Here is a 56,131-nt window from a genome sequence, read left to right on the forward strand (position 1 = left end):
CTCGGGCCGGGGTCTGCCTATAAACTGTCGTGACGATGCCCCTGGCGGGGCCGGAAAGGTGCAGGCCACAGCGCTGACCCATATCGGGGGCGCAAGTGGTCAGATCGTCGGGCGCTGCGATGCGGCCCCTTCCCCTTTCCGTTGCGACGTTTGAAGGGGGTCACGATGCCACGCGCGTTCCAACTTAGCCTGAGTGCCGCCGGTCTGGCGCTGCTGCCGCAGGTGGTCATGGCCCATCCTGGTCATCTGGCCGAGGTTGCCGGTCACGGCCATTGGCTCGGCGCTGCCGCCATCGGCGCGGCGATTGCCATTGGTCTGTTGCAGGGGCTGAAAGGTCGGCGCCGCGACGATGCGGATGAAAAGGCCGAGGCCGACGGCGAATTTGCAGACGGTGACTTTGCCGAAGCGCAGGACGCCTGAGCATGGCGAAAATCGGGGTGATGATCTGCGGCCATGGCTCACGCAGCCAGGCGGCGGTGGATGAATTCGCGGTGCTGGCGCAGCGGCTGCCCGCACTTTTACCACCGGACTGGCCAGTCGATTACGGCTATCTCGAATTCGCCAATCCGGTAATCCGCGCCGGGTTGGACCGGCTGCGCGCCAAGGGGTGCGAGCGGATTCTGGCGGTGCCGGGGATGCTGTTCGCGGCGATGCATGCCAAGAATGACATTCCGACGGTGCTGAACACCTATGCGGCGGAGCATGGCATCGCGATCAGCTATGGCCGCGAGCTGGGTGTTGATCCCAAGATGGTCGCCGCTGCCGGGGCGCGCATCCGCGCGGCGCTGGCCGAGACCGGCCCGGTGCCCCTGGCCGAAACCTGCCTGGTGGTGATCGGGCGCGGCGCCTCGGACCCGGACGCCAATGCCAATGTTGCGAAAATCGCCCGGCTGCTGCACGAGGGCCTCGGTTTTGGCTGGTGCGAGACCGGCTATTCCGGCGTCACCTTTCCGCTGGTCGAACCGGTGCTGACCCATGCGGCGAAGCTGGGCTACAAACGGATCGTGGTGTTCCCCTATTTCCTGTTCACCGGCATCCTGATCGACCGGATCTATGGCTTCACCGACCGGGTCGCCGCCGCGCATCCCGAGATCGAGTTCGTCAAGGCGGGCTATCTCAACGACCATGACAAGGTGCTGGAAACCTTTGCCGAACGGGTGGTGGAACAGATCGACGGCCCGCCGCCGCCGAATTGCGCCACCTGCCGCTATCGCAGTCAGATCCTGTCGCTGGGCGATGGTGGCCATCTCCATGTTTCGATCGAAGAACGGGCCTTGGCGGCTGGTCACCCGGCCACCGGCGCGGCGCCGCCGCCGACCTGTGTGATGTGCAAATACCGCACCGAAGTGCTCGGCTTTGAGGCCGAGGTCGGCGCGCCGCAGGAAAGCCACCATCACCATGTCGAAGGCCAGGGCGCAGCCGCGCCCGGCTCCAACGTTGCCGATTGTCTGCTCTGCGACAGCTTTTGCACCGGCGAATGCCGCTTGCAGACGGCGGCGCATGACCATCACCATCACCACCACCACGATCATGGCCACAGTCACGATCACCACCATGATCATCACCACGACCATGCCCATCCCGACTACCCGCATGCGCAGCATCCGCACGGTCCCGAAAGTGCGCGCAGCGCGAAATAGACCCGCCCGGCTTCATCTTGCCACAAATATTCCCGCCGGAGGCATCCGCCCCCACCAGCATCGCAAAGGCCCGTATCTTGCGCCCCTATGAAACCGACCCCAGCCGCATCTATGCGCAGAGCTTTGCCATTGTGCGCACCGAGGCGCGGCTGGACCGGTTCGCCCCGGGGATGCAGCGCTTGGCGATCCGCCTGATCCATGCCTGCGGCATGGTCGAGGTGGCGGACCGGCTGGCATTTTCGCCCGAGGCCCATGCCGCGGGGCAGGCGGCGCTGGCGGCGGGGGCGCCGGTGCTCTGTGACAGCGAAATGGTTGGCGCCGGGATCATTCGACGCTATCTGCCCGCCGAAAACCAGGTCATCGTCACCCTGAATGATCCCCGGGTGCCGGATCTCGCCACCCGCCTCGGCACCACCCGCTCGGCGGCGGCGGTCGAGCTCTGGGCCGACCGGCTGGAGGGGGCGGTGGTGGCGATCGGCAATGCGCCGACGGCGCTGTTTCATCTGCTTGACCTGCTGGACCAGGGGGCGCCGAAACCGGCGGTGATCCTCGGGTTTCCGGTCGGCTTCGTCGGCGCGGCCGAGAGCAAGGCCGAACTGGCGGCAAACCCGCGCGGCTGCGATTTCGTGGCCTTGCGCGGGCGGCGCGGCGGCTCGGCCATCGCCTCAGCGGCGGTGAACGCGCTGGCGGCGGGCTTGCCGGAGGAGGCGGCATGAGCGTGATCCCCTGGTTGCATATCGTCGGCATTGGCGAGGACGGCATCGACGGGCTGACCCCGGCCACAAGGGCCCTGGTCGAGGCGGCCGAGGTGATCATTGGCGGTGACCGGCATCACAGGCTTTCGGATTCGATTGTCGCCGAGCGGCTGGCCTGGCCGCATCCGTTCGATGCGCTGATCGACACGCTGCGCGGGCTCAAGGGGCGGCGGGTCGTGGTGCTGGCCACCGGCGATCCCTTGTGGTTCTCGGTCGGGGCGCGGATCGGGCGGGCGATTGATCCGGGCGAGATCGTCTATCACCCGCAACTCTCGGCGTTTCAGCTGGCCGCGGCGCGGATGGGCTGGAGCATGGCGGATCTGGAAACCCTGACCGTGCATGGCCGCCCGGTCGAACAGATGATCGCCTTTATCCAGCCCGACGCGCGGCTGCTGATCCTGACCACCGGCGCCGAGACCCCGGCCCAGATCGCGCGGTTCCTGACCGAGCGCGGCTTTGGCAACAGCCCGATGACGGTGCTGTCCAGCATGGGCGGCAAGGACGAGGCGCGTTTTGATGGGCTGGCCAAGAGCTGGGACCATGTCGTACCCGCCTTCAACACCCTGGCGGTGGACTGCGTCGCCGCCCCGGATGCGGCATTGCTGCCGCGGGTGCCGGGGCTGGCCGATGAGCTGTTTCAGCATGATGGCACGATGACCAAGCGCGAGGTGCGCGCCGCGACCCTGGCCAAGCTGATGCCGATGCGCGGTGCCTTGCTCTGGGATATCGGCACCGGCTGCGGCTCGGTCGCCGTCGAATGGATGCGCGCCGCTGGCTATGCCCGCGCCATCGGCATCGAGCCGCGCGCCGACCGGCGGGCGATGGCGGCGGCAAATGCGTTGGCCCTGGGCACGCCGCGGCTGCAGCTGATCGACGGTGCGGTGCCAGAGGCATTGGCCGGGCTGGACGCGCCGGATGCGGTGTTCATCGGCGGCGGGCTGTCGCGCCCGGTGTTCGAGGCCGCCTGGACGGCGCTGCGTCCGTTGGGGCGGCTGGTGGCCAATGCGGTGACCCTGGAAAGCGAGGCGATCCTGGCGGCGCTGCATGGCGAATTCGGTGGCGATCTGGTGCGCTTGCAGATCCATCGCGTCGATCCGGTTGGACCCTATCGCGGCTGGCGGCCACTGATGCCGGTGGTGCAATATTCGCTGGTGAAACGATGACGGCGCTGGCGGTCCCGGCCTTGACGCCTGTGGTGGCTGCGGCTGCCTCCGGCGGGAGTATTTCGGGAAAGCTGAAGCCGGGGGCGGCACGATGAGCGCGGCGGGGATGCTCTACGGTGTCGGGCTTGGGCCGGGTGATCCGGAATTGATGACGCTGAAGGCGGCGCGGTTGATCGCCGGGGCCGGGGTGATCGCCTATCCGACCCTGGCCGGGGCTGAGAGCTTCGCCCGGGCCATCGCCGCCGGGGTGATTCCGGCGGCGGCCGAAGAGATCGTGATGGATGTGCCGATGCGGGTCGACCGGGCCCCGGCGCAGGCGGCCTATGACGCTGGCGCGGCGCGGATTGCCGAGCGGCTGGCGGCGGGGCGCGATGTGGTCTGTCTCTGCGAGGGAGATCCGTTCTTTTATGGCTCGTTCATGTATCTCTTTGCCCGGCTGTCGGGGCGGTTCCGGGTCGAGGTGGTGCCGGGGGTGAGTTCGGTCAATGCCTGTGCGGCGGTGGCGGGTCTGCCGCTGGTGGCGCGCAATCAACGGCTGGAGATTCTGGCCGGGACCCTGCCTGCCGCCGAATTGCGGGATCGGATTGTCGGTGCCGAGGCGGTGGCGATCATGAAGGTCGGGCGGCACCTGGGCAAGATCTGTACGGTGCTGGATGACCTCGGGCTGATTGGGCGCGCGGTCTATGTCGAACGCGCCACCCTGGCCAATCAGCGGGTGCAGCCGCTGGCCGGGATGGTGGGTGATCTGGCACCTGGGGCTGCGGTGGCGGTGCCCTATTTTTCAATGATCTTGCTGACCAAAGGGGAAGACCCGTGGCTTTAAACCCGATTGTGATGGCGGTGTCCGGTTCCGGCGAAGCGGTGGCGCGGCGGCTGGCCGACGGGCTGGGCGTGCCGCTGTTCGGGCGGGTTGGCCGGGTGCCGGGCGCCGACGAGACCTTTGCCGATGCGCTGGATTTTGCGCGCGCGATGTTTGCCGCCGGGCGGCCGGTGATCGGCATCTGCGCCAGCGGCATCCTGATCCGTGCGGTGGCGCCGCTGCTGGCTGACAAGCGCGGCGAACCGCCGGTGGTTTCGGTCAGCGATGATGGTGGTTTCGTGGTGCCGCTGCTCGGCGGGCATCGTGGCGCCAACCGGCTGGCGCGGCAGCTGGCCGAATTGTTGCAGGGCCGGGCGGCGGTGACCACGGCGGGCGAGGTGGCGCTGGGTCTGTCACTGGACGAGCCGCCGCCGGGCTGGCTGCTGGGCACTCCGGAACTGGCCCGGGACGCGATGGCGCGGCTGCTGGCGGGCGGGCTGGCGCGGATCGACGGGGATGAGGCGGCGAAGGCCGATTGGTTGCAGGCGTTGCCGTTGGCCGCGCCCGGCGACGAGGGGGTGCGGGATGTCGTCGCGATCGAGGCCACGACGATGCCACCGGCGACGGGCGTGCTGACCTTTCACCCGCAGCGCTTTGCCCTGGGCGTCGGCTGTTCGCGCAACTGCCCGCCGGAGGAGTTGGATCGGCTGGTGATGGAGATGCTGGCCGATGGCGAGACCGCGCCGGGCGCGATCCGGGCGCTCTACACCCTCGACGTGAAGGCGGATGAACCGGCGGTGATCGCGCTGGCGGCCAAGTTGGGCCTGCCGCTGCGATTGTTCACCGCGGCGGAGCTGGAGGCGGTGGCGGATCGGCTGGAGACCCCGTCAGATGTGGTGTTTGCCGAGGTCGGATGTCACGGCGTTTCGGAAGGCGCGGCGCTGTGCGGCGCGGGGCCGCGTGGCGTGCTGGGCTGGCCAAAGCGCAAGAGCGCCAATGCGACCTGCGCGATGGCCGTGGTCCCCGGGGTGATCGAGGGTTTGGCCGGGCGGCGGCGTGGACGGCTGTCGGTGGTCGGCATCGGGCCGGGCCAGGCGGCCTGGCGCACGCCCGAGGTGTCGCAATTGGTCAGCGAGGCCGAGGAGCTGGTCGGTTACGGGCTTTACCTCGATCTGCTGGGGCCGCTGGCCAGTGGCAAGACGCGCTCGGACTTTCCGCTGGGCGGCGAGGAGGCGCGCTGTCGCTATGCATTGGAACGGGCGGGTGAGGGGCGCGACGTCGCGCTGGTCTGTTCGGGCGACGCGGGCATCTATGCGATGGGCGCGCTGGTGTTCGAATTGCTGGATCGGGACCAGGCCAGCGGTGGCGTCAGCGCGTCAGCGCGGCGGGTCGAGGTGGTCTGTTCGCCGGGGGTCAGTGCATTGCAGGCTGCGGCGGCGCGGGCGGGGGCGCCCCTGGGGCACGATTTCTGTGCGATCTCGCTGAGCGATCTGCTGACCCCGCGCGCGGATATCCTGCGCCGCTTGCAGGCGGCGGCGGAGGGCGATTTCGTGATTGCGTTCTACAACCCGGTGTCCAGGACCCGGCGCACCCTGCTGGCTGAGGCGCGCGATATCCTGCTGCGCCATCGCCCGGCGGAGACCCCGGTGCTGCTGGCCAGCAATCTGGGCCGGGCGGATGAGGCGCTGCGCTATCGGCGGCTGGAGGATCTGCAGGTGGATGAGGTCGATATGTTGACAGTGGTTCTGGTCGGCTCGTCGAATTCACGTCTGGCGGCGCTGGGCGAGGGGCCACGGATGTATACGCCGCGCGGCTATGCCCGGCGGATCGACGGGGACCTGTCGACCGGACCGGACGGGGATTGACGGCGGGGGCTCTGGTGGCGGCGGCCCCCATCCCGGCCTTCCCCCCTGAAGGGGGAAGGAGTCATGTGGCTTTGTGGGGCGTTTGTTTGATGGCATCTCCGGTGGCGGGGTTGCGGTGAAGGATTGAGAGGCGCTTGCGGGGGGCTTTGCCCCGCTTGGCGCCAGGTCGAGTGTTGGGCGAGTCGCGTCCGCGTCAAGGAGGACCCGCGCCAGAGCGTGGCGCGCGGTCTTGGCCCGGTCGCGACCCACAGGAAGTGAGATAGGATATGACGGTATATTTTGTCGGCGCCGGGCCGGGAGATCCGGAATTGTTGACGCTGAAGGCGCAGCGGCTGATCGCGGCCTGTCCGGTTTGCCTCTACGCCGGGTCCTTGGTGCCGCCCGAGGTGGTGGCCGGGGCGCCGGCAGGTGCCCGGGTGCTGGACACTGCGCCGATGACTCTGGACGACACCCATGCCGAGATCCTGGCGGCGCATCGGCGTGGCGAGGATGTGGCAAGGGTGCATTCGGGTGACCCGTCGCTATACGGCGCGATTGCCGAGCAGATCCGGCGGTTGCACGCCGATGGGATCGATTATCAGATCGTGCCTGGGGTGCCCGCCTATGCGGCGGCGGCGGCGGCGCTGGGGCAGGAATTGACGGTGCCGGAAATCGCGCAATCCATCGTGCTGACCCGGGTGTCGATGAAATCGACCGCGATGCCTGCCGGCGAGACGCTGGAGAACTTCGCCCGCAGCGGCGCCACCCTGGCAATCCATCTGGGGGTGCGCAATCTGCGCCAGATCGAGCGGGAACTGGTGCCGTTTTACGGCGCCGATTGCCCGGTGGTGGTGGCCTATCGGGTTGGCTGGCCGGATCAGATGTTCATTCGTGGCACCCTGTCGGATATCCACGCCAAGGTGCGGACCGAAAAGATCACCCGCACTGCGCTGATCCTGGTCGGGCCGGTGCTGGGCGAGATCGCGGATTTCCGTGAGTCGGCGCTCTATGATCCGGCGGTGCCGCATGTGTTGCGGCCGAGGACGCAGCTTTGAAGTGATTTGTTGATAGATTGTTTCCGGCGGTTGCCGAATGCAGGTGGCAAGAAACTTGACCTGCCCCTCTGATCGGGCATTGTGGCAGGCGCAAGCGAGGGCACCAAATGTCGACTTATCTGTCAAAAGAACTGAACGAAGGGCTGCAAGCTGCCCATCGGCTGGTCCGTGCCCGCAACAGCCGGATGCGGGTGCGCAACGGGCAAGACGTCTATCCGGTGATCCGGTTCTGGGATGCCGGGTTTTCTGTCGAGGCCGAGGTGGCGCCACATCTGCGCGGATTTGTCGATATTCTGGACGGCGGCCGGCATTTGTTTCAATGCCTGATTGTCGCCTCGGATGAAGAGGCCGGCGAGATCCGTTATGAGTTCAAGCGCGCCACCGCTGCGAGTGACACCGCGCCGCTGGATTTCGCGCCAGCCTGTGATGCGCCGGTCGGGTTGATCGGCAAATCCTGACCCCGGGGGCCAGCGGCATCTGATCCGGTGGATCCACGGCCCGGATTGCGGGGGCAAAAATGCTATGAGTCATAACAATTATTGACTCTAACTTAATCCACTTGCACATTGTGCGCGACGGCAATAACCCCGGGGCATCGATCCGATCTCGGGCAATGTCGGCTTTTTTTGGGGGGCATTTATGACCAAATTCACGACCTTTTCGCGTGGCCTGGCGGCGAGTGCCGTCGTTGCCATCCTGGGCACCGCCGCGATGGCGCAGGAGGTGACGCTGAAACTGCACCAGTTCCTGCCGGCACAGGCCTCGGTTCCAAAACATGTCCTGGATGTCTGGGCCGACAAGGTTGAGGCCGACAGCAAGGGACGCATCAAGATCGAGCGTTATCCTTCGATGCAGCTTGGCGGTCGTCCGCCCGAGCTGGTCGACCAGGTGATCGACGGCATCGCCGACATCATCTGGACCCTGCCCGGCTACACACCGGGACGTTTCCCCTCGACCGAGGTGTTCGAACTGCCGTTCATGATGACCAATGCCGAGGCCACCAGCCGTGCCTATTGGGATCTGGCGGAAAAGCATTTCATGGATACCGATTTCGCCGACTTCAAGATGCTCGGGCTCTGGGTGCATGGTCCGGGGGTGATCCATTCGACCGACCCGGTGACCACGCCGGCAGATCTGAACGGCGTGAAGCTGCGCGCGCCGACGCGGATGACCAACAAGCTGTTTACCGAGCTGGGCGCGACCACGGTCGGCATGCCGGTTCCGGCGGTGCCCGAGGCGTTGTCCAAGGGGGTGATCGATGCCACGGTGATCCCGTGGGAGGTGACGTCGTCGCTGAAGGTCGGCGAACTGGTGCACAACCACACCGAGTTCGGCAAGGATTCAGTTTACACCGCGACGTTCATCTTCGCGATGAACAAGGGCAAGTATGATGCGCTGCCGGATGACCTGAAGAAGGTGATCGATGACAACTCGGGCGCCGATTTCTCGGCCTTCGCGGGCAAGGTGATGCAGGACTACGACGCTCCGGCCCGCAACATCGCCATGGATCTGGGCAACACCATCATCACCCTGACGCCTGAGCAGGTCGATGTCTGGCGCCAGGCCTCGGCCGGGATCGAAGGCGGCTGGATCGACGAGATGTCCGCAGAGGGCATGGATGCCAAGGCGCTGGTCGAAGAAGCCAAGGCACTGATCGCCGAATACACCAAGTAACCGACTGGCGCGGCGCCCCTTGATCGTGGCGCCGCTGCCCTCTCTTGCAAGGGGTTGGCGATGCACAGGCTTGCAATCGGCTTGGCCCGCGGGATGGCCGTATTGGGTGGCATTGTTCTGTCTGCCCTGATCCTGCTGACCTGCGTTTCCGTTTTGGGCCGGTTGATCAACACCATCCTGCATTCCGGCTGGATCGAGGCCGTGGCCGGCGATTTGGCCACGACGCTGCTGGCGACTGGTATCGGCCCGGTGGCGGGCGATTTCGAACTCGTCGAGGCCTGCATCGCCTTTGCCATCTTCGCCTTCATGCCATTGGCGCAGGTCAGCGGCGGGCATGCCTCGGTGGATATCTTTACTTCGGGCCTGTCGGAACGGACCAACCGGGTGCTGACCCTGATCTGGGAGCTGCTGTTTGCGGCGGTGCTGATCACGATCGCCTGGCGGCTCTATGCCGGGATGGCGGCCAAGATGCGCTATGGCGAAACCACCATGCTGCTGCAATTCCCGATCTGGTGGGCCTATGGCGCCAGCTTCTTTGGGGCCGCCGTCGCCGCACTGATCGGGGTCTATGTGGCGATTGCACGCGCGCTGGAAGTGGTGACCGGCCGGATCATACTGCAGGCGGCCGGGGGGGCCGGGCATTGAGCAATTTTGAAATCGGGCTCTATTCCTTTCCGCTGCTGCTGACGCTGATCTTTCTGCGGATGCCGATCGGGCTGGCGATGTTCAGCGTCGGTTTTGGCGGGCTGGTGCTGCTGACCGATGGCACCCTGGTGCCTCTGGCCAAGATGAAAACGCAAACCTATTCGACGTTTTCCAGCTATTCGCTGTCGATCGTGCCGATGTTCCTGCTGATGGGGCAATTCGCGACGTTGGGGGGGATGTCGCAGGCGCTGTTCAAGGCGGCTGAAAGCTTTCTCGGCCACCGCAAGGGCGGCGTCGCCATGGCTGCGGTGGGGGCCTGTGCCGGCTTTGGCGCGATCTGCGGCAGCTCGCTGGCCACCGCCGCCACGATGGGCCAGGTCGCCCTGCCGGAACTGCGCCGCTATGGCTATTCCGGCGGCTTTTCCACCGCCACCCTGGCCGCGGGCGGTACCCTTGGCATTCTGATCCCGCCCTCGGTGATCCTGGTGATCTATGCGATCTTGACCGAACAGAACATTGCCAAGCTGTTCCTGGCTGCCTTCATTCCCGGCATCCTGGCCGCCATCGGCTATATGATCACCATCTCGATCTATGTGCGGCTGAATCCGAACAGTGCGGGCACCAAACCGGCGCTGCCGATGGCCGAACGCTTGCGGGCGCTGATCGATGTCTGGCCGGTCCTGATGGTGTTCCTCACCGTGGTCGGCGGGATCTATATGGGCTGGTTCACCCCGACCGAGGGCGCCGCCATCGGGGCCTTTGGCACCGGGCTGATCGCGTTCCTGAATGGCGGTCTGCGGGGCCGGGCCTGGCTGAACAGTTTCTATGCCACCGCTCGCAGCACCGCGATGATCTTTTTCATCGTTCTGGGCGCGGCCTTTTACAACGGTTTTCTGGCCCAGACCCAGGTGCCGCAAGAGCTGAGCCGCTGGGTGGTTGAACAGGGCCTCAGCCCCTGGGCCGTGCTGTCGATCATTCTGGTGCTCTACCTGATCTTTGGTTGCCTGATGGACAGCCTGTCGATGATCCTGCTGACCATCCCGATCTTTTTCCCGATCGTGTCGACGCTGGATTTCGGCCTGAACCCCGAGGAATTCGCCATCTGGTTCGGGATCATCGTGCTGATCGTCGTCGAGGTCGGATTGATCACCCCACCGGTGGGAATGAACCTGTTCGTGATCAACTCGATGGATCGCGAAACCCCGATTTCCAAGACCTATGGCGCGGTGATGTATTTCGTCGCATCGGATGTTGTCCGGGTGGTCTTGCTGGTGGCGTTCCCGGGGATCACATTGGTGTTGTTGCGTGCCTTTCACTAGGCTCGAGTCGGTGCGGAGCGATCCGCGCGTAAATGGTTATCGCGCATGACAATTATGGCGCAGGATGGGAGTAGATAATGGACATTAAAGGTATCACGGCACTGGTCACCGGCGGTGGCAGCGGTCTGGGGGCGGCGACGTCGCGGCATCTGGCGGCGCTCGGTGCCAAGGTTGGGGTCTTGGACTTCAACGCCGAAGGCGCGGCCGCAGTGGCCGAGGAAATCGGCGGCATCGCGCTGTATGTGAATGTGTCGGACGAGGATCAGGTCGAGGCGGCGTTCGAGAAATTCGCCGATTGGGCCGGGTCGATGCCGCGTGTCGCGGTCAATTGCGCCGGGGTCGGCACCGCCGCCCGGGTGGTGAACCGCGACGGCAAGCTGGCCATCGACGCGTTTCGGCGCACCATCGAGGTCAATCTGATCGGCTCTTATATCGTGCTGTCGAATGCGGTGCGCGGCATGGCGGCGCTGGATCCGCTGGGCGCGGATGGCGAACGCGGCGTGGTCATCAACACCTCCTCCGTCGCTTATCAGGATGGCCAGCTGGGTCAGGCGGCCTATGCCGCCTCCAAGGGCGGGATCGCGTCGCTGTCGCTGCCGGTCGCGCGTGAAACCGCGCGGTCGGGGATCCGGGTGATGGCGATTGCGCCGGGGCTGTTCGCCACCGCCATGGCCGCCGGTCTGCCCGAAGAGGTGCAGCGCGGGATCGAAGCGAATATTCCCTTCCCGCCCCGCTTTGGTGATGCCGAGGATTACGCGCTGCTGGTTGAACAGATCATCCGCAACAAGATGTTGAACGGGTCGGTGATCCGTCTTGACGGCGCCGTGCGCCTGCCACCGAGGTAAGCCATGAGTGTTGTTCTGAAAATCGAGATCCGCGACCGGATTGCCATTCTGACGATGAACCGTCCGGACAAGCGCAACGCGATGTCCGACGGGCTGCTGGCGGCGCTGGACGGGTTCTTTTCCGCCCCGCCCGAAGGCGTCAAGGCGGTGATCCTGACCGGCACCGCCGGGCATTATTGTTCGGGGCTCGACCTCTCGGAACATGTGGCGCGCGATGCCGAGGGCACGCTCCGGCATTCGCGCGGCTGGCATGCGGTGATGGACCGGATCCAGTATTCCGGCCTGCCGGTCGTCAGCGCCATCTTTGGCGCGGCGATTGGCGGCGGACTGGAGCTGGCCAGCGCCACCCATGTCCGGATCGCCGAACCCTCGACCATCTTTCAACTGCCCGAGGGGCGGCGCGGCATCTTTGTCGGCGGCGGTGCGAGCGTCCGTGTCGGGCGCATCCTCGGGGCTGACCGGATGACCGAGATGATGCTGACGGGCCGCAAATACGGCGCCGAGGAGGGGCTGCGGCTGGGCCTGTGCCATTACGCGGTGGGCGAGGGCGAGGCGTTTGAGCTGGCGCTCGACCTGGCCGGCAAGATCGCCCAGAACGCCAGCCTGTCGAATTACATCATGATCCACGCGATCTCGCGGATTTCGGATATGAGCCGCGCCGACGGGCTGTTCACCGAAAGCCTGTCCGCGGCCATCGCCCAGACCAGTGCGGATGCCGAAGAGGGGCTGCGCGCCTTTCTGGAAAAGCGCCCGCCCGAGTTCCGCTGAGATGCCGCGCGCCTTTGCCTCTGTGCCAACCCGGCTCGGGGCGCCGGATCGCCGTCTGCGGCAATTGACCAGCTATTCGCTGAAACGCGCCTATCACCGGCTGCAATCGGATGCGGCGCGGGTGCTTGAAGATCTGGGGCTGCGGATCACCACCTATTCGGCGCTGGCGATTGTCTGTGACATGCCCGACCTGCGGCAAAGCCAGCTGGCCGAGGCGCTGTCGATGGAACGCTCGAACACGGTGGTGATTGTCGATGCGTTGGAACAGGCCGATCTGATCGAACGGCGTCGGGTCGAACATGACCGACGCGCCTATGCATTGCGCGCCACGGCGGCGGGGCGGCGCCTGTGCGATCAGGCGACCGAGGCGCTGCACCGGCACGAGGCCGAAATGCTGGCGCCGCTGAATGACAAGGAGCGCGGGGACTTGATGGACCTGCTGCGCAAACTGGACGGAGGCGTTGACGGATCATGAGGAAAACCGGCGCACTCGTTCCGCAACGGATGCTGGTTGAAACCCGCGCCGATGGCACTCTGCTGCTGACCAGCCCGCTGCTGTTGGGCCCGGTGGCAAATTGCAGTGGCGACTGGCTGGACCATTGGGCGGCCGAGACCCCCGAGGCGGTGTTCCTCGCCGAACGCGATGGCGAAGGCTGGCGCGAGATTGGCTATGCCGAGGCCCGCACCAGGGTGCGCAGTCTGGCAGGCTGGCTGCTGGCGCAGGGGCTGCGCCCCGGCGATGTCGTTGCGATACTGTCGGGCAATGGCGTCGATCACGGGCTGCTGGCGCTGGCCGCGCAATATATCGGGCTGGTCTCGGCCGCCGTGGCCGAACAATACACCCTGATCCCCGGCGCCCATGACCGGCTGGGCCATGTGCTCGACCTGGTGCAGCCGAGGTTGCTGTTTGTCGATGACGCGGCCCGCTATGGCCACGGCCTGATGCTGGCGGCGGCACAGGCGGTGCCGGTTCTGGCCTCTGACCCCGCAGGCGCGCCGCGCGCGGTTACCGCGATGGCCGAGGCCTATGCGCATGGTGATGCGGGCGTCGATGCCGCCCGCGCCGGAGTCGGGCCGGATACGCTGGCCAAGATCCTGTTCACCTCAGGCTCGACCAGCCATCCCAAGGGGGTGCCGACAACCCATCGGATGCTGTGCGTCAATCAGGAACAGCTCGCCGCCTGTTTCCCGCTGTTGAAACAGCGCCCGCACCGCATTGTCGACTGGCTGCCCTGGAACCATGTCTTTGGCGGCTCGCATAATTTCAACATGATGCTGGCCAATGGCGGCGCGCTCTATATCGATGACGGCAAGCCGACCGAGGCGCTGTTTCCCCGCACCCTGGAAAACCTCAAGATGCGCACCGGGTCGCTCAGCTTCAATGTGCCGATCGGCTATGCCCGGGTGCTTGAGGCGCTGCGCGGTGATGATGATCTGCGCCGCGATTTCTTTGATGGGCTGGATTTCTTTTTCTACGCTGGGGCGTCGCTGCCGCAAGACATCTGGTCGGGACTTGAGGCGATGGCCCGGGACGAGATTGGCCGGGTGCTGCTGATGGTGTCGTCCTGGGGGATGACCGAAACCGCACCGGCCTGCCTTCTGGTGCATGAGCCGGTGTCGGAATCCGGCATTGTCGGCACCCCGGTGCCCGGCGTCACGATCAAGCTGATCCCCGAGGACGGCGACCGGTTCGAATTGCGGGTCAAAGGCCCGAATGTGATGACAGGCTATTACCGGGACGAAGAGAAAACCACCGAGGCCTTTGACAGCGAGGGCTATCTGATTTCCGGCGATGCGGTGAAATTCGCCGATCCCGCCGATCCGGACCGGGGCCTGCGCTTCGATGGCCGGATTTGCGAGGATTTCAAGCTGACCTCCGGCACCTGGGTGCGCGCCGCCAATGTGCGCAACGGGGTGCTCAAGGCATTGGACGGCATTGCCGCCGATGCCGTGGTCACCGGCCATGATAGGGGCGAGGTTGGGGTGTTGATCGTGCCGGTCCGACCGGTGAATGGCCCCGAGGGGGGCGTGGTCGATGATCCGGCTCTGGTCGCCGAGATTCGCACCCGGCTGGCGGCGCTGGCCGAGGGCGCGACCGGATCGTCCAACCGTGTCACCCGCGCCCTGATCCTGGCCGAACCGCCGTCACTGGCCGATCACGAGATGACCGCCAAGGGCAATCTGAACAACCGCAAGATCCTGACCCGCCGCGCCGCGCTGGTTCAACGTCTGTATTCCGCCGACCGGTCCGACCCGGCGGTGATCATCGTCTGAGGAGGCCCCATGGTCGATCTGTCCAAAGTCCGCGCCATTGATATCCACACCCATGCCGAAGAACCCTGCGGCTGTCATGCCGATGACGGCTATGACGATCTGCAATCGACCATGGCCAGCTATTTCGGCGCGCCCTGGAAACATCCGCCGACGATCGCGGAAACCGCCGCCCATTACCGCGAACAGAACATCGCCGCGGTGATCTTTCCGGTCGATGCCGAGCGCGAGACCGGCTATCGGCGCTATTCCAACGACGAGGTCGCCGAACAGGTGGCCGCGCACAGCGACGTTCTGATCCAGTTTGCGAGCATAGACCCGTGGAAGGGCAAGATGGGCGTGCGCGAGGCGCGCCGGTTGATCCGCGAGTACAAGATCAAGGGGTTCAAGTTCCACCCGACCATGCAGGGGTTCTGGCCCAACGACCGCATGGCCTATCCGCTCTACGAGGCGCTGGAGGAGGAGGGCTGCATCGCGCTCTTTCACACCGGGCAGACCGGGGTCGGATCGGGCATGCCGGGCGGCAACGGGATGCGGCTGAAATACTCCAACCCGATGGTGATCGACGACGTGGCGGTGGATTTCCCGGATCTGAAGATCATCCTCGCCCACCCGTCCTTTCCCTGGCAGGAAGAGGCGCTGTCGGTCGCCCAGCACAAGCCGAATGTCTATATCGACCTGTCTGGCTGGTCGCCGAAGTATTTCCCTGAAATCCTGGTGCGCTACTGTAATTCGATCCTGAAAAAGAAGGTGCTGTTCGGGTCCGATTGGCCAATGATCTCGCCCGAGCGATGGCTGGGGGCGTTCGACCAGATCGCGATCAAGGACGAGGTCCGCCCGGATATCATCAAGAACAACGCCGCAAGGCTGCTGGGGCTGGCGTGAGCGGCCCGCAGCTGCCCGCCCGGGGAGTTCCGGCCGGATCCTGAACCTCGGCGCGGATTGGCCGATGATCTTTCCCGACGGCACCGCCGATCTGGACATCCGTTTTGCCTTTGAGTTGAAAGCCCTTTGGCCCGCCCGAGGTGATGGCGCGGCTGGCGGCGGGTGAGGTGGTGGACCCATCCGACTGCTCGATGCGCCGAACCGCATGGCTGGCAACCGGGGCGCCGGACTGGGCCTGGGCGAACCGAACGCTGTTTGTCGGCCCCGAGGCAAGGTTGGCGCAGGGGGGTGTCGCTTTTCGCCATCGCGGCCATCGAATAGTGCGGCGCCCGGCCATTTGGGCCATCGCATCCCCGGGTTCGGTGTGATATGCGGATTACTGAATGTAACTTGGCCGGGCCTGACCGGCGCAAGCGGAGCCTCTGCGATGACCGAAACCGACCAACCCGTCCCGATCTCATCCCTGGAACATTACCCGATCAGCTTTTTCGCGGTGTCGATGGGGCTGGCCGGTCTGGCGCTGGCCCTGCACGCGGGTGAACAGGCGCTGGGCCTGACCGGTACCCTGTCCGGACTCGCGGCGGGTGCGACCGTCCTGGCCTTTGTCGCGATTGCCGCCGCCTATCTGCTGAAACTCGCCCGCTACCCCGGCGCGGTGTGGGCCGAATGGCATCATCCGGTGCGGCTGGCCTTTTTCCCGGCGATCTCGATCTCGCTGCTGCTGCTGGCGGCCATCGCCCATGGCCGCGGGCTGGCCTCGGCGCATGTGCTCTGGGTCTTGGGCGCGGTGGGGCAGTTCGTGCTGACCCTGACGGTGGTGGCCAGCTGGATCGGCACCCGGTCGTTCCAGCACGGGGCGCTGAGCCCGGCCTGGTTTATCCCGGCGGTGGGCAATGTGGTGGTGCCATTGGCCGGGGTGTCGCTGGGCTATGTCGAGCTGAGCTGGTATTTCTTTTCGGTCGGCGTGGTGTTCTGGGTGATCCTGCTGACGCTGGTGATGAACCGGATGATCTTTCACGACCCGTTGCCGGGGCGTTTGCAGCCGACACTGGTGATCCTGATCGCGCCGCCTGCGGTGGCCTTTGTGGCCTGGCTGCAGTTGGCTGGCGGCGTCGATGCCGTCGCCCGCATCTTTGTGAACACCGCCTGGTTCTTTGGCTTTGTGGTGGCGACGCAGGCGCTGAAACTGGCGCGATTGCCGTTTGCGCTCAGCTTCTGGGCGCTCAGCTTTCCTCTGGCTGCGCTGAGCATCGCAACCCTGCGCTATGCCGCTCTGATCGGATCGGAACCGCACCGCATCGCCGGGCTGGCGTTGTTGGCGCTGTTGCTCCTGGTGATCGCCGGGTTGCTGCTGCGCACTGCGCGGGCGATGTTCGCGGGCGAGGTCTGCCTGCCGGAATGAGGCCGGGCCAAAATTCTTGGCCAAGAATTTTCGCGCCGCTCGATCGGCGGGCGGCAGGCCAGGCCGGGTGCGCCCGCCCTCAGGTGTCGATCGGGCGCGCCTCGCTGACCAGCATCACCGGGATGCCGTTGCGGATCGGATAGGCCAGCCCGGCGGCCTTGCTGATCAGCTCTTCGGCGGCGGGGTCATAGCTGAGCGTTGCCTGGGTCTGCGGGCAGACCAGCGCTTCGAGCATGCGGCGGTCAAACCCCGGGGCGACGGGGGCGCTATCGGCGGGGGTCTCATTCATTGCAGGATCTCCTTGCCGGGTCCGCCGCGCAGGGCGAATTCGATCAATGTGGTCAGGGTTTCGCGGCGGGTGCAGAGCGAGGGCGCCTCAAGCAGCGCCTGCTTGTCCTCGGGGTCAAAGCGCAGCAGCATCGAGAGCGAATTGATCAGCAATTCATCCTCGGCTTCGTTCAATGTTTCCCAATCGGTGTCGAGGTTTTCCTCAGCGAAGTAGCGTCCCAGCAGGTCCAGAAACGCCCGTCGGTCAAAGCCGGGATCGCTGTCGCCGGGGCCGAGGTCACGTTCGAACCCCTGCCAATCGACCTTGCAGCGCCGATAGGGGGTAAAGCCCTGCACTTCGGACCGGATGCGAAAGCGCGAGATCCCGGTGAGGGTGATCATATAGCGCCCGTCCTCGGTTTCCGAAAACTGGGTGACCCGCCCGGCACAGCCGATGTTTTGCAGCTTTTGCGACCCGTCGGGGCATTCATAGGGCTGGATCATGCCGATCAGCCGCTGCGGGGTTTTCAGCACGTCCTCGAACATCGCCAGATAGCGCGGTTCGAACAGCTGCAACGGCAGCCGCGAGCGCGGCAGCATCAGCGCGCCGGGCAGCGGGAACATCGGGATCACCTCGGGCAGGTCGATGGGTTTGGTCATAAGCCGAATTTAGTGCGCCGGAGCCGTCAGACAAATATCATCGAGCTGAGCCTGCGGCGACCGTTCAGCACAATCGGGTCCTGCGGTTTCAGCGCGTCAAAGATGGTGAACAGCTGCGCCCGGGCGGCGCCGTCGTTCCAGTCCCGGTCGCGCCGGAACAGATCGAGCAATTCATCGACCGCCGCCGCGACCTCGCCATGGGCGTGCAGCGCCAGGGCCAGGTCGAACCGGGCCTGAAGGTCATCAGGATTGGCGGCAACCGCAGCGCGCAGGTCATCGACCGGCCCGGCTCCGGCGGCCTGTTTGGCCAGTTCGATCTGGGCATGCGCCGCCTCAAGTTCCGGCGCGGTCGAGATTTCGGCCGGGGCGCCGTTCAGGATCGCCTCGGCCTGATCGAGTTGATCCAGCGCCAGATGCGCGCGCACCAACCCGCCATAGGCGGCGGCGTTCAGCGGATCCTCTTGCAGGATCGCGGCAAAGGTCTGTGCCGCGTCTGCGGCGGCGCCCTCGCTCAGCATGTCTTCGGCAGCGGCAACCGCCTCGTCCAGCCCGCCGCTGGCATCGCCGCCTGCCGCCTCGATCGCGCGCTTGATGAAATCGTCAATCTCGCTGGCCGGGACCGCGCCCTGGAACATGTCCACCGGGCGGCCTTTGACAAAGGCGACGACGGTCGGGATCGATTGCAGCGGCAGCCCCTGCTGGCTCAGCGCCTGGGCCAATCGCTGGTTGGCATCGACATCGATCTTGGCCATTTTCACGGCGCCCTTGGCCTTGACCACCGCCGCTTCGAGCATCGGGCCGAGCGTTTTGCACGGGCCGCACCAGGTCGCCCAGAAATCGACGATCACCGGCACCTCGTTCGAGGCGTCGATCACATCGGCCATAAAGGTGGCTTCGCCGACATCCTTGATCAGGTCGGCGGCGGCGGGGGCTTGGTTCTGACCCAGTTCGAGCATGGCAATCGTCCTTTTGTCGGTTTGCTCTTATATGGACGCGCCGGACCTGAGTTCCAAGCCCGCAGAAGGTGGAGAACCGCGTTGAAAATCGGCAAGGCGATGGAAACTTCATGGGTCTGGCTGAACCGCGCGGCGCTGCCGATCCCGGCGCATCACGCGGGCTGGCTGCGTTACAAATCAAACGTCGCGAACACCGGGGCGTGGTCGCTGGGTTTTTCCCAGCCGCGGGCGGCGCGCAGGACGCGGCTGGAATGGGCGGCGTTGGAGATGTCGGGGGTGGCCCAGACGTGATCCAACCGGCGGCCCTTGTCGGCGTTGGACCAGTCGGGGCTGCGGTAAGACCACCAGGAATAGAGACTGCCCTCGGGCAGGTCCTGGCGAGTGATATCGACCCAGCCGCCGGCGTCCTGGGTCTGGGCCAGCTGTTCGACCTCCACCGGGGTATGCGACACCACCTTGAGCAATTGCTTGTGGTTCCAGACGTCATCTTCGCGCGGGGCGATGTTGAGATCGCCGACGAGGATCGATTTCTCCGGTTTTTCGGCAAAGAACCAGTCGCGCATCTCGGTCAGGTAGTCGAGTTTTTGCCCGAACTTCTCGTTCTTGCTGCGGTCGGGAATGTCACCCCCGGCGGGGACATAGAAATTGTGGACCGTCACCCCGTTCTCCAGCCGACCGGCAACGTGGCGGGCATGGCCGAGGGCGGCGAAATCCTGATCGCCCGCGTCCTCCATCGGCAGTTTCGACAGGATCGCGACGCCGTTATAGCCCTTTTGCCCGCGCGCCACGAAATGGCGATATCCGAGCGCGGCAAAGGCCTCGAACGGCATCTTGTCGACCGGGCTTTTGCATTCCTGCAGGCAGAGCACATCGGGCGCCTCTTCGGTCAGCAATTTGGCAACCAGCGCTTCGCGCAGGCGGACCGAGTTGATATTCCAGGTGGCGAGGGTAAAGGGCATCGGGCGGCTCCGGTTGCGAGGGGATGGCGCTTGGGTCGGGTGTCGGGCAGGGTCTGTCAAGCCCCGAGAGGTCGGGGCGGGGCAAGTTAAACCTCGGATTTACCATATTTGGCGTATATGGAGGGAAAGGATACAAGATCGGGCCGGAGGCGGCACGGTACAGGCGATGAGGGCAGCACGTTGGCGAGGCAGCAGATGATCGTGGCGGAATCCATCGGGTTCGCGGCAACCCATACCATTTCCAGCATCCTGGCGGATCTGCCCGGCTATCGGGTGACGCATGGGTCGCAGAATTTCGAAACCGGGGTGCCGATTGGTGCCGGATCACAGACCCCCGCCGGTTTTGCCGCCAGCATGGTCGCCGCCAAATCCGCCGGTCAGCGGCCGGTGGCGCTGCACACCAATTTCGACCCGCGTCAGTTCCTGCCCGCCTGTCAGGCGCAGGGGGTGCAGTACGGGCTTCTGGTGCGCCGCCCCGAGGCGCAGATCGAAAGCTGCTATGCCTGGGCGCTGACCAAGGTGCTGACCGGCGATGACCAGATGTTGCTGGTGGCGCTGAAGGCCGGGTTGCAGCCGCTGAATGACCTGCGGATCCGGGCCAGCCTGCCGAACCTTCTCTATGCCTATGCGCTGATCCATGTCTGCCAGTTCAACCTGGCGGCGGTCGAGGCCGGGGCGGCGTTCATGCAGATGGAAACCCTGCTGGCCGATGAATCGGCCTTTCGAGCGGCCTTTGCGGTGCCCGACGAGGTGCCGATCGCACATTTTTCCGGCGAGGCGCGGCATCTGGCCTCGCACCGCGCCAAGCCCGAGCTTGAGGCGGTGGCGGCGCCGGAGCGTGAGGCCATTCGCGCCGCGATGCCGGTGTCGGTGGGGGCGGTGCGGACCTCGGTTGGGCAATTGGCGGCGCGCCTCGGCTACGTCGCCTGACCGTCCGGGTGCCGTGCCACGGCGCGGATTTCCAGCAGACCGCCGGGCACGATCAATTCCGCCACGCCAATGGCGGTCCAGGCCGGGTAGGGCGCGATCAGGTAGCGGTCCTTGACCCTGACGAAGGCCTCCATATGGCGTGCCATATCCAGGTGATAGGTGGTGATCTCGACCAGATCACACAGATCCGCGCCTGCCGCGCGCAGGATGGCGCGCAGCGCTTCGAAGGCGGTGGCGAATTGGCCCTCAGGATCGCGGACGGCTTGCAGATCCTCCAGCCCTGACTCCGCACTGGCGGTGGCCGCCTCTGCTCCGCTCAACCCGCTTTGGCGGTTGAAATCGGGGGTGTCGCCGCCGGGGCTGGTGCCGATGATGCCGGAACAAAAGATCAACCCGTTGGCGATTGTGGCCGGGGCGAAATGCCAGCTGTCATAGACGCCTTGCAGGGCGGGCGGGATGATACGGTCGATCTCGGGCATGGCGCGGCTCGGCTGGGTTTTGGGGCAGGCGCTTTTGCGCCCGCCCCGATCCGATCCTCAGCTCAGCAAACGCCGGGCGATGACCTGGGCCTGAATCTCGGCGGCGCCCTCAAAGATATTCAGGATCCGCGCATCGCAGAGCACCCGTGACACCGTATATTCCAGGGCAAAGCCGTTGCCGCCGTGGATTTGCAATGCGTTGTCGGCACAGGCCCAGGCGATGCGGGCGCCCAGCAGTTTCGCCATCCCGGCCTCAAGATCGCAGCGCCGGTCATGGTCTTTTTCATAGGCGGCGAAATAGGTGAGCTGCCGGGCGACCATGATCTCGACCGCCATCATCGCCAGCTTGCCCGACACCCGCGGGAAATTCACCAGCGCCTTGCCGAATGCCTTGCGGTCCAGCGCATAACGCATCCCGAGGTCGAGCGCGCATTGTGCCACGCCGATGGCGCGGGCGGCCGTCTGGATGCGGGCGCTTTCAAAGGTCTGCATCAGCTGGCGAAAGCCTTGGCCTTCGACCCCGCCGAGCAGGTTTTCGCCCTTGACGTGAAAGCCGTCAAAGCCAAGCTCGTATTCCTTCATGCCGCGATAGCCGAGCACCTCGATTTCGCCGCCGGTCATGCCTTCGGTCGGGAACGGGTCGGCGTCGGTGCCGGGGATCTTTTCGGCCAGGAACATCGACAGGCCGGTGTGGTCGGTGGTGTTCGGATCGGTGCGCGCCATCACCGTCATCACATGGGTGCGGGCGGCGTGGGTGATCCAGGTCTTGTTGCCGGTGATCGCGTAATCGCCGGACTCGCCCTTGACTGCGCGGGTGCGCAGCGCGGCGAGGTCAGAGCCGGTGTTGGGCTCGGTGAAAACCGCCGTCGGCAGGATTTCCCCGCTGGCGATCTTCGGTAGCCAATGGGATTTCTGTTCGTCGGTGCCGCCGCAGAGGATCAGTTCTGCCGCGATCTCGGAGCGGGTGGCGAGTGAACCAACGCCGATATAGCCGCGCGACAGTTCCTCGGACACCACCACCATCGACGCCTTGGACAGGCCAAATCCGCCGAGGTTTTCCGGGATTGTCAGGCCAAAGACGCCCATTTCCGACAATTCCTCGATGATTTCCATCGGGATCAATTCGTCCTTGAGGTGCCAGTCGTGGGCAAAGGGTTCGACCTTGTCGACCGCATAGCGGCGGAACTGCTCGCGGATCATCTCAAGCTCGTCATCCAGGCCGGAGGCGCCGAACATCGTGGTCCCTTGCTGTTCAACCATCAGCTCGGCAAGGCGCGTCCGGGCGGCCTGGGTGTTGCCGCCCTGGGTCAGGGCCATCACCGCATCCGACATCAGGCCGCGCTGGTCGTCCTGGGTCAGGCCAAGGTCCTGCAGGCGGACAATTTCGTTTTGCGACATCTGGATGCCGCCGTAAATCTGCCAGAGGTATTCGCCAAAGGCGATTTGCTGCAGCAGCTGTTCAAGCTCGCCAAATGTGTCGGCCGCGGACATCCGTTCGGCCCATTTCTGCATCTGGCGCAGCGCCTCGACATAGGTTGCCAGCCAGGCCAGCCCATGGGTCGCGGTCTGTTCGGCCTCGACGGCGGCGGCGCTGACCCGGCCGTCCTTGCCAAGCAGGTCCTTCTGGCGCGTTACAGCCATTTCCAGGATCGCCTCGACCGGGCCGAGGGCGGCGGCGGTGAGTGCCAGAAGATCAGGGAGGATCGGGGTCTCCGGGTTCGTCATATCCTGTCCGTCATGCGCCATGAATCATACCTTTCGTTGTCCGGTTCCGCTTAGCCATTTTGCAGGCGCAGCACAACATTGACGCCTGTTTAACGCCTGTGTGTCGATGAGTCTGGTTCTATTGTTGGGCGCGGGTTTTTCCAGTGGCGGATGGTCGCGGCAACGCGTATTTCGCCGACATGGATGCCATTTTTTCGCTGATGTCACCGCAGGTCTTTGTGATCTGCATGCTGGTCGCCGCCTTTGCCGGGATGATCAAGGGCTTGGTTGGCTTTGCCATGCCGATGATCCTGGTCTCGGTGCTGGGGTCAATTGTCGGGCCGGAACTGGCACTGGCCGGGCTGATCCTGCCGACGGTGCTGACCAATGGCTGGCAAGCGTTGCGCCAGGGTTGGGCGGCGGCCTGGGACAGCGTGAAACGGTTCCGGCTGTTCCTTGTGGTTGGTTTTGTGGCGCTGATGATTTCGGCGCAGCTGGTGCGGGTGATGCCGGAGCGGCTGATGCTGATGCTGATCGGGGTGCCGATCACCGGCTTTGCCGCGCTGCAGGTGGCGGGCGTGGCGCTGCGCCTGCCGGGCGCTTCGCGGCGGATCGAGGTGATTGTGGCCGCATTCGGCGGCTTCATCGGCGGGTTTTCCGGGGTCTGGGGACCGCCGACGGTGGCCTATCTGAACGCGCTGGACACGCCCAAGAACGAACACGTACGCATCCAAGGGGTAATTTACGGGCTGGGCGCGCTGGCCCTTCTGGGCGCGCATGTGGCCTCTGGCGTGGTGCGTCAGGACACCTTGCCGTTCTCGGTGGCGCTGCTGGTGCCGGCCCTCGGCGGGATGTGGGTCGGGCTGAAACTGCACGACCGGGCCGATCAGGCGACATTTCGCAAGGCCACCGCGCTGGTGCTGCTCATTGCCGGGCTGAACCTGATCCGACGTGGGGTTTTCGGTTGAGCTGACGCGGCGGTCGAGCCCGGAATGAAGGCCGGGCAAAACAGGCGCTGTTGCGGCCGTCCGGGGGGCTGGAAGAGGGCGGGCACCGCCCCCGGTCGCAATCAGCTCAGCAGCGCCGGGCCTTTGCACATCTTGGTTGAGATCAGGCTCTGGTCGGCGGGCACCACGGTGAAATCATGGCTCAGCAGGATTCCCCCCTCGACCTCGATGGCCAGGTTCCACCGACCCGGCTGCATCTCATAGGTTTCGTCGAAATCGAACTGGGTCATGCTGGTGAAATCGCTTTCCAGCGTGATCGCATAGGTTTCGCGGCTGACCGGCGGGGTGCCAAACGGCGGGTGGGTGATCACCACCCGGGCCATCCGGGTCGCTTCGCCCGGGGCCAGCCGGAACCGCATGCCAAAGCCGAGGCCAAGCTCGGCGGGCACCACATCGGTGTGGAAATCCACCGGCGGGTTGCCCGACACCAGATCGATAAAGCCGCGCTCGGTGTCCGGCGCCTCGATCCGTCCGACCGGTTCGTCGGGGCAGAACACCCCGAAATCTTCCAGGATTACTGGCGGTAAAACGTAATTGCCGGATTGGGCAAGGGCAGGGCTGGCTCGCATGGCCAGAACCAGCAGGCCATGCAGAGGCAGCCGCAGCCGCCGGTTGGTCCGAAAGTTCAATGGATTTTCCTGCACGAACACCTGCGCCCTGCCTCAGCGGAGGGGGCATCCCGCCGCATGGGCCAGCTTAACCACCTAGATCGGCTCTGCAAGGCGGTCAGGGTGTCTGGCGCACAGGGGCCGGACAAAATCCTGTGTGAGGTGAAAATCCAACCGATGCCGGGCAAGCGATTGCCCGGGCTTGCACACGATCAGGTCGGAGAAGGGGCCGACGCGCCGACCCGGATGGGTCAGCGCGGTGGCCGGGGCCGGTTAGCCGATGGCGGCGGCTTTCACGTCGTCATCGATGAACGGCACATATTGTTCGAAATTGGCCGAGAACATCTGCACCAGTTTCGCCGCTTGCGCGTCATAGCTGCCCTTGTCGGCCCAGGTCGCGCGCGGGTCCAGCAGGGTGGCGTCGACACCGGGCACCGTCACCGGCACTTCAAAGCCGAAGTTCGGGTCCTTGCGGAAGGTCGCGTCGTTCAAGGACCCGTCCAGCGCCGCGGTCAGCAGGGCGCGGGTGGCCTTGATCGGCATCCGGCTACCGGTGCCAAACGCGCCGCCGGTCCAGCCGGTGTTCACCAGCCAGCAGGTGGCGCCATGCTTGGCGACCTTGGCGCGCAGCAGATTGCCATAGACCTCGGGGCGGCGCGGCATGAACGGGGCGCCGAAACAGGTCGAAAACGTCGGTTCCGGTTCGACAACGCCACGTTCGGTGCCGGGGGTTTTCGAAGTGAAGCCGGAGAGGAAGTGATACATCGCCTGTGCCGGGGTCAGCCGCGAGATCGGCGGCAGCACGCCAAAGGCGTCGCAGGTCAGCAGGATGATGTTCTTGGGGTGCCCGCCCAACGCCGTGTCCGACGCGTTCGAGATGTATTCCAGCGGATAGGCGCAGCGCATGTTTTCGGTCAGGCTGCTGTCTTCGAAATCGAGCTCGAACGTCTCGGGGTCAAACACCATGTTCTCGATCACGGTGCCGAATTTCGTGGTGGTCGCATAGATCTCAGGCTCGGCCTCGGGGGACAGGCTGATGGTCTTGGCGTAGCAGCCGCCCTCGAAGTTGAAGGTGCCACGATCCGACCAGCCATGTTCGTCATCGCCAATCAGGGTGCGCGCCGGATCGGCGGACAGGGTGGTCTTGCCGGTGCCGGACAGGCCAAAGAAGATGGCGGTGTCTACCGGGTTGCCATTGGCGTGGTTGGCCGAGCAGTGCATCGGCATCACGTCTTTTTCCGGCAGCAGGTAGTTCAGCAGGGTGAACACCGATTTCTTGTTCTCGCCGGCGTATTCGGTATTGCCGATCAGGATCAGCTTCTTGTCGAAGTTCAGCGCGATCACCGTGTCGCTGCGGCAGCCGTGGCGCTCGGGATCGGCCTTGAAACTGGGGCAGTTGATGATGGTGAAATCGGCGAGGAAGGCATCCACCTCGGCACTGTCAGGCCGACGCAGCAGGTGGCGGATGAACAGGCTGTGCCAGGCCAATTCGGTGACCATGCGCACCTTGATCGCATAGGTCGGGTCCGCGCCGCCGACCAGATCCTGCACATAGAATTCGCGGCCCTTCATATGCGCCAGCATGTCGGCATGGAGCGTGTCAAACCCTTCGGGCGACATCTCGGCGTTATTTTCCCACCAGATCGTGTCGGCGACCGAGGCGGTCTTGACCACGTGTTTGTCCTTGGGCGACCGGCCGGTGTATTTGCCGGTGGTCACCAGAAAGGTGCCGCCACGGCCCAGCGTGCCTTCGCCATTCTTGATCGCATGTTCGACCAGCGCTGGCTCCAGAAGGTTATAATACACGTCACCAAGACCAACTATTCCCTGGTCTTCGAGGCGAAATTTTGGGTTCACTCGACCAAATGCCATCGTGCAATGCTCCTCTGTCCGCGTCGGGCGGCTGTGTTCAATTACCCGGGGGGGCTGGACTGGCAGCCTCCGCCTCCCGGTGGGCGGCTCTTAACATGGGGGTGAGCAATTGTAACAGGAGCGTTTGACGCAGTTAGCGCAACCACGTCAGGTTTAACGCAAACACCCGCCGATGCGCTGCGCTGCAGCACGGGAATTAAGGCCGTTCTAAGACATTTTCGCCACAAGTGACCCAGCTTGACTGGGCTGATTCGCAGTTGGGGATTGATTGCAAAGGGTAAATGTGTGGATAGTCAGAAAAAATAGCAAATAAACATCGAGCAGCACGAAGGAAATCGGGACATGTCAAAGATCGCCCTTGTGGACGATGACAGGAATATTCTGACGTCGGTTGCGATGACGCTCGAGGCCGAAGGCTTCGATGTCGAAACCTATCACGACGGACAGGCCGCGCTGGACGCGTTCAACAAGAAACTGCCGGATATGGCGGTTCTGGATATCAAGATGCCGCGCATGGACGGCATGGACCTGCTGCAACGGCTGCGGCAGAAAACTTCGATGCCGGTCATTTTCCTGACCTCCAAGGATGATGAGATCGACGAGGTTCTGGGCCTGCGCATGGGCGCCGACGATTATGTGAAAAAGCCGTTCAGCCAGCGTTTGCTGGTGGAACGCATCCGGGCGCTGCTGCGCCGTCAGGACGCGGTGGCCGGTGATATCGTTGGCGACACCGAAGAAACCAAGGTGATGGAACGGGGCGAGTTGCGGATGGATCCGCTGCGCCATTCCGTCGCCTGGAAGGGCAAGGACGTGTCGCTGACCGTCACCGAATTCCTGTTGTTGCAAGCGCTGGCGCAGCGTCCGGGCTTTGTCAAAAGCCGGGATCAGCTGATGGACGTGGCCTATGACGATCAGGTCTATGTGGATGACCGGACCATCGACAGCCACATCAAGCGCCTGCGTAAAAAGATGCGGACCGTCGATTCCGAATTCTCAGCGATTGAGACGCTCTACGGTATCGGCTACAGATACAACGAAGAGTAATGGCTCTCGTCGAGGGATTCCGCTTGCGCGACAATGCGCCTGATAAAAGCGGCGACGTTGTTCTGGGTGAAGATTTTGTTGCCCCGAATGCCGTCGTCGAAGAAGAGCTGCGCGAACATCGCGAGCGGCGTGGCTTTCTGTCGCTTAAGCAATCGCCGCTGACCCGCAAGATCATCATCTTCAACCTGATCGCGCTGAACGTTCTGGTTGCCGGAATCCTCTATCTGAACGCCTCACGCGACAGCCTGGTGCAGCAACGCGCCAATGCGCTGACCGGGCAGGTGGAACTGGTCGCCGATGTGTTCGAGGCACAATTGCCTGCCCGCGGCCCGGTAAACGTCGCCACCGGCGACGGTATTGATATCTCTGGCACCCTGGCCGGGCTCGATCTGCGCCAGGGTGTTGAGCTTTATGTTTTCGATGACACCGGAAATCTGGTCGGCAAGGCCACCGGCACCGGTTTCGAAGGCGCAGGCACCGCCGCCGAAGCGCCGCGCCGCACGATCCTCACCGATTTCCTGAGCGCGTTGTGGTCGGGTGCGACCTCGGTGTTTTCTTCGGGCCGCCGCGCCGAGGTGCCGGTTTCGGTGATCGACCAATTGCGCGACATGGTGAGCGCCGCGCCTGACAGCCCGAGCGAGGTCAAGCAGGGCAAGGCCGAGGACGGCGCCTTTTTCGCTGTCACCTCTCCGGTGCTGCACAATGGCCGGGCGATTGCCACCGTGGCGCTGGTGTCCTCCGCAGGTGAGATTGACGCATTGGTGCGCAGTGAGCGTGAGCGGGTTCTGCAGATGTTCGTCATCGCCACCCTGGTGTCGATCGGGCTGAGCCTGGTGCTCGCCTCGACCATCGCCAACCCGCTGTCCGATCTGGCTGCCGCCGCCGAAATCGGCCGCGATCGCGACCACCGCAAGGTCTCGCCCAGCCGGGTGCGGATCCCCGATCTGACCGCTCGCCCGGACGAGATCGGCCGCCTGTCCGGCGCTTTGCGCGGCATGGTCGCCGCACTCTACGAACGGATTGACGCCAACGAACAATTCGCCGCCGATGTTGCGCATGAGATCAAGAACCCGCTGGCCAGCCTGCGCTCGGCTGTTGGCACCATGCGGGTGGCCAAGCGCGAGGATCAGCGCAACAAGCTGCTGGATGTGATCGAACATGATGTGCGCCGCCTGGACCGGCTGGTCAGCGACATCTCCAACGCCTCGCGGCTCGATTCCGAGCTGGTGAAAGAGGAAGAGGAACAGTTCGACCTACTGACCATGCTGACCAACCTCAACGAATACCTCGGCCAGCAGGCCAAGGAAAAAGGCATCGATTTCATCAGCGACCTGCCCAAGGGCAAGATCATGATGAACGGGCTCGAGGCGCGGCTGGCGCAGGTCTTTGTCAACCTGATCACCAATGCCACCTCGTTCTGTGACGAGGGGGATGCGATCCGGGTCTGGGCGCGACGTCGCGAAAACCGGGTGCTGGTGGTGGTCGAAGACACCGGGCCGGGGATCCCCGATCAGGCGCTGACCAAGATCTTCAAACGCTTCTATTCGCAGCGCCCTGACAGCGATTTCGGCAACAATTCCGGCCTCGGTCTGGCCATTTCAAAACAGATTGTCGAGGCACATGGCGGCGTGATCTGGGCCGAGAACATCCGCCCGACCGACGCTGACATCACCTCGAATCCGCTGGGCGCCCGGTTTGTCGTCGGCCTGCCGATCTAGCTGTGGGCCGGGCAGATGGTCTTTTCCCTGACCACTGATACTGCGGGGGATGCTGCGGGCCGCGCCCGGATGCACGCCACCTGCGTCGCGTATCGCGGGCGCGGGGTGCTGATTGCCGGCGCGTCAGGCAGCGGCAAATCCGCGCTGGCGCTGCAGCTGATGGCACTGGGCGCCGCGCTGGTGTCGGATGATCAGGTCATTCTCGAACGGCGGGATGCGATGCTGATTGCCAGCGCTCCGGACGCCCTGCGCGGCAAGATCGAGGCGCGGTTTGTCGGTATCCTCTCTGCCCCCAGCCCCTGCGCCGAGGTGGCGATTGCCCTGGCGGTGCTGCTGGATATCAGCGAAACTGACCGTCTGCCGCCGGATCGGGCGACGAATATTCTGGGTTGTCCGGTGCCATTGCTTCACAATGTGGCAAAGACCTATTTCCCCGCCGCGATTCTTCAATATCTGGAATATGGGCGCCAGGCATGATCTGCGATCATGCCGCCAGCGATCGCACCTGAAACAGCTATACCTGCACCGGATCCGATGTCCAACACCCCCGAATTTGCCCCGACTTCCCGCCTCGTCTTTGTCACCGGTCCCTCTGGCGCCGGGCGATCGACCGCGATCCATGTGCTCGAAGATCTCGGCTATGAGGCGATCGACAACATGCCGCTGTCGCTGATCCCGCGGCTGATGGATGGGCCGCAGCCCAACCGCCCGATGGCGCTGGGTATCGACGTGCGCAACCGCGACTTTTCGGTGATCGGGCTGATCGACACCATCGACGGGCTCAGCGTCGGGCGCGACGACCCGGTTGAGGTGCTGTATCTGGACGCCCGCACCGATGTGCTGATCCGTCGCTATTCCGAAACCCGTCGCCGCCACCCGCTGGCCGAAACCGAAAGCCTGGACATCGGCGTCGAGCGGGAACTGGACCTGCTGACCACAGTGCGCGCCCGGGCGGATTTCCTGATCGACACCTCGGATCTGACCCCGCATGATCTGCGCGACGAGATGGAGCGCTGGTTTACCACCACGCTGGACCGGTCGCTGGCGATCTCGGTTCACAGCTTTTCCTACAAACGCGGGGTGCCGCGCGGCATCGACATGATGTTCGACACGCGGTTCCTGCGCAATCCGCATTGGGACGCGGCGCTGCGCGACAACGATGGCCGGGATCAGGCGGTGCAGGATTTCGTCGCCGCCGATCCGCGCTATACCGCGTTCTTTTCCAAGCTGCTGGATCTTTGCGATATGCTGCTGCCGGCCTATGTCGCCGAGGGCAAGGCGCACCTGGCAATTGCCTTTGGTTGCACCGGCGGGCAACACCGTTCGGTTACATTGACCGAACGTTTGGCAAATGCCCTTGCACAGCGCGGCTGGCAGGTGTCAATTAGGCACCGGGAACTTGAGCGCAGGCAAACTTCGCCCAATGACTGAAATGCGCCCGAGGAAAGGGGATCAGCAGTCTTGATCGGCATCGTGATTGTTGCCCATGGCGGGCTGGCCAGGGAATATCTGGCGGCGATGGAGCATGTTGTCGGCGTGCAAGGTGGCGTGCGTGCGATTTCCATCGAAGCCAGCCACGACCGCGCCCGCAAACAGGCCGAAATATGTGCCGCCGCTGATGCGGTGGACTCCGGCGATGGGGTGGTCATTGTCACCGATATGTTCGGGGGGTCACCGTCCAACCTGTCATTGCCCGCCTGCCTGCCGATGCACCGCCGGATCCTCTATGGCGTCAATCTGCCGGCCCTGATCAAACTGGCCAAGTCGCGGCATATGGCCCTGCCGAATGCGGTGCAGGCGGCGACCGACTCGGGGCGCAAATACATCGACAGCCAGAATTTTGGCACCGGAGAGTGAAGGCTGACCCGATGAGCGACAAGATTTCCCGCGCGCTGAAAGTCGTGAACGAAAAGGGCCTGCACGCCCGCGCCTCGGCCAAGCTGGTCGAAGTGGTCGAAGGTTTTGACGCAAGCGCCGAGGTGTTTTGCAACGGTCAATCGGCCCCCGGTGACAGCATCATGGGGCTTTTGATGTTGGCAGCCTCCAAGGGAACCACTATTGAGGTCGAAACTTCGGGACCGGAGGCGGGTGCGCTTGCCGATGCGCTGCAGGCCCTGGTCGCAGACCGGTTCGGCGAAGACATGTAAACGACCCCGGCGGGCGCAGCGACGGCAGGTACGGCTTGGTAGACAGCAGTCAGAATTCCGCGATTACAGCAGTGGCGCGCGATTCGGTGAGCCACCCCAAATATGACCGGCGCAGCCTGACCTATTCCAACAGCTTTGAGAATCCGTTCAAGCGCAATGTCATTCGCGCGATGGAATGGCTGACCGGCAAGATCACCATCCTGCGGTTGATCCGCGAATTCGAACGCCGCGGTGCGCCGCAGGGCGAAAAATTCTGGGCGGGGTGCCTCGATGTGATGGGCATCGAGGTGCGCACGCCCGAGGCGCAGATCGCCCGGATCCCGAAAGACGGGCCGGTGATCCTGGTCGCCAACCATCCGCATGGCATGGTCGATGGCATGGTGCTGGCCGATCTGATCGGTCGGCGGCGGGTGGATTACCGGGTGCTGTCGCGGTCGCTGCTGACCGGGATCGACGAGGTTGCCTCGTCCTTTCTGCTTCCGGTTCCGTTCCCGCATGAAGCGGATTCACAGAAAAAATCCATGGAGATGCGGGCACTGGCCCTGGAGCATCTGAAATCCGGCGGGCTGGTTTGCCTCTTCCCTTCGGGGGCGGTGGCGGCGTCGCACAGCCTGTTGGGCCCGGCGATCGAGGCGGATTGGAATGTCTTTACCGCGCAGCTGGTCCGCAAGTCCGGCGCGCAGGTGGTGCCAGTGTGTTTCCAGGGCTCGAATTCGCGCTGGTATCAGATCGCCAACCGGGTGTCTGCGACCCTGCGGCAGGGGTTGCTGTTGCACGAGATCGTGCATGCGCTGAACAAGCCGCAGGCGCCGGTGATCGGCGAGGTGATCCCGGATGAACGGACCGCCATGGTCCATTCCGACCCGCGCGGCTTCATGGCCTGGTTGCGCCAGCACACCCTGTCGCTGGCAGAGGCGTCGGAGGGGCAGGCCGACGGGGAAACTGACGACAATCCACCCGTCCGCTGATCAGCCCGCCAGGTTGCGGGCCAGGCGGCGCTGCTGCTCCAGCACCCGGGGCAGGTCGATTGTGGTGATCTGGCCGTCGCGCACCACTTGGCGGCCTTCGACGAGCAGATCGCGCACCCGGGTTGGCCCCGCCAGCAACAGCGCCGCCGGATCCCAGGACCCGGCGCTTTCCACTCCGCTGACATCCCAGATCGCGATATCGGCGCGTTTTCCCGGCATGATCCGGCCGCAATCCGAGCGGCCCAGCACGTCGGCGCCGCCACGGGTGGCGATTTCCAGCGCCTCGCGAGCGGACATCGCATCGGCGCCGCGTGACACCCGTTGCAACAGCATCGCCTGACGCGCCTCAGAGATCAGATTGCCGCTGTCATTGCTGGCCGACCCGTCCACCCCCAGCGCCACCTTGACGCCGGCGTCCCGCATCGCGCGCACTGGTGCAATGCCGGATCCGAGGCGGCAGTTGGAGCAGGGGCAATGGGCGACGCCGGTGCCGGTGCGGGCAAACAGGGCGATTTCCGCCGGGTCCAGCTTCACGCAATGGGCATGCCAGACATCGGCGCCGGTCCAGCCGAGGTCTTCGGCATATTGGCCGGGGCGGCAGCCAAAATTGGCCTCGGAATAGGCGATATCCTCGTCATTTTCGGCAAGATGGGTGTGCAGCATCACCTTCTTGTCGCGGGCCAGCAAGGCGGCGTCGCGCATCAGCTCACGGCTGACCGAGAACGGTGAGCAGGGGGCGATGCCGGTGCGGATCATCGCGCCTTCGCGCGGGTCGTGAAAGCGGTCAACGACACGGATGCAATCGCGCAGGATCGCCGCCTCATCCTCGACCAGCCCGTCAGGGGGCAGACCACCGGCGCTTTGGCCGATGCTCATCGCACCGCGGGTGGGATGGAACCTGAGGCCAATCTCAAGCGCCGCGTCGATGGTATCATCAAGCTGCGCGCCGCCGGGAAAGAGATAGAGATGATCCGACGACAGGCTGCAGCCCGACAGCGCCAGTTCGGCCAGCCCGGTCAGCGCCGAGACCCGGATTTCCTCGGGCCCGAACCGGGCCCAGATCGGATAGAGGGTTTGCAGCCAGCCGAACAGCAATGCGTCCTGGCCGCCGGGCACCGCGCGGGTCAGGGTCTGGAACAGATGGTGATGGGTGTTCACCAGTCCGGGAGTGATGACGCAGCCGCTGGCGATGATGGTCTCGCCACCGGTGGTCAGCCCGGTGCCAATGGCCGCAATCACGCCGTCGCGGATCAGAATATCGGCATCGGCCAGTTCGCGACGCTGATCGTCCATGGTGACGATGTTCTGGGCGCCACGGATCAGGATCTCGCGGCTCATGGCGCGGCGATGATCGGACGCAGCTGATCCAGTGCTGCGCGGTGGATATCAGCATTGCCCGCGGCCAGGATCCGCCCGCCCATATGCGCCGGGCCACCGGCCCAATCGGTGACGATGCCGCCCGCCGCCTGGATCACCGCAATCGGCGCCTGCACGTCATAGGGATAAAGCCCGGCCTCGATCACCAGGTCGATCTGCCCGGCGGCGAGCAGGGCATAGGCATAGCAATCCATGCCATAGCGGGTCAGCTTGACCCGGTCAGCGACCGCGCGAAATGCCGCCTGTTCACGGCAAGACCCGATTTCCGGGAAGGTCGAGAACAGGATCGCGTCTTCCAGCGCCCTGGTTGACCGGGTGCCGAGGGCCCTCTCGCCCAAGGGGCCGGTCATCCCGGACTGGCCATAGCCGCCCCAGAACCGTTCGCCGGTATAGGGTTGGTCAATGATGCCGAAGTCCGGGCCATTCGCGCCACCGACCGCGATCAGCACGCCCCAGGTTGGGGTGCCGGACAGGAACCCCCGTGTGCCGTCGATCGGATCGAGCACCCAGGTCAGCCCGCTGGTTCCTGGTTTGGAACCGAATTCTTCGCCCAGGATCGCGTCATCCGGGCGGCATTCGGCCAGGATTTCGCGCATTTTCCGCTCCGACTCGCGGTCGGCGACCGTGACCGGGTCGAAACTCTCTGTTTCCTTATTGTCGGCAATCAATCCGCCGAAAGCGCGGAAATGCGGGAGTATTACCGCCCGTGCGGCATCCGCCAAAGCATTTGCCGTCGAGATAATGTCGCGATTCTCTTGCGAGGTCATCATGCACGCCTTTCGTTTGCCGCCGAATGACGGCTACCGCAGGTCGTGCACAGGCTCAAGCAACGTCGCTGAGGACTCGGGCCAATTCGAACAGACGGCGGCGCTGGTTTTCGGGGATGGCATAGTAGGAGCGGATCAGATCCAGCGCCTCTTTGTCACCCAAGAGGTCGGCGGGCACGTTGTTGGGTTCCTTTTGGCCCCCATCGGCATCCAGACCTTCAAAGAAAAAACTTACCGGAACATCAAGCGCATCAGCGATATCCCACAGCCTTGAGGCGCTGACCCGGTTGGCTCCGGTCTCATATTTCTGGATTTGCTGGAACTTGATGCCGACACGTTCGGCCAGCTGTTGCTGGGTCATACCGACCAGCCAGCGACGGTGGCGGATGCGCTTGCCGACATGTGCGTCAACCGGATGGGTCATTGGAGTGACTCCATAACAATATCCCTTGTCTCCACGAACAATCCGCACCTCTTACGAGGTCGGCTCGCCGGAACAACCTTTGGTTTAGCGCCGCACATCCCAACAGCGTCTTAAAAGAATAACAGTTTTTCTTATTCGATCAAGCTGTGCGCCAGACGCGTATCCATGAGAAGTTGCCGTTAACCTCTCTGCCACCCGTCTCGCAGATCATGACGTGACGTAACTAAATCCTTTAAACATAATGAAACTTTACGCTTTTTTTAATTCGCCTGATCTGTCAGCATTTGACAGAACAAGCAAGCCATCCTAACCCGCAGTTTGTCGTTTGGATAGGGGGACGTCATGCGGGCATTAAGGATTTCGGTCTTGGGCGGCACGCCGCACTTGTGTGACATTCCCCGGCCCGAGGTCACGCCGGGGCAGACCCTGATCAAAGTGGCGGCCTGCGGGCTGAACTTTGCCGACTTGTTGATGATCGAGGGCCGCTATCAGGACAATCCCGAACCGCCCTTCACCATGGGGTTAGAGGTGTCCGGTGTGGTCGAGGTGGCCGACCCGGCGGGCGATGGTCCCGCGGTGGGCACAAGGGTCGCGATCTATGGGGGCCGCGGTGGTCTGGCGGATTATGGCGCCTTTGCCACCGACCGGCTGGTGCCGATCCCTGATGCGATGCCCCACACCGATGCGGCGGCGCTGCTGATCGCCTATGGCACCAGCCATGTCGCACTGGATCACAAGGCGCGGTTGCAGCCTGGCGAAACCCTGCTGGTGCTGGGCGCCGCCGGTGGTGTCGGCCTGACCGCTGTCGAGATCGGCAAGCTGATGGGCGCCCGGGTGATCGCCTGTGCCCGTGGTGCCGACAAGCTGGCGGTGGCCCAAAAGGCCGGGGCGGATCACCTGATTGATGCAAGCACGGTGGATATCCGTGCGGCGGTCAAGGATCTGGGCGGCGCCGATGTGGTCTATGATCCGGTCGGCGGCGATCAATTCGATGCCGCCTTTCGCGCGATGCGTCCCGAGGGGCGGATGCTGGTGATCGGCTTTGCCAGTGGCCGGGTGCCAGAGGTCAAACCGAACCATATGCTGGTCAAGAATATCGACCTGCTGGGGTTCTACTGGGGCGCCTATCTGAAATTCCGCCCGCAGGTGGTGACCGACAGCCTGGCGCAGCTGATGCGTTGGTATGATGAGGGCAAGATCCACCCCCATGTCAGCCACATCCTGCCGCTGGAGCGGGCCACCGAAGGGCTGGAGCTGTTGCGCAGCCGCAAATCCACCGGCAAGGTCGTGATCACGCCCTGAGGCGGCGGGTCTCGTTCAGCGGCATCAGTGTCCCGGACTCGGTGATGGTGAATCCGGCGCGCAGCATATCGGTCAGCCGCTCCAGAACCTCTCCGGTTCCGCGATCCTGTTGGTACATGCAGATCTTCTGCTTGCCGAGCCCCGGCAATTCGCCGCCATGGGCGATCGCCTCAAGCTGCGCCGGCTCGGTGCCCTCGATCATCGCGCCAATCGCCAGATCGGCGGAAATGGTCGCCTCGACAGTGCGGTCCTGTTCGGTTTCCACCGCGTTTTCCCAATCAATCGCCGCCGCCTCCAGCGCCTGGATCGCGCCCTTGCGGAAAATGCAGGTGCGCGCCGAGGCATAGCGGATCGGCCGCTGCCGCCAGGCATTGCCGCCCGGCGCACCGATCCAGCACAGGGGCCGTTCGTCCAAAACCTCGGCACTGGCGTCCGGGTTGCTCTCGGTGGTCAGGATCACATCGACCGCGCCCCGGGCGAAATCCTCTTTCAGCACCGAGGTATAGGCCGAGATCAACTGCACCTTCATCCGTGGGAATTCGGCGTTGAACTGCTGCAGGACGCGCGGGATGACCGGATAGACAATGTCATGCGGCACCCCGATCACAATCTCACCCTCATAGGTCCGCGAGGTCAGCCGGATCATCGCTTCGTCGTTCAGCTCGATCATCCGGCGGGCATAGCCCAGCAATTGCTCGCCCGAGGCGGTCAGTGAAATGCGTCGGTTGGACCGGTCAAACAGCGGCAGACCGATGCTGTCCTCCAGTCGTTTCAGCTGCATCGACACCGCTGATTGAGTGAAATTCAGCACCCCGGCGGCGCGCGTCACCCCGCCGTGATCGGCGACGGCGACAAAGGAGCGGAGCGCGGTCATATCGAGATTTCGCATACATCACATTCCTTGATGGATTTGACCAAGAACATTCATTTCCAATATTGATCATAAAGCACCATATGCATCAACAGAAATCATCAAACTGACATATGTCATCAAATTCAAGAAAGGATGAGACCATGACCACTCTCACGTCACGCCACACTGGTATCGCCGCCACCGCTCTGCGCCCCACCGCCCTGATTGGCCGTGTTTTCGCCCTGCTCGGCCTTTATCAAAGCCGCCGCTCGCTGGCCCGTCTGGACGATACGCTGCTGGCCGATATCGGTCTGACCCGCGACGAAGCCACCCGCGAAGCCCACCGCGCGGTCTGGCATGTGCCCGCCTGCTGGCGCAGCTGATTGGACCCGGCTCTGGCCGGATCGAAGCCGGACTGCCGCCAAAATACCGCCGAATCGTAAATGTTTATGCCGCGTCCATGTTTGGGCGCGGTTTTACGTTTGAGGGACTTGAAAAGCCGTTTAGGGTTGCCGATATCTAATCCAAAGCCCGTTTCGATATTCGGATGCGGGTGTTTGCTTACCTTCGGAGGAACGAATGGCTGAATTCGACACGATCCGTCAGACCACCGGCGCCCGTGCCGCAGTGATTGACGCGGGCCTGCGGGCTCATATGAACAAAGTTTATGGCACGATGTCCGTCGGCATGTTGCTGACGTTCCTTGTTGCCTGGGCGGTGGGGTCCAACGACGCGCTGCTGGGCGTGTTTCGCAATCCCGTGACGCTGCAGCCCAATATCCTGGGCTGGATCGTGATGTTTGCGCCGCTCGGCATGGTGTTCATGTTCGGCGCGATGCTCAACCGGTTCTCGGCCGCCGCGGCGCAATTGTTCTTCTACGCCTTTGCGGCGGTGATGGGCCTGTCGCTGTCCTGGATCTTTGTCGCCTTCACCGGCTTCTCGATCGCTCAGGTGTTCCTGGTGACCTCGATCGCCTTTGCCGGTCTCAGCCTGTATGGCTATACCACGAAAAAGGACATCTCCGGTTGGGGATCGTTCCTGATCATGGGCGTGATCGGTATCCTGGTGGCCTCGATCATCAATATCTTCCTCGGTTCGCCGGCATTGATGTTCGCGATCTCGATCTTGGGTGTGCTGATCTTTGCCGGGCTGACCGCCTATGACACGCAAAAGATCAAGGCGACCTACCTGGCCCATGCATCGCATGGCGATCAGGAATGGCTGGGCAAGGCCGCGATCATGGGCGCGCTGAACCTCTACCTCGACTTCATCAACATGTTCATGTTCCTGCTGCAGCTGTTCGGCAATCGCGAATAATCTGCGCCGACAGGTCTGAATAGATGCCCCGCCTCGGGTTTTCCGAGGCGGGGTTTTCTGTGCCGAGGCTGGGTTCAGCGCGCTGGCAAGGCGTCCGCTATCGCCGCCCAGAGGCTCTCCAGCGGTTCAATCCCCACCGATAGACGCAGCGACCCCGGCGCCACCGCATCGCCCCAGCGCGCCCGCCGCTCGGCGCTGCTGTGCACCCCACCAAAAGAGGTGGCGGGCTGCAGCATCGGACAGTCGTTGATAAAGCGCTCGGCGCGTGCCGCATCCGCCAGGGTCAGGCTGATCAGAAACCCTGAATTGGCCATCTGCCGACGCGCCGGGTGATTGCTCAGCCCAGGATAGCGCAGATCGGACACCGCCGGATGTTCGGCCAGCCGTTCGGCGATCACCTCGGCGCTGGCGACCATCCGCGACAGCCGCAGCTCCAGCGTTTCCAGCCCGCGCAGGGTCAGCCAGGCCTCGAACGGGCCGGGGATCGCGCCAGAGAGTTTGCGCCAGTCCTTCACCGCCTCAAACAACACCGGGTCGCGGGTGGCGACATGGCCCATCAACAGATCCGAATGGCCGTTCGGTGCCTTGGTGTCCGAGGCGACGACGATATCGGCACCAAGGTCGAGCGGGCGCTGGCCATAGGGGGTCATCGTGGTGTTGTCGACCACCATCAGCCCGCCAGCGGCATGAACCGCTTGCGCTGTCGCCGCGATGTCGCAGAGGTCGAGCCCGGGGTTGGAGGGGGTTTCGACAAAGACCAGGCGAAACCCGTCAAACCCGCCCTGGTCGAACTGCGCGGTTGGCCGGGTCTCGATCTCGATCCCGAGCGTGGCCAGAAACCGATCCGCCAGCACCCGGGTGGCATAATAGCCATCCGACGGCAGCAGAATCTGGTCCCCGGCCCGCAGGCTGGCCAGCAAGGCCGCCGAAATTGCCCCCATGCCAGAGGGAAAGCACAGGCAGGGCGCTGCCTCGAGATGCGCCAGCGTGGCCTCCAGCGCCACCCAGGTGGCATTGTCGACCCGCCCGTAATACGGCGATTCGTCCGGCTCGCCCGGCAGATGAAACATCGAGGCGGTCTGGATTTGCGGCGCCACCGGTGCGCCCTTGCTCAATCCCGCCGCATGCAGATGCAGCAATTGCGCCGCAAGATCGTCCTGTGTCATGTCCGTCGCCCCAATGGTTTCCCGGACACTGCGCAAAACAAAGGGGGCCCGCAACCCGGTCCCTGGCTTCCTCTGGTCAAAAATATCTCGGGGGGCGGCGGCCAGAGGCCGACGGGGGGCTGGCCCCCCGCCGCGCTCGGGCTCAGCGTTCGTCCGGGTGGACGTAATCCGCGAAGGTCTGGCGCAGGGTCAGCTTTGACACCTTGCCAGTCGCCGTCAGCGGCAGCGCATCGACCCAGATCACGTCATCGGGCAATTGCCACTTGGCGAAATGCTCTTCCATATGCGCCTGCAATTCGGCCAGATCGGGCTTCTCGGCCCCGGCGGCGACCGCCACCAGGATCGGGCGTTCATCCCATTTCTTGTGCGGCACCGCGATCACCGCAGCATTGCTGATCGCCGGATGTGCCATCGCCAGGTTTTCCAGATCGATCGAGGAAATCCATTCGCCGCCCGATTTCACCAGATCCTTGGCCCGGTCCTGAATCACCAGAAGGCCGCCCGGTTCGATCGAGGCGACATCGCCGGTGCCGAACCAGCCCTCGGGATCCAGCGCCTTGGCACTGGCCTCTTCGTTGTTGAAATAGCCCGAGACCACGGTGTTGCCGCGCACAAAAAGCTCGCCAATCGCCTTTCCGTCATGCGGCTGGCGCTTGCCATCCTCGTCGACGATCTTGAATTCGACCCCGAAACAGCGACGGCCCTGCTTTTGCTTGATGTCGAGCTGCTCTTCGAGTGGCGCGTCGGCCATCCAGGCGGGCAGAACCCCGTGCGAGCCGACCGGGCTCGTCTCGGTCATGCCCCAGGCATGGCTGACGCTGGCGCCGTGTTCCTCGAACGCCTTGATCAGCGAGCGCGGCGCGGCGGAGCCGCCGACCACAACATCCTTGAAACCTTTCGGCATCCGGCCCTGGCTCTGGATCTCGGCCATCAGCCCCATCCAGATCGTCGGCACCCCCCAGGCGGAATAGACGCCCTCGTCATCCATCAGCTTGAACAGGCTCGGCCCGTCCAAGGCCGACCCCGGAAAGACGATCGACAAGCCGGACAGCGGCGCCGAATAGGGCAGGCCCCAGGCGTTGACATGGAACAGCGGCACCACCGGCAGCACCTTGCTGCCCTCAACAAAGCTGGAGGTCTGCATCACGATGATCATCATCGCATGCAGCACCGTCGAGCGATGCGAATAGAGCGCGCCCTTGGGGTGCCCGGTGGTGCCGGAGGTATAGCAGAGACCGCAGGCAGTGTTTTCGTCGAATTCCGGCCAGTCGATCGTCGCGGGCTGCCCCTCCAGCAGGTCTTCATAGCACAGCGCCTCGAACGGCATATCCTTGGGCATCTTGTCCTTGTCGGACATGATCACATAGGTCAGGTCCTTGGGCAGATGGTCCTTCACCGCCGCGATCAGCGGCACAAAGGTGGTGTCCAGGAACAGCACCTTGTCCTCGGCATGGTTGACAATATAGATCAGCTGCTCTGGGCTGAGGCGCGGGTTGATGGTGTGACAGATCGCGCCGATGCCGGAGATCGCGTAATACAATTCGAAATGGCGATAGCCGTTCCAGGCCAGGGTCGCGACCCGGTCGCCCAGTTCGATCCCATGCGCCAACAGCCCATTGGCCAGCTGGCGGGTGCGTGCCGCGGCCTCTGGATAGGTATAGCGGTGAATGTCGCCCTCGGTGCGCACCGACACGATTTCACCGTGCTGGTATTGCTCTGCCCCGAATTCCAAAATGTCGCTGATCCGCAGCGGCCGCTGCATCATCATACCCTTCATGGGTCCTCTCCCGTATGCTTGTTTTAAAATTTGTAGCGCGGCGGCGCGATTGGTGAAAGCTATTTTCGTAGAGAACGGCCCTTGCTGCATTGCGGCATGTCAAGTGACGGAAAAGCCAAGGCAAAGAGGCGGTTTTTGCTGGCTTTGGGCGCCCGGATTTCTATGGTTGCCGCAACCCAAGGAAACCAGGAGGATGCCCGGTGAAAGCCATTGTCTGCAACGAATTCGGTCCGCTGAAAGATCTGGAATACAAGGACTTGCCTGACCCGGTCGCCGGGCCCGGCGAGGTTCTGATCAAGGTCGAGGCGGCGGGGGTGAATTACCCCGACGGGTTGTTGGTGCAGGGCAAGTATCAGGTCCGCCCGGACCGCCCCTTTGTTCCCGGCAGCGAGGTCGCCGGTGAAATCGTGGCGCTGGGCAGCGGCGTGAGCGACCGGGCAATCGGCCAGCGGGTGGTCGGCCATACCGTGCGCAATGGCTACGTCAGCATGGCGGCGGTCCCCGCCAATGCCTCCTTTCTGCTGCCCGAGGGCGCCGATGCCGCTGAGGCCTGCGCATTGATCATCGCCTATGGCACCTCGCATCACGCGTTGAAACAGCGTGCCAATCTGCAACCGGGCGAAACCCTGGTGGTGTTCGGCGCGGCCGGGGCCACCGGCGTGGCGGCGGTGCAGATCGGCAAGCTGATGGGCGCCAAGGTGATTGCCGTGGTGTCCTCGCCGGAAAAGGCCGATATCGCCAGGGAATGCGGCGCCGATCACGTCATCGGCTATGACAACCTCAAGAACGAGGTCAAGGCGCTGACCGGCGGCAAGGGTGCCGATGTCTGTTACGATGTGGTCGGTGGCGAGGCCTTCAACGCTGCCAGCCGATTCATGGCGCGCAACGGCCGGCTGCTGATCATCGGCTTTGCCAGCGGCGAGATCCCGAAATTCCCGGTGAACCTGGCTTTGGTCAAGGAATATGCCGTGGTCGGCGTGTTTTGGGGCAATTTCGCCCGCGAAGAACCGGCGGTCTATCAGGCCAATATGGACGAGTTGCTGGCCTGGTTCGGGCGCCGCGACATCAAGCCGGTGGTCGCTGGGCGCTTTCCGCTGAAAGACGCGGCTGCGGTGCTGGACAAGGTGCTGAACCGGGGCGGGGTTGGCAAATTCGCGCTGATCCCGGAGTGATCGGCGGCTGACCGGGCGAAAAGGACGAGGGGGCTGTCTGCCCCCTCTTGCGGGTCTGCGTCCCGCAATTCACCCCCGAGGATATTTTGGACCAGAGGAAGCGCGGGTCAGCTGCGCGATCCGGCCGGTCAATAGCCGACGCGGCTGATCGTTTCCACCAGTTCCACCAGCTTGGGCCCGAGTTCGTTTTCCAGCCGTTCCTTTGACAGCGACGTCGAATTGCCGCCGAGGTTGAAGGCCAGCATTGGCGTGTCGGGCTGCTGCGACCGATAGGGGACCGAGACCGCGTGCACATCCTTTTGCCATTCACCGAAATTGGCGTGAAAACCCCGGCTGGCGATCTGTTCGCGGGCCCGGGCGATGCCGTCGAGCACCTTGTTCAGCTGATCGGCGGGGGTGCGGTCGCGGACCCGGGCGAGGATCTCGTTGCGCTCGGCCTCGGTGGTGCCGGCGATATAGGCGCGGCCAATCGACGAGCGCACCAGCGAAATCCGGCTGCCGACATCGAGCTGCAGTGAAAACACCCCGATCGAGCGGGCACAGGCGAGATAGGTCATCGACAAATTGTCGCGCCCGCCAAGTGCCACCAGCACCCCGTCGCCGCATTCATCGGCCAGTTTTTGCATGTAGATCTGGGCGGTTTCACGCACATGCAGCCCGGCCAGGCAGGCATAGCCCAGCGACAGCACCGGCACGCCCATCCGGTAGCGGCCGGTGTTTTCGTCATAGATCAGATAGCCTGATTTCAGCAAGGTGAAGGTCAGCCGCGACACGGTGGAGTTGGGCAGGCCGGTGCGTTCAGCCAGGTCGGAATTGCCCAGCCCAGCACGGTCGTTGGGGTTGAAGGCGCGCAGGATTTCAAGGCCGCGGTGCAGGGCGGTCACGAATTGGCGGTCATTGCCACCATGGGCGCGGTCGATCGCGACCGCTGTCAGTCTCTTGCGCAAGGGTTTGTCTCCAGGTTCGGCAGAGCCGAGGCTTGGGTGCCGGTTCGGCGCTGTGTTCGGGGGGGCGTCCAGGGCATCGGATCAGCCGCTCGCCCGGGTCGCCACGGCCTCGGCAGCAGCGGAATCGGTCAGGTCGCGCCATTGCACCTTGCCGGCACCGCTGCGCGGCAGGGCATCGGTGAAAATGATGGTGCGCGGGCATTTGTAGGCGGCCATCTGATCGTGGCACCAGGCGATGATCGCCGCCTCGCTGAGCCCGGTCGCGCCGTGGCGGGGCACCACATAGGCGCGCACGGTTTCGCCGCGGCGCGGGTCGGGGGCGCCGATCACGCAGGCCTCGGCGATGTCCGGGTGATGGTGCATCAGGGCCTCGACCTCGGCCGGCCAGACCTTGAACCCGGCGGCGTTGATCATCCGCTTCACCCGGTCGGTCATGTAGAAATAGCCATCCCCGTCATAGCGGCCAATATCGCCGCTGCGCAGGAAGCGCTGGCCGTCGAGCTCGATGAACGCCGCCTCGGTGGCCTCGGGGTTGCGCCAATAGCCGGTCATCACCTGCGGCGCACGGATCACGATCTCGCCGGGCTGATCGGGGCCCAGCTCGACCAGGCTGTCGAGGTCGATCACCCGTGCGTCGACGTCAAACAGCGGGATGCCGAGGCATTGCTTGCGCGGCGCATGGGCGTGATTCAGATGGGTGACACCGATGGTTTCGGACATGCCATACCCTTCGAGCACCTCAAGCCCGGTGCTGTCCCTGAGCCGCTGCGCCACCGCCTCCGGCATCGCCGCGCCACCGGCACCGATCAGCCTGAGGCTGCTGAGGTCATAGCTGTCAAAATCGGGTGCGTTCATCAGGTCGAGCAGCATGGTGGTGATCGAGCGGAACAGGGTGATCCGCTGTTGGCCAATCAGCCGCGCTGCCAGGTCGCGGTCCCAGCGCGTCATCATCACGCTGGTGGCACCGGTCAAGATCGGGGTATTCATGCCGTTCTGCATGCCGGTGACGTGAAAGAACGGCAGCACCGAGAGGGTGATCTCGTCATCCGTATAGGGGGTGAAATGGGCATAGCCATGGATCACCGCCTGCACATTGCGATGCGGATGCATGCAGCCCTTGGGCTGGCCGGTGGTGCCGGAGGAATAGAGCAGCACCGCCAGATCATCGGCGGTTGCCAGATGTTCGCCGGGACGGTGCTCGGCGTTGAGCGCGTCGCGCCAGCGGGTGAGGCCGGGTCCGACAATATCAGCGTCGGTCTGCTCCTGTAGCCCGGCGGGCAGATCGGCGCGGCCCTCGGGCGCGGCCATATCGGCATAGGCGGCAACCAGCAGCTGGTCGAGGTTGCCCGAGGGCAGCAGCGGGCACAGCGAGTCGAGCAGTTCCGAGCCGACCAAGGCGATCCGGGCGCCAGTGTCGCTGGCCAGATGCGTGAGCTCGGCCGCGCGATACATCGGGTTGATCGGCACCACCACCGCATCGGCCCGCAGGATGGCGTAATAGCCGATCACCCATTGCGGGCAGTTCTGCATGTCGATCAGCACCCGGTCGCCACGCTGCAGCCCCTGGGCCTGCAGCCAGCCGGCGATCCGTTCAACATCCGCCAGCAGGGCACCGTAGCTGATTCGCGCGCCGTAATAGATCAGCGCGGTCTTGTCCGGCAGGCGCGCCGCCGTGGCGATCAGGTTGCGGGCAACCGACCGTTCGGGCACCTCAATGTGCCGCGGCACCCCGGGAGGCCACTGATTGAGATGCAGGTCTGACATTCACACCTTCATACCAGGCAGGTTGAGCGAGGCGGTGTTGCCGCCATCGACCGGCAAAGCCTGCCCGGTGATATAAGAGGCATCGTCGGAGGCCAGGAAACAGACCGCTGCGGCGATCTCTTCGGGGCGGCCATAGCGGCGCAGTTCGCAACGCGAGCCGAGCTTGTGTTCCTTGTCGTTCTCGCGGGCGTGGTCAAAGACGCGCTGGGTCATGCCGGTTTCGATCAGCCCGGGGCAGACGGCGTTGACCCGCACTCCGAAGCCGCCCAGATCGCAGGCGGCGGTCTGGGTCAGGCTGATCACCCCGGCCTTGGAGGCGGAATAGGCATTGCCACCGGCGCCGGAGCGGATCCCGGCAACCGAGGCGGTGTTGACGATGGCGCCCGAGCCCTGATCGGCCATCACCTTGCCCGCGTGTTTGATGAAATGCGCGACGCCAAACAGGTTCACGCCAAAGACGAACTTCCAGTCTTCCATGTCATTGTCGGTGATCGGCTGATAGCCGCGCGACACCCCGGCATTGTTGGCCACCGCATCCAGACGGCCCCATTTGCCGACCACTGCCTGAACGCAGGCCGCGACCTGGGCCTCGTCGCTGACATCGCAGGCATGGATCATGGTTTCACCATGGCCGCCGATCTCGCCGGGGCGGGCAGCGTGCAACGCGGCCTCGTCCCGGTCCACCAGACAGACCTTGGCGCCCTCGGCGGCCAGCCGGGCCGCAATGGCCCGCCCGATGCCGCTGGCCGCGCCGGTCACGATTGCCACTTTGCCGTCAAATCTCATAAAGCATCCTCCGATACGCATGTTTGCACGAAACGGCATACCGTTCAACAGGATCGGAAATTATTTCCGCGATGCGGATTTCAGGTGGCGGCGTTTTTGTTGTACTCGTCACGCAGCTCTCGCTTGAGGATCTTGCCGATTTCGGACCTTGGCATGTCCTCGCGGAAGACAACCTTGCTGATCCGCTGAGTCTTGCCCAACTGGGCGTTGCACCATTCGCGGATGGCCTCGGGATCGGCATCCGGCCGTTTCGGCACGACCAGCGCCAGCGGGGTTTCGCCCCATTCGCGGCTAGGAACGGCGATCACGGCGACATCGCCAACATCCTCGTGCTTGCGTAACACCTGTTCCAGATCGCTGGCATAGATGTTGAAGCCACCCGAGATGATCATGTCCTTCTTGCGGTCCAGCAGAAGTAGGAACCCGTCCTCATCCATTCGGCCCATATCGCCGGTGCGGATCCAGACCTTGCCATCGGAATCCACCCAGGTTGCTTCGGAGGTCTTGTCGGGCACCTTGTGATACCCGGGCATCATCGAAACGCCACGCCCGACGATTTCGCCGAATTCGGTGACCGGGATCTCGTTGCCGTCATCGTCGATCATCTTGACTTCACAACCAGGGTTCAGCTGGCCAACCGTATCCCATTTGGTGGGGTTTGCCGCGCAATCCAGGGAAAACGAGGCGCCACCTTCGGTTTGGCCATAGCTTTCCTTGATGTTGCCGGGCCAGCGTTTCATCACCTGCTCGATCAACACCCCGGGCAGGGGCGCCGAGGTCGACATTTTGCAGACATAGGAGCTGAGGTCGTAGTTGTCGAAATCCGGCTCGTCCATCAGGCGCATGTATTGCACCGGCACCAGAACCGCATGGGTGACGCGGTATTTCTCGCTCAACCGCAGGAATTCCTTGGTCTTGAACCGCGACATGATCACCACCGTGGCGCCCATCGTGGCCGCCGACAGCGTGGTGACAAGTGTGGTGTTGGAATAGAGCGGCGTCGACATCAGGTGGATGGTGTTTTCATCCATGCCAGTGCGCCGCGCCCGCACCATCTGGCGCGAGCGGAACCGATGATCATGCACGATCCCCTTGGGCGATCCGGTGGTGCCGGAGGAATAGATCATGTTGAACAGGTGGTCCGGTTTCACATCCGCTGGTGGCACCGGTGCAGCATCGCCGATCCAGCTGTCGAAATCAGCCATGGAAATCACCCGGTCCGCGCCCAAACGCTTGCCGGTTTCCAGAAATTGCGGCGACGAAAACAGGATCAAGGGGGCAGAGTTTTCCACCATCTTGACCAGTGAGTCCTCGGTCGCGGAAAACGGCAGCGGCACCATGCAGCCACCAGCGTGCAGAACCCCGAAATAGAGCGCAAGGTAATCCGGCGAATTTTCGGACAGCCCGGCGATCATCACATCCGGGCCGATCCCATCGGCCTGCAACCGGCTGGCGATCCGGGCGACCCTGTCCGCGAAATACTCCCAGGACCAGGAAGTGTCGGTCTCTTCACAGATCACCGCGGCTTTCTGCGGGGCGATCTTGGCTGCGGTCTGAACCAACTCGCCGAAATTGGTAAGGTCATCGCCCTCGGGCGATATGGGCAGGATTTTACCTTGGTGTGTGCGCAGGCCATCTTCCATGAATTCGATTCCTCTATCGACGTCAGTAATATCGCGGTCAGGTCTGTTGTCCGAATACCGGAGCCAACATTAGCGGCCAATATGACGAGGTCAATATTCCGCTCATCGGAATACTTTTCCACAGCGTTGACACTTCCCCACGCTCCGTGTCACCTAACTGCAACCGGAGGAGGACGACAGAAATGTACGATTATTTTCCCATATCTGATAAAGCCAAGAAGATGCGTGAGCAGCTGCTCCGTTTCATGGATGATCACATCTATCCCGCTGAAAAAGTCTATAAGGCACAAGTAGAAGAAGGTGACCGCTGGGAAGAACCGGCGATCATGAAAGAACTGAAGGCCAAGGGCAAAGAATCGGGTCTTTGGAACATGTTCCTGCCGCATGACGCGGGCGAGTTCAAAGGCGCCGGCCTGACCAATCTGGAATACGGCACCCTGTGCGAAATCATGGGCCGCTCCTCGATCGGTTCCGAACCGTTCAACTGCTCGGCACCCGACACCGGCAACATGGAAACCCTGTTCCTGTTCGCCGACGAAGAGAACAAGAAACGCTGGCTGACCCCGTTGCTGAACGGCGAGATCCGCTCGTGCTTCTCGATGACCGAACCGACGGTCGCCTCCTCGGATGCCACCAATATCGAAACCTCGATCAAACGCGATGGCGACGACTATGTGATCCAGGGCACCAAATGGTGGTCCTCGGGCGCGATGGACAAGCGCTGCAAGATCGCGATCGTGATGGGCAAGACCGACCCGGACGCGCCCAAGCACAAGCAGCAATCGATGATCCTGGTGCCGTTCGACACCCCCGGCGTCAAGGTCAAGCGGCACCTCTCGGTGATTGGGTATGACCACGCACCGCACGGCCATGCCGAGGTGCATTACGACAACGTCCGGGTGCCGGCGAACAACCTGATGCTGGGCGAAGGCCGTGGCTTTGAAATCGCGCAGGCACGGCTTGGACCGGGCCGGATTCACCACGCCATGCGCTCGGTCGGTCAGGCGGAACGCGCGCTGCAGATGATGTGCGAACGCGGCATGGAACGTCAGGCCTTTGGCAAGAAGATCGCCGAAATGGGGATCAACCGTCACTGGATCGCCGAAAGCCGGATGGAAATCGAGCAGGCCCGCCTGCTGGTGCTGCACGCCGCCTATATGATGGACACGGTCGGCAACAAGGTCGCACGCAAAGAGATCGCGATGATCAAGGTCGTGGCCGCCAATCTGGTCCAGCGCGTCGTTGATCGTGCCATGCAGGTGCATGGCGCGATGGGCGTCAGCCAGGACAGCACTTTGGCCGCCGCGTTCGCCAACGCGCGCACCATGCGCCTGGTGGACGGCCCGGACGAGGTGCATCGCGACACCATCGCCAAGCTCGAACTGAAACAATATCGGAACTGAACAGATGTTTGATCTGAAAGGTAAAGTGGCGATTGTCACGGGCTCGTCCCGTGGCATCGGCCGCGCCATCGCCGAGATGTATGCCGAGGCCGGCGCCAAGGTGGTTATCTCTTCCCGCAAAATGGACGCCTGTCAGGCGGTCGTGGATGCCATCACCGCCAAGGGCGGTGAGGCCATCGCCATCCCCTGTCATATCGGCGACACCGAGGCGCTGCAGAATCTGGTGGATTCGACGATCAAGCATTGGGGCCAGATCGATATTCTGGTGCCGAATGCGGCGATCAACCCGGTCTACGGCCCGCTGCAGGACCTCGACGACGCGGTGTTCGACAAGATGCTGATCACCAACGTTCGGGTGGTCAATACGCTGTGCAAGATGGTGCTGCCCGGCATGGCCAAACATGGCGGTGGATCGGTCGTGGTGATCTCGTCAGTGGCGGCGATCAAGGGCTCGACGATGCTCGGCGCTTACGGCGTGACCAAGGCGGCGGATGCGGCGCTGGTGCGCTCGCTGGCGCTGGAATGGGGGCCCAGCAATATCCGGGTCAACGCCATCGGACCGGGGCTGATCAAGACCGATTTTGCCCGCGCCCTCTGGGAAGACCCGGCGCGGATCGAGCGGATCAACAACGCCAACCCGCTGCGCCGGATGGGCATGCCCGAAGAAATCGCCGGCACCGCCCTGTGGCTGGCAACGCCACTGGCGGGCTATGTCACCGGCCAGCTGATCATTGCTGACGGTGGCCAAAGCTTCGCCTGATCGCGGGCCGTTTGAAATCGAACAGGGGCGCCCGCACCGGCGCCCCTGTTCTTTTTTCTGGCGGTAAGACCCCGGCGGCTGTCTCCCGCTTCCTCTGGTCGAAAATATCCTCGGGGGGTGGCGCGCCGCAGGCGCGCCAGTGGGGGGCAGACAGCCCCCCTTTGCGAGATCAGTCGCCGAACACCCGCAGGTCCGCGCCCCAGCCCGGATCGCCGTCGCGCATGAACTGGATCAGTGCCGCCTCGGTCTCAGCCGCGACCGCTCTGGCGCCAACCGGATCGGTCAGGGCCACTGGCACCTTGTCGATGTCATGCAGCCCATAGACGAAACTTTCGTCCGAACCATGGGTGGCGCCGAGCCAGTCATGCGGCGGCTTCGGCGCCCAGGCGAATTCATAGACCCAGGCACGGCCGCCCCCGGCGCGCTGGGCGGCGGCATTGGCGGCGGTGGCGCGGCGGTAGATGCGATCGGTCAGAAAATCCTCTTCCTTGGCCTGCCAGTCGGCGCCGGGCATCGCGGCGTTCCAGCGCGCCAGCTCGGTCTCCACCGCCGAATCGCCGTCGAACCGGGCGATGGTCTGGCGGAACCGGGCCTCGTCCACAGTGCCCATCCGCCCGGTCGCATACCAGAGCCGGGCCTCGTGCCGGGTGCGGCCCAGCACCAGCGGACAATCCTTGAGCGCGCCGTCGCGCAGCGCCTGTTCCGGGTGGCGCGGCAGGGTGGTGCCATCCTGAACAATCCCCAGGGTCTTGCCACCGGGCATCGAGCGCTCGGCGAGGTTCACCGCCACCACCTCGGCCTGGTGCCGCAGGATATCCTCGGCGCTGAGCGCCGCCAGCCCGGCCTCGTCGCCGGGTGCGACTCCGGCGCGGGTCAGGAAGTCCGCCGCAATCTCGGCGGCGCGCTCGGGCGATTGGATGCGGGTGGCATAGCCGGACAGCAGCCAGCATTTGTCGAACAATGTCGGCCCGTCCGCAGTGCCGAACAGGGCGGCGGCGGTGAATCCGCCCGAGGACATGCCGGCCAGGGTCACATTCTGCGGATCGCCGCCAAAGGCCTCGATATTGGCGCGCACCCAGCGCAGTGCCGCCGCGAGGTCGAGCATCGAGCGGTTGCTCTGGTCTAGCCCCGGAAAGTGCTCGGCCAGATGCAGAAAGCCAAGCGCACCGGTGCGCACATTCGGGCGCACCAGCACCACGTCATTGGCCGAGGCGAAGGCGGCACCGTTGAAATGGCCGACATTGGCGGATCCGGTGGCAAAGCCGCCGCCGAACAGATGCACGATCACCGGGCGGCGTTTGCCATCGGCGGCGGGGGTCCAGAGATTGAGGTTCAGGCAATCCTCGCCATAGCTCTGCGGCGCCCGGTGGATCGACCAGTCGGTGACCGGTGGCGGGTCCTGGATCGGCGCGTTGCCATAGGCGGTGGCGTTGATCTCGCCGCCCGGCGCCAGTGGCTCGGGCGGGCGGAAGCGCAGCGTGCCGAGCGGCGGTGCGGCATAGGGAATCCCGAGAAAGGCCAGAGCCCGGTGCTGATCCTGGCCCTGTTCAATCCCGTGATACAGGGCCTGTGGTGCTGTTACCTTGGCTGTCATTGCGCGTCCTCCTGTCGGCAGCCTAGCGCGGCGGGCGGGGCGGGGGAATGTGTGACGGGCGCAAGGATGTGAAAGTTGCGCCGCCCCCTGGCATCGCGGGGGGGGGCCGTGCACGGGCATCGAGCCCTGTCGCGGCAGGGCCTCCGGCAGCGGTCGTTTCAACCAGAAGACGCTGCGGAATCAGGCGCTGCGCAGGCTGTCGATCATCAATTGCACATTGTCGGGGTTGGCATCCGGGGTGATGCCATGGCCGAGGTTGAAGATATGCGGCCCCTTGGCAAAGGCCTGTTTGATCCGCCGGGTCTCGTCGATCAGGGCCTGACCGCCGCTGACCATATGGCCGGGCGCCAGATTGCCCTGCACGCAGCCGTCGATCTGCACATGGGCCGCGGCCCAATCGGCATCGACGGAATTGTCGATCGCGACGCAATCGGCGCCGCTGGCCTGGTGGAAGCCGATATATTTCTCACCCGCCTCGCGCGGAAAGGCGATCACCGGCAGCCCGGGATGGCGGGCTTTCAGTTCGCTGATGATCCGTTTGGTCGGCGCCGTCGCATAGGCGTCGAAATCGGCGCCCTGCAGCGATCCGGCCCAGCTGTCGAACAGCTTGACCACCTCGGCCCCGGCACTGACCTGGGCCGAGAGATATTCGATGGTGGCCTCGGTGATCCGGTCCAGCAGCGCCTCGAACAGCGCCCGGTTTTCGGAGATCAGCGCATGCGCCGGGGCCTGATCCGGGGTGCCGCGCCCGGCGATCATATAGGTTGCCACGGTCCAGGGCGCCCCGGCAAAGCCGATCAGCGTGGTCTCGCGTGGCAAGGCACCGGTCAGGATACGCAGGGTTTCATAGATCGGGTTCAGGGTCTCATGGATATCGGCGGCCGGGCCAAGCCGGCTGAAATCGACCTCAGAGGTGATGGTCGACAGGCGCGGGCCTTCGCCGGTGACGAACCAGAGGTCGGCGCCAAGCGCCTGTGGCACCAGCAGGATGTCGGCAAAGAGGATGGCGGCGTCAAAGCCGAAGCGGCGGATCGGCTGCAGCGTCACCTCGGCGGCGAGCTCGGGGTTGTAGCACAGCGACAGGAAATCCCCGGCCTTGGCGCGGGTGGCGCGGTATTCGGGCAGATAGCGGCCGGCCTGGCGCATCATCCAGATCGGCGGCACTGGCAGGCGTTCCCCGGCCAGGGCGCGCAGGAGGGTCTTTTGGGTCATTGCGGTTCCTTCCTCAGCGGCCAGAGGTCGCCGGGGCGGCGCGGGATGTCAAGCGTGCAGCGACTTGTCAGCAGATAGCGCCGCGATTAGGAACCTCTGCATGACACGCACTCGTCCGTCCCCCGCCGCGCCCCTGCGCATCGGCACCCGTGGTTCGCCGCTGGCGCTGGCCCAGGCACATGAGACCCGTGACCGGCTGATGCAGGCCCATGATCTGCCGATCGAGGCCTTTGAGATCAGCGTGATCCAGACCACCGGTGACCGGGTCCAGGACCGGGCCCTGCGCGAGATCGGCGGCAAGGGGCTGTTCACCCGGGAGATCGAGCAGGAGTTGCTGCTGAGCGGCATCGACATCGCGGTGCATTCGATGAAGGACATGCCGGTGCTGCAACCGCAGGGGCTGATCCTGGATTGCTATCTGCCGCGCGAGGATGCGCGCGATGCCTTTGTCTCGTTTCAACCCGGCGGGATTGCCGCGGTGCCGGTGGGCGCGCGGATCGGCACATCGTCGCTGCGGCGTGGCGCGCAGATGCGGCTGCGCCGCCCGGACGTCGAAATCGTGGAATTCCGCGGCAATGTGCAGACCCGGTTGCGCAAGTTGAACGCGGGGGTGGCGCATGGCACTTTCCTTGCCATGGCCGGGCTGATCCGACTTGGGCGGACGGATGTTCCCGCGGTCGGGTTGGCGGTGGAGGAGATGCTGCCGGCAGTGGCCCAGGGCGCGATCGGCATTGAGCGGCGCGCTGACGACAGCCGGATGGCGGCGCTGCTGGAGCCGATCCATGACCGCGCCACCGCCGAACAACTGGCGGCAGAGCGCGCCTTTCTGGCCACGCTGGATGGGTCCTGCGAAACCCCGATTGCCGGGCTGGCCGACGTCACGGGCGGGGTTCTGCGCCTGCGCGGCCAGATTCTGCGCCCCGATGGCTCCGAAGTACTGGAGGACGCGGCCAGCGCCCCGGTCGCGGATGGCGCCGCCCTGGGTGAGGATATGGCGCGACGTTTGCTGGCGCGGGCGGGGTCTGGATTCTTCGACTGGCGGTGAGGGCGGCTGGCCCCGGGGGCTGAGGCGGGAACAGCGCGCTGCGGTAGCCTTGGGCATCGCTTTCATCGGGCGCGCGAATGCCGATCCCGGATCAATCCTGGCAGGCCAGCCTGTTCCGTTCATCGGCTTTGTGGAGTAGGAAGTCGGAAAATCAACCGGAGACTATTATGCACGCCATCGCCTCTGACCATATCCCGGAGCGGCTTTTCCCCGTGATCGATGCGCTCTGCGCCACTGGCATCGGGGTTGCGGGGATCATCGCGCGCGGCCCGCTGGGGCAGTCGCTGCACCATGGGGTCGGCGAAAACACCGGCGGCGATCAGCAAAAAGCACTGGATGTCATCGCTGACGAGGCGTTCGAACAGGCGCTGGGCCCGGCCGGGGTGCGCTATTACGCCAGCGAGGAACAAGAGGGGGTGCTGACCCTGGGCGAGGGGCCGTTTGCCCTGGCCATCGATCCGCTCGATGGATCGTCGAATATCGATGTGAATGTGTCGATCGGCACAATCTTCTCGGTGTTCGAGGCCAAGGACGGGGCCGAGGAAAGCTTTCTGCGCCCGGCCTCCGAGCAGATCGCGGCGGGCTATATCATCTATGGGCCGCAGACCGGGCTGGCGGTGACCTTTGGCCAGGGTACGCTGATGTTCGTGCTGGACCCGGAAACCCAGGTGTTCGAACTGGCCGAGGAGGCGATGGCGATTCCCGAAGCGGCCAAGGAATATTCGATCAATGCCGGTTATCGGCGACATTGGCCGGGCTGGGTGAAAAGCTTTGTCGAGGAATGTGAGGCTGGGGTCGAGGGACCGCGCGGCCGCGATTATTCGTTCCGTTGGGTGGCGTCTCTGGTCGCCGAGACCCATCGGATTCTGACCCGTGGTGGCACCTTTCTCTATGCCGGCGATGCCCGTCCGGCCTATGCCAAGGGGCGGCTCAGGATGGTCTACGAGGTTGCGCCGATGGCGATGCTGATCGAACAGGCCGGCGGGCTGGCCACCGATGGCAAGACCCCGATCCTGGAGCTGACGGCAGAGTCCCTGCATGGCAAGGCGCCCTTTGTCTTTGGCTGCCGCGACGAGGTCACGCGGGTGGCAGAGCTGCACGGCTGAATTGGTCGTCTTGGCACGGGCCGGGGGAAAATTCTTCGGCGAAGAATTTTGATAAGAGTTTTCGTCGAAAACTCTTGCCCCTTGCCGGGCGTGGGCGCGGCAGGCTTGGCATGACAGCTGTGACGCGCCATATCGAAGCAAAGCACAAGGGAATCATCGCATGAGTGTTGATCGCCGCATAAAGATCGCCCCGTCGATCCTCTCGGCAGATTTTGCCGATTTCGGACGCGAGATAGAGGCCATCGAGGCCGAGGGCGCCGATTGGATCCATGTCGATGTGATGGACGGGCATTTCGTGCCGAACCTGACCTTTGGCCCACCGGCGGTGAAGGCGTTTCGCCGCCATGTGAAGACGGTGATGGATGTGCATCTGATGATCGCACCGGTCGATCCCTACATTGCGGCTTTCGCCGATGCCGGCGCCGATATCCTGACCGCCCATGTCGAGGCCGGGCCACATATCCACCGCACCCTGCAGGCGATTCGCGGCGCTGGGATGAAGGCGGGGGTGGCGCTGAACCCCGGCACCCCGGCCGAGGCGGTGGCGCCGTTGCTGGAGAACTGCGATCTGGTTTGCGTGATGACGGTGAACCCCGGCTTCGGCGGTCAGAGCTTTATCGACATGACCGGCAAGATTCGCCAGCTGCGCCAGATGATCGGCGACCGGCCGGTGCATATCGAGGTCGATGGCGGTGTCACCCCTGAGACCGCGCCCAAGGTGGTGGCGGCCGGGGCGGATGTGCTGGTGGCCGGGTCGGCGGTGTTCAAGGGCGGATCGGTGGCAGAGCCCGGCGTTTATGGCGACAATATCCGGGCGATCCGGCTGTCCTGCGACACGTTGGTCTGAGGCTGTGGCCCTGACGGGCCGCCCGAGACAGTTGGAACCAGAAGACGCGGGGACAGCTGCGGGCTATCAGCAGTTCGGCACATTGACGGCAAGGCCGCCAAGGGCGGTTTCCTTGTATTTCTCATGCATGTCGGCGCCGACCTGGCGCATGGTCTCGATCGCCGCATCAAGTGGCACCAGGTGGCTGCCGTCGCCGCGCAGGGCCAGCGAGGCGGCGGAGATCGCCTTGATCGCGCCGAGGCCGTTGCGTTCGATGCAAGGCACCTGCACCAACCCCTTGATCGGGTCGCAGGTCATCCCGAGATGATGTTCCAGCGCGATTTCCGCGGCGTTTTCAATTTGCGCCGGGCTGCCGCCCAGAACCGCGCAGAGCCCGGCGGCGGCCATCGCGGCGGCGGTGCCGACCTCGGCCTGACATCCGGCCTCGGCACCGGAGATCGAGGCGTTGAACTTCACCAGCCCGCCAATCGCTGCGGCGGTGAGGA

The 56,131-nt window shown here is 64.3% G+C and carries 57 protein-coding genes (1 of these 57 running past the window's edge); 36 read left to right on the forward strand and 21 right to left on the reverse strand.

Translation table 11 applies throughout. The annotated features are described in order from the left end of the window. Positions 1-165 precede the first annotated feature (165 nt). From P1U48_RS07070 to P1U48_RS07150, 18 genes are all read left to right on the forward strand, one after another. Positions 166-420 carry a DUF6732 family protein gene (locus P1U48_RS07070; RefSeq protein WP_366142868.1) on the forward strand — a complete coding sequence of 85 codons (255 nt, stop codon included), beginning with the start codon at positions 166-168 and terminating at the stop codon, positions 418-420. A gap of 2 nt (positions 421-422) precedes the next feature. Then, positions 423-1,640, forward strand: coding sequence for a sirohydrochlorin chelatase (locus P1U48_RS07075; protein ID WP_301068236.1), 1,218 nt, complete (start codon positions 423-425; stop codon positions 1,638-1,640). A 77-nt stretch (positions 1,641-1,717) separates the two neighbouring features. Continuing rightward, positions 1,718-2,356: a precorrin-8X methylmutase gene (locus tag P1U48_RS07080; protein WP_301068237.1), complete on the forward strand. Its 639-nt coding sequence runs from the start codon at positions 1,718-1,720 to the stop codon at positions 2,354-2,356. After that, the gene (gene cbiE / locus P1U48_RS07085) at positions 2,353-3,558 is read left to right on the forward strand and encodes a precorrin-6y C5,15-methyltransferase (decarboxylating) subunit CbiE (RefSeq protein ID WP_301068238.1); all 1,206 of its coding nucleotides are present in this window, start codon (positions 2,353-2,355) and stop codon (positions 3,556-3,558) included. Before P1U48_RS07080 ends, cbiE begins: the two co-directional genes overlap by 4 nt. 91 nt (positions 3,559-3,649) lie before the next feature. Next, complete coding sequence (gene cobI / locus P1U48_RS07090) at positions 3,650-4,381, forward strand: precorrin-2 C(20)-methyltransferase (protein WP_301068239.1); 732 nt, start codon at positions 3,650-3,652, stop codon at positions 4,379-4,381. Further along, entirely contained in the window at positions 4,372-6,222 is a 1,851-nt protein-coding gene (gene cobJ, locus P1U48_RS07095; RefSeq protein ID WP_301068240.1) for a precorrin-3B C(17)-methyltransferase, read from the forward strand. Before cobI ends, cobJ begins: the two co-directional genes overlap by 10 nt. Before the next feature lie 266 nt (positions 6,223-6,488). Further along, positions 6,489-7,256, forward strand: coding sequence for a precorrin-4 C(11)-methyltransferase (gene cobM, locus P1U48_RS07100; protein WP_301068241.1), 768 nt, complete (start codon positions 6,489-6,491; stop codon positions 7,254-7,256). Between the two features lie 107 nt (positions 7,257-7,363). Then, on the forward strand, positions 7,364-7,714 hold the full coding sequence (locus P1U48_RS07105; RefSeq protein WP_301068242.1) for a hypothetical protein: 351 nt from the start codon (positions 7,364-7,366) through the stop codon (positions 7,712-7,714). Positions 7,715-7,895: 181 nt separating this feature from the next. After that, positions 7,896-8,930, forward strand: a complete 1,035-nt coding sequence (locus P1U48_RS07110; RefSeq protein ID WP_301068243.1) for a TRAP transporter substrate-binding protein — start codon at positions 7,896-7,898, stop codon at positions 8,928-8,930. Between the two features lie 60 nt (positions 8,931-8,990). Next, positions 8,991-9,575: a TRAP transporter small permease gene (locus P1U48_RS07115; protein ID WP_301068244.1), complete on the forward strand. Its 585-nt coding sequence runs from the start codon at positions 8,991-8,993 to the stop codon at positions 9,573-9,575. Further along, positions 9,572-10,894: a TRAP transporter large permease gene (locus tag P1U48_RS07120; protein ID WP_301068245.1), complete on the forward strand. Its 1,323-nt coding sequence runs from the start codon at positions 9,572-9,574 to the stop codon at positions 10,892-10,894. The genes P1U48_RS07115 and P1U48_RS07120 overlap by 4 nt, the downstream gene beginning before the upstream one ends. Before the next feature lie 77 nt (positions 10,895-10,971). Beyond that, positions 10,972-11,739: an SDR family NAD(P)-dependent oxidoreductase gene (locus P1U48_RS07125; protein WP_301068246.1), complete on the forward strand. Its 768-nt coding sequence runs from the start codon at positions 10,972-10,974 to the stop codon at positions 11,737-11,739. 3 nt (positions 11,740-11,742) lie between these two features. Then, entirely contained in the window at positions 11,743-12,507 is a 765-nt protein-coding gene (locus P1U48_RS07130; RefSeq protein ID WP_301068247.1) for a crotonase/enoyl-CoA hydratase family protein, read from the forward strand. A 1-nt stretch (position 12,508) separates the two neighbouring features. Further along, complete coding sequence (locus P1U48_RS07135) at positions 12,509-12,982, forward strand: MarR family transcriptional regulator (RefSeq protein ID WP_301068248.1); 474 nt, start codon at positions 12,509-12,511, stop codon at positions 12,980-12,982. After that, a complete protein-coding gene (locus P1U48_RS07140; protein WP_301068249.1) occupies positions 12,979-14,781 on the forward strand; it encodes an AMP-binding protein in 1,803 nt (600 codons plus the stop codon). Before P1U48_RS07135 ends, P1U48_RS07140 begins: the two co-directional genes overlap by 4 nt. A gap of 9 nt (positions 14,782-14,790) precedes the next feature. Then, the gene (locus P1U48_RS07145) at positions 14,791-15,663 is read left to right on the forward strand and encodes an amidohydrolase family protein (RefSeq protein ID WP_301068250.1); all 873 of its coding nucleotides are present in this window, start codon (positions 14,791-14,793) and stop codon (positions 15,661-15,663) included. 143 nt (positions 15,664-15,806) lie between these two features. Beyond that, positions 15,807-16,031, forward strand: coding sequence for a hypothetical protein (locus P1U48_RS18180; protein WP_366142869.1), 225 nt, complete (start codon positions 15,807-15,809; stop codon positions 16,029-16,031). Between the two features lie 59 nt (positions 16,032-16,090). Then, complete coding sequence (locus tag P1U48_RS07150) at positions 16,091-17,065, forward strand: SLAC1 anion channel family protein (protein ID WP_301068251.1); 975 nt, start codon at positions 16,091-16,093, stop codon at positions 17,063-17,065. A gap of 79 nt (positions 17,066-17,144) precedes the next feature. Here P1U48_RS07150 and P1U48_RS07155 read toward each other — a convergent pair whose 3' ends face one another. The 4 genes from P1U48_RS07155 to P1U48_RS07170 all read right to left on the reverse strand — a co-directional run bounded on the left by P1U48_RS07155 (position 17,145) and on the right by P1U48_RS07170 (position 19,907). Continuing rightward, complete coding sequence (locus tag P1U48_RS07155; RefSeq protein WP_301068252.1) at positions 17,145-17,354, reverse strand: Trm112 family protein; 210 nt, start codon at positions 17,352-17,354, stop codon at positions 17,145-17,147. Further along, on the reverse strand, positions 17,351-17,992 hold the full coding sequence (locus P1U48_RS07160; protein ID WP_301068253.1) for an LON peptidase substrate-binding domain-containing protein: 642 nt from the start codon (positions 17,990-17,992) through the stop codon (positions 17,351-17,353). The genes P1U48_RS07155 and P1U48_RS07160 overlap by 4 nt, the downstream gene beginning before the upstream one ends. A 26-nt stretch (positions 17,993-18,018) precedes the next feature. Further along, on the reverse strand, positions 18,019-18,948 hold the full coding sequence (locus P1U48_RS07165) for a tetratricopeptide repeat protein (RefSeq protein ID WP_301068254.1): 930 nt from the start codon (positions 18,946-18,948) through the stop codon (positions 18,019-18,021). A 170-nt stretch (positions 18,949-19,118) separates the two neighbouring features. Then, positions 19,119-19,907 (reverse strand): exodeoxyribonuclease III, encoded by a 789-nt coding sequence (locus tag P1U48_RS07170; protein ID WP_301068255.1) that lies wholly within the window; start codon positions 19,905-19,907, stop codon positions 19,119-19,121. A gap of 195 nt (positions 19,908-20,102) precedes the next feature. Here P1U48_RS07170 and P1U48_RS07175 point away from each other — a divergent pair, with 195 nt between their 5' ends. Then, positions 20,103-20,837 (forward strand): hypothetical protein, encoded by a 735-nt coding sequence (locus P1U48_RS07175; RefSeq protein ID WP_301068256.1) that lies wholly within the window; start codon positions 20,103-20,105, stop codon positions 20,835-20,837. Here the strand turns inward: P1U48_RS07175 and P1U48_RS07180 are convergent. Together P1U48_RS07180 and P1U48_RS07185 are read right to left on the reverse strand one after the other, a co-directional pair. Then, positions 20,825-21,316, reverse strand: coding sequence for a RidA family protein (locus P1U48_RS07180; RefSeq protein WP_301068257.1), 492 nt, complete (start codon positions 21,314-21,316; stop codon positions 20,825-20,827). The genes P1U48_RS07175 and P1U48_RS07180 overlap by 13 nt on opposite strands. Before the next feature lie 57 nt (positions 21,317-21,373). After that, on the reverse strand, positions 21,374-23,062 hold the full coding sequence (locus P1U48_RS07185) for an acyl-CoA dehydrogenase family protein (RefSeq protein WP_301068258.1): 1,689 nt from the start codon (positions 23,060-23,062) through the stop codon (positions 21,374-21,376). Positions 23,063-23,220: 158 nt separating this feature from the next. Here P1U48_RS07185 and P1U48_RS07190 point away from each other — a divergent pair, with 158 nt between their 5' ends. Next, on the forward strand, positions 23,221-23,988 hold the full coding sequence (locus tag P1U48_RS07190) for a sulfite exporter TauE/SafE family protein (protein WP_301068259.1): 768 nt from the start codon (positions 23,221-23,223) through the stop codon (positions 23,986-23,988). Between the two features lie 101 nt (positions 23,989-24,089). On the opposite strand, the gene P1U48_RS07195 is transcribed toward P1U48_RS07190, so the two are convergent. After that, a complete protein-coding gene (locus tag P1U48_RS07195) occupies positions 24,090-24,656 on the reverse strand; it encodes a DUF3859 domain-containing protein (protein WP_301068260.1) in 567 nt (188 codons plus the stop codon). Between the two features lie 252 nt (positions 24,657-24,908). Continuing rightward, on the reverse strand, positions 24,909-26,507 hold the full coding sequence (locus tag P1U48_RS07200; RefSeq protein WP_301068261.1) for a phosphoenolpyruvate carboxykinase: 1,599 nt from the start codon (positions 26,505-26,507) through the stop codon (positions 24,909-24,911). 342 nt (positions 26,508-26,849) lie between these two features. Here P1U48_RS07200 and P1U48_RS07205 point away from each other — a divergent pair, with 342 nt between their 5' ends. From P1U48_RS07205 to P1U48_RS07235, 7 genes are all read left to right on the forward strand, one after another. After that, positions 26,850-27,551 (forward strand): response regulator transcription factor, encoded by a 702-nt coding sequence (locus P1U48_RS07205; protein ID WP_301068262.1) that lies wholly within the window; start codon positions 26,850-26,852, stop codon positions 27,549-27,551. Further along, on the forward strand, positions 27,551-29,269 hold the full coding sequence (locus P1U48_RS07210; RefSeq protein ID WP_301068263.1) for a sensor histidine kinase: 1,719 nt from the start codon (positions 27,551-27,553) through the stop codon (positions 29,267-29,269). Before P1U48_RS07205 ends, P1U48_RS07210 begins: the two co-directional genes overlap by 1 nt. A 15-nt stretch (positions 29,270-29,284) precedes the next feature. Continuing rightward, positions 29,285-29,746: an HPr kinase/phosphatase C-terminal domain-containing protein gene (locus P1U48_RS07215; RefSeq protein WP_301068264.1), complete on the forward strand. Its 462-nt coding sequence runs from the start codon at positions 29,285-29,287 to the stop codon at positions 29,744-29,746. A gap of 57 nt (positions 29,747-29,803) precedes the next feature. Further along, positions 29,804-30,700: an RNase adapter RapZ gene (gene rapZ / locus P1U48_RS07220; protein ID WP_301068265.1), complete on the forward strand. Its 897-nt coding sequence runs from the start codon at positions 29,804-29,806 to the stop codon at positions 30,698-30,700. A 30-nt stretch (positions 30,701-30,730) separates the two neighbouring features. Further along, positions 30,731-31,126, forward strand: a complete 396-nt coding sequence (locus P1U48_RS07225) for a PTS fructose transporter subunit IIA (protein WP_301068266.1) — start codon at positions 30,731-30,733, stop codon at positions 31,124-31,126. Positions 31,127-31,137: 11 nt separating this feature from the next. Further along, the gene (locus P1U48_RS07230; protein WP_301068267.1) at positions 31,138-31,416 is read left to right on the forward strand and encodes an HPr family phosphocarrier protein; all 279 of its coding nucleotides are present in this window, start codon (positions 31,138-31,140) and stop codon (positions 31,414-31,416) included. An 86-nt stretch (positions 31,417-31,502) separates the two neighbouring features. Beyond that, positions 31,503-32,384 carry a lysophospholipid acyltransferase family protein gene (locus P1U48_RS07235; RefSeq protein WP_366142870.1) on the forward strand — a complete coding sequence of 294 codons (882 nt, stop codon included), beginning with the start codon at positions 31,503-31,505 and terminating at the stop codon, positions 32,382-32,384. Here the strand turns inward: P1U48_RS07235 and P1U48_RS07240 are convergent, their stop codons facing one another. From P1U48_RS07240 to P1U48_RS07250, 3 genes are read right to left on the reverse strand one after another with little or no spacing between them, the layout of a single operon-like run. Continuing rightward, the gene (locus P1U48_RS07240; RefSeq protein WP_301068268.1) at positions 32,385-33,722 is read right to left on the reverse strand and encodes an 8-oxoguanine deaminase; all 1,338 of its coding nucleotides are present in this window, start codon (positions 33,720-33,722) and stop codon (positions 32,385-32,387) included. After that, entirely contained in the window at positions 33,719-34,531 is an 813-nt protein-coding gene (locus P1U48_RS07245; RefSeq protein ID WP_301068269.1) for an inositol monophosphatase family protein, read from the reverse strand. Before P1U48_RS07245 ends, P1U48_RS07240 begins: the two co-directional genes overlap by 4 nt. 52 nt (positions 34,532-34,583) lie before the next feature. After that, on the reverse strand, positions 34,584-34,952 hold the full coding sequence (locus P1U48_RS07250; RefSeq protein ID WP_301068270.1) for a helix-turn-helix transcriptional regulator: 369 nt from the start codon (positions 34,950-34,952) through the stop codon (positions 34,584-34,586). Positions 34,953-35,294: 342 nt separating this feature from the next. Between P1U48_RS07250 and P1U48_RS07255 the strand changes: the two genes are divergently transcribed. Beyond that, on the forward strand, positions 35,295-36,254 hold the full coding sequence (locus P1U48_RS07255) for an NADPH:quinone oxidoreductase family protein (protein WP_301068271.1): 960 nt from the start codon (positions 35,295-35,297) through the stop codon (positions 36,252-36,254). On the opposite strand, the gene P1U48_RS07260 is transcribed toward P1U48_RS07255, so the two are convergent. Next, positions 36,244-37,143 (reverse strand): LysR family transcriptional regulator, encoded by a 900-nt coding sequence (locus P1U48_RS07260; RefSeq protein WP_301068272.1) that lies wholly within the window; start codon positions 37,141-37,143, stop codon positions 36,244-36,246. The genes P1U48_RS07255 and P1U48_RS07260 overlap by 11 nt on opposite strands. Before the next feature lie 125 nt (positions 37,144-37,268). Here P1U48_RS07260 and P1U48_RS07265 point away from each other — a divergent pair, with 125 nt between their 5' ends. Beyond that, positions 37,269-37,490 (forward strand): DUF1127 domain-containing protein, encoded by a 222-nt coding sequence (locus P1U48_RS07265; protein WP_301068273.1) that lies wholly within the window; start codon positions 37,269-37,271, stop codon positions 37,488-37,490. Positions 37,491-37,686: 196 nt separating this feature from the next. Next, positions 37,687-38,424 (forward strand): Bax inhibitor-1/YccA family protein, encoded by a 738-nt coding sequence (locus P1U48_RS07270; protein ID WP_301068274.1) that lies wholly within the window; start codon positions 37,687-37,689, stop codon positions 38,422-38,424. 74 nt (positions 38,425-38,498) lie between these two features. On the opposite strand, the gene P1U48_RS07275 is transcribed toward P1U48_RS07270, so the two are convergent. Together P1U48_RS07275 and P1U48_RS07280 are read right to left on the reverse strand one after the other, a co-directional pair. Further along, positions 38,499-39,590 carry a cystathionine gamma-lyase gene (locus P1U48_RS07275; RefSeq protein ID WP_301068275.1) on the reverse strand — a complete coding sequence of 364 codons (1,092 nt, stop codon included), beginning with the start codon at positions 39,588-39,590 and terminating at the stop codon, positions 38,499-38,501. Positions 39,591-39,732: 142 nt separating this feature from the next. Next, positions 39,733-41,367 (reverse strand): long-chain fatty acid--CoA ligase, encoded by a 1,635-nt coding sequence (locus P1U48_RS07280; RefSeq protein ID WP_301068276.1) that lies wholly within the window; start codon positions 41,365-41,367, stop codon positions 39,733-39,735. Positions 41,368-41,567: 200 nt separating this feature from the next. Here P1U48_RS07280 and P1U48_RS07285 point away from each other — a divergent pair, with 200 nt between their 5' ends. Beyond that, positions 41,568-42,539, forward strand: a complete 972-nt coding sequence (locus P1U48_RS07285) for an NADPH:quinone oxidoreductase family protein (protein WP_301068277.1) — start codon at positions 41,568-41,570, stop codon at positions 42,537-42,539. Between the two features lie 128 nt (positions 42,540-42,667). Here P1U48_RS07285 and P1U48_RS07290 read toward each other — a convergent pair whose 3' ends face one another. The 4 genes from P1U48_RS07290 to P1U48_RS07305 all read right to left on the reverse strand — a co-directional run bounded on the left by P1U48_RS07290 (position 42,668) and on the right by P1U48_RS07305 (position 47,679). After that, positions 42,668-43,486, reverse strand: coding sequence for an IclR family transcriptional regulator (locus tag P1U48_RS07290; protein WP_301068278.1), 819 nt, complete (start codon positions 43,484-43,486; stop codon positions 42,668-42,670). A gap of 81 nt (positions 43,487-43,567) precedes the next feature. After that, positions 43,568-45,250 carry a long-chain-fatty-acid--CoA ligase gene (locus P1U48_RS07295; RefSeq protein ID WP_301068279.1) on the reverse strand — a complete coding sequence of 561 codons (1,683 nt, stop codon included), beginning with the start codon at positions 45,248-45,250 and terminating at the stop codon, positions 43,568-43,570. Further along, the gene (locus P1U48_RS07300; RefSeq protein WP_301068280.1) at positions 45,251-46,036 is read right to left on the reverse strand and encodes an SDR family oxidoreductase; all 786 of its coding nucleotides are present in this window, start codon (positions 46,034-46,036) and stop codon (positions 45,251-45,253) included. 80 nt (positions 46,037-46,116) lie between these two features. Beyond that, a complete protein-coding gene (locus P1U48_RS07305) occupies positions 46,117-47,679 on the reverse strand; it encodes a class I adenylate-forming enzyme family protein (RefSeq protein WP_301068281.1) in 1,563 nt (520 codons plus the stop codon). Between the two features lie 182 nt (positions 47,680-47,861). On the opposite strand from P1U48_RS07305, the gene P1U48_RS07310 reads away from it, so the two are divergent. Beyond that, positions 47,862-49,082, forward strand: a complete 1,221-nt coding sequence (locus P1U48_RS07310; protein ID WP_301068282.1) for an acyl-CoA dehydrogenase family protein — start codon at positions 47,862-47,864, stop codon at positions 49,080-49,082. A gap of 4 nt (positions 49,083-49,086) precedes the next feature. Next, the gene (locus P1U48_RS07315) at positions 49,087-49,842 is read left to right on the forward strand and encodes a glucose 1-dehydrogenase (protein ID WP_301068283.1); all 756 of its coding nucleotides are present in this window, start codon (positions 49,087-49,089) and stop codon (positions 49,840-49,842) included. Between the two features lie 169 nt (positions 49,843-50,011). On the opposite strand, the gene P1U48_RS07320 is transcribed toward P1U48_RS07315, so the two are convergent. Together P1U48_RS07320 and hemE are read right to left on the reverse strand one after the other, a co-directional pair. Beyond that, the gene (locus P1U48_RS07320; protein WP_301068284.1) at positions 50,012-51,436 is read right to left on the reverse strand and encodes a carboxylesterase family protein; all 1,425 of its coding nucleotides are present in this window, start codon (positions 51,434-51,436) and stop codon (positions 50,012-50,014) included. 180 nt (positions 51,437-51,616) lie between these two features. After that, positions 51,617-52,648 carry a uroporphyrinogen decarboxylase gene (gene hemE, locus P1U48_RS07325; RefSeq protein ID WP_301068285.1) on the reverse strand — a complete coding sequence of 344 codons (1,032 nt, stop codon included), beginning with the start codon at positions 52,646-52,648 and terminating at the stop codon, positions 51,617-51,619. Positions 52,649-52,748: 100 nt separating this feature from the next. Here hemE and hemC point away from each other — a divergent pair, with 100 nt between their 5' ends. From hemC to rpe, 3 genes are all read left to right on the forward strand, one after another. Further along, the gene (hemC, locus tag P1U48_RS07330) at positions 52,749-53,693 is read left to right on the forward strand and encodes a hydroxymethylbilane synthase (RefSeq protein WP_301068286.1); all 945 of its coding nucleotides are present in this window, start codon (positions 52,749-52,751) and stop codon (positions 53,691-53,693) included. 167 nt (positions 53,694-53,860) lie between these two features. After that, the gene (locus tag P1U48_RS07335; protein WP_301068287.1) at positions 53,861-54,799 is read left to right on the forward strand and encodes a class 1 fructose-bisphosphatase; all 939 of its coding nucleotides are present in this window, start codon (positions 53,861-53,863) and stop codon (positions 54,797-54,799) included. Positions 54,800-54,959: 160 nt separating this feature from the next. After that, entirely contained in the window at positions 54,960-55,646 is a 687-nt protein-coding gene (rpe, locus tag P1U48_RS07340) for a ribulose-phosphate 3-epimerase (protein ID WP_301068288.1), read from the forward strand. Positions 55,647-55,712: 66 nt separating this feature from the next. Here the strand turns inward: rpe and P1U48_RS07345 are convergent, their stop codons facing one another. Then, a protein-coding gene (locus P1U48_RS07345) for an L-serine ammonia-lyase (RefSeq protein ID WP_301068289.1) crosses the window boundary here: on the reverse strand, positions 55,713-56,131 show its 3' end. Its footprint extends 952 nt past the window's final position; 419 of the gene's 1,371 nt are visible here — the last part of the coding sequence; the start codon falls outside the window, past its right edge; it ends in the stop codon at positions 55,713-55,715.

The organism is Pseudooceanicola sp., from assembly GCF_029213205.1.
GTDB lineage: Bacteria > Pseudomonadota > Alphaproteobacteria > Rhodobacterales > Rhodobacteraceae > Pseudooceanicola.

Bases quoted from the DNA above. Each gene is read 5' to 3' on its own strand.
- P1U48_RS07070 (WP_366142868.1), top strand. From the start codon at position 166: ATGCCACGCGCGTTCCAACTTAGCCTGAGTGCCGCCGGTCTGGCGCTG.
- P1U48_RS07075 (WP_301068236.1), top strand. From the start codon at position 423: ATGGCGAAAATCGGGGTGATGATCTGCGGCCATGGCTCACGCAGCCAG.
- cbiE (WP_301068238.1), top strand. From the start codon at position 2,353: ATGAGCGTGATCCCCTGGTTGCATATCGTCGGCATTGGCGAGGACGGC.
- cobI (WP_301068239.1), top strand. From the start codon at position 3,650: ATGAGCGCGGCGGGGATGCTCTACGGTGTCGGGCTTGGGCCGGGTGAT.
- cobM (WP_301068241.1), top strand. From the start codon at position 6,489: ATGACGGTATATTTTGTCGGCGCCGGGCCGGGAGATCCGGAATTGTTG.
- P1U48_RS07105 (WP_301068242.1), top strand. From the start codon at position 7,364: ATGTCGACTTATCTGTCAAAAGAACTGAACGAAGGGCTGCAAGCTGCC.
- P1U48_RS07110 (WP_301068243.1), top strand. From the start codon at position 7,896: ATGACCAAATTCACGACCTTTTCGCGTGGCCTGGCGGCGAGTGCCGTC.
- P1U48_RS07115 (WP_301068244.1), top strand. From the start codon at position 8,991: ATGCACAGGCTTGCAATCGGCTTGGCCCGCGGGATGGCCGTATTGGGT.
- P1U48_RS07125 (WP_301068246.1), top strand. From the start codon at position 10,972: ATGGACATTAAAGGTATCACGGCACTGGTCACCGGCGGTGGCAGCGGT.
- P1U48_RS07130 (WP_301068247.1), top strand. From the start codon at position 11,743: ATGAGTGTTGTTCTGAAAATCGAGATCCGCGACCGGATTGCCATTCTG.
- P1U48_RS07135 (WP_301068248.1), top strand. From the start codon at position 12,509: ATGCCGCGCGCCTTTGCCTCTGTGCCAACCCGGCTCGGGGCGCCGGAT.
- P1U48_RS07140 (WP_301068249.1), top strand. From the start codon at position 12,979: ATGAGGAAAACCGGCGCACTCGTTCCGCAACGGATGCTGGTTGAAACC.
- P1U48_RS07145 (WP_301068250.1), top strand. From the start codon at position 14,791: ATGGTCGATCTGTCCAAAGTCCGCGCCATTGATATCCACACCCATGCC.
- P1U48_RS18180 (WP_366142869.1), top strand. From the start codon at position 15,807: ATGGCGCGGCTGGCGGCGGGTGAGGTGGTGGACCCATCCGACTGCTCG.
- P1U48_RS07150 (WP_301068251.1), top strand. From the start codon at position 16,091: ATGACCGAAACCGACCAACCCGTCCCGATCTCATCCCTGGAACATTAC.
- P1U48_RS07155 (WP_301068252.1), bottom strand. From the start codon at position 17,354: ATGAATGAGACCCCCGCCGATAGCGCCCCCGTCGCCCCGGGGTTTGAC.
- P1U48_RS07160 (WP_301068253.1), bottom strand. From the start codon at position 17,992: ATGACCAAACCCATCGACCTGCCCGAGGTGATCCCGATGTTCCCGCTG.
- P1U48_RS07165 (WP_301068254.1), bottom strand. From the start codon at position 18,948: ATGCTCGAACTGGGTCAGAACCAAGCCCCCGCCGCCGCCGACCTGATC.
- P1U48_RS07170 (WP_301068255.1), bottom strand. From the start codon at position 19,907: ATGCCCTTTACCCTCGCCACCTGGAATATCAACTCGGTCCGCCTGCGC.
- P1U48_RS07175 (WP_301068256.1), top strand. From the start codon at position 20,103: ATGATCGTGGCGGAATCCATCGGGTTCGCGGCAACCCATACCATTTCC.
- P1U48_RS07180 (WP_301068257.1), bottom strand. From the start codon at position 21,316: ATGCCCGAGATCGACCGTATCATCCCGCCCGCCCTGCAAGGCGTCTAT.
- P1U48_RS07185 (WP_301068258.1), bottom strand. From the start codon at position 23,062: ATGGCGCATGACGGACAGGATATGACGAACCCGGAGACCCCGATCCTC.
- P1U48_RS07190 (WP_301068259.1), top strand. From the start codon at position 23,221: ATGGATGCCATTTTTTCGCTGATGTCACCGCAGGTCTTTGTGATCTGC.
- P1U48_RS07200 (WP_301068261.1), bottom strand. From the start codon at position 26,507: ATGGCATTTGGTCGAGTGAACCCAAAATTTCGCCTCGAAGACCAGGGA.
- P1U48_RS07205 (WP_301068262.1), top strand. From the start codon at position 26,850: ATGTCAAAGATCGCCCTTGTGGACGATGACAGGAATATTCTGACGTCG.
- P1U48_RS07210 (WP_301068263.1), top strand. From the start codon at position 27,551: ATGGCTCTCGTCGAGGGATTCCGCTTGCGCGACAATGCGCCTGATAAA.
- P1U48_RS07215 (WP_301068264.1), top strand. From the start codon at position 29,285: ATGGTCTTTTCCCTGACCACTGATACTGCGGGGGATGCTGCGGGCCGC.
- rapZ (WP_301068265.1), top strand. From the start codon at position 29,804: ATGTCCAACACCCCCGAATTTGCCCCGACTTCCCGCCTCGTCTTTGTC.
- P1U48_RS07230 (WP_301068267.1), top strand. From the start codon at position 31,138: ATGAGCGACAAGATTTCCCGCGCGCTGAAAGTCGTGAACGAAAAGGGC.
- P1U48_RS07240 (WP_301068268.1), bottom strand. From the start codon at position 33,722: ATGAGCCGCGAGATCCTGATCCGTGGCGCCCAGAACATCGTCACCATG.
- P1U48_RS07245 (WP_301068269.1), bottom strand. From the start codon at position 34,531: ATGATGACCTCGCAAGAGAATCGCGACATTATCTCGACGGCAAATGCT.
- P1U48_RS07250 (WP_301068270.1), bottom strand. From the start codon at position 34,952: ATGACCCATCCGGTTGACGCACATGTCGGCAAGCGCATCCGCCACCGT.
- P1U48_RS07255 (WP_301068271.1), top strand. From the start codon at position 35,295: ATGCGGGCATTAAGGATTTCGGTCTTGGGCGGCACGCCGCACTTGTGT.
- P1U48_RS07260 (WP_301068272.1), bottom strand. From the start codon at position 37,143: ATGCGAAATCTCGATATGACCGCGCTCCGCTCCTTTGTCGCCGTCGCC.
- P1U48_RS07265 (WP_301068273.1), top strand. From the start codon at position 37,269: ATGACCACTCTCACGTCACGCCACACTGGTATCGCCGCCACCGCTCTG.
- P1U48_RS07270 (WP_301068274.1), top strand. From the start codon at position 37,687: ATGGCTGAATTCGACACGATCCGTCAGACCACCGGCGCCCGTGCCGCA.
- P1U48_RS07275 (WP_301068275.1), bottom strand. From the start codon at position 39,590: ATGACACAGGACGATCTTGCGGCGCAATTGCTGCATCTGCATGCGGCG.
- P1U48_RS07280 (WP_301068276.1), bottom strand. From the start codon at position 41,367: ATGAAGGGTATGATGATGCAGCGGCCGCTGCGGATCAGCGACATTTTG.
- P1U48_RS07295 (WP_301068279.1), bottom strand. From the start codon at position 45,250: ATGTCAGACCTGCATCTCAATCAGTGGCCTCCCGGGGTGCCGCGGCAC.
- P1U48_RS07300 (WP_301068280.1), bottom strand. From the start codon at position 46,036: ATGAGATTTGACGGCAAAGTGGCAATCGTGACCGGCGCGGCCAGCGGC.
- P1U48_RS07305 (WP_301068281.1), bottom strand. From the start codon at position 47,679: ATGGAAGATGGCCTGCGCACACACCAAGGTAAAATCCTGCCCATATCG.
- P1U48_RS07310 (WP_301068282.1), top strand. From the start codon at position 47,862: ATGTACGATTATTTTCCCATATCTGATAAAGCCAAGAAGATGCGTGAG.
- P1U48_RS07315 (WP_301068283.1), top strand. From the start codon at position 49,087: ATGTTTGATCTGAAAGGTAAAGTGGCGATTGTCACGGGCTCGTCCCGT.
- P1U48_RS07320 (WP_301068284.1), bottom strand. From the start codon at position 51,436: ATGACAGCCAAGGTAACAGCACCACAGGCCCTGTATCACGGGATTGAA.
- hemE (WP_301068285.1), bottom strand. From the start codon at position 52,648: ATGACCCAAAAGACCCTCCTGCGCGCCCTGGCCGGGGAACGCCTGCCA.
- hemC (WP_301068286.1), top strand. From the start codon at position 52,749: ATGACACGCACTCGTCCGTCCCCCGCCGCGCCCCTGCGCATCGGCACC.
- P1U48_RS07335 (WP_301068287.1), top strand. From the start codon at position 53,861: ATGCACGCCATCGCCTCTGACCATATCCCGGAGCGGCTTTTCCCCGTG.
- rpe (WP_301068288.1), top strand. From the start codon at position 54,960: ATGAGTGTTGATCGCCGCATAAAGATCGCCCCGTCGATCCTCTCGGCA.